49 protein-coding genes and 1 tRNA gene are annotated in these 57671 nt (G+C 64.2%); 21 read left to right on the top strand and 29 right to left on the bottom strand.

Features of this window, described 5'->3' with window-relative positions; genetic code table 11:
* Window positions 1–184: 184 nt before the first annotated feature.
* On the bottom strand, window positions 185–472 hold the full coding sequence (locus tag LB566_RS08010) for a hypothetical protein (protein WP_224623973.1): 288 nt from the start codon (window positions 470–472) through the stop codon (window positions 185–187).
* Window positions 473–532: 60 nt separating this feature from the next.
* Between LB566_RS08010 and LB566_RS08005 the strand changes: the two genes are divergently transcribed.
* Complete coding sequence (locus LB566_RS08005; protein WP_224623972.1) at window positions 533–997, top strand: hypothetical protein; 465 nt, start codon at window positions 533–535, stop codon at window positions 995–997.
* Window positions 998–2238: 1241 nt separating this feature from the next.
* On the opposite strand, the gene LB566_RS08000 is transcribed toward LB566_RS08005, so the two are convergent.
* Both LB566_RS08000 and cpdR read right to left on the bottom strand, forming a co-directional pair.
* Window positions 2239–2313, bottom strand: a tRNA-Val gene (locus LB566_RS08000).
* A 116-nt stretch (window positions 2314–2429) separates the two neighbouring features.
* A complete protein-coding gene (cpdR, locus tag LB566_RS07995; RefSeq protein ID WP_006199474.1) occupies window positions 2430–2792 on the bottom strand; it encodes a cell cycle two-component system response regulator CpdR in 363 nt (120 codons plus the stop codon).
* A gap of 164 nt (window positions 2793–2956) precedes the next feature.
* On the opposite strand from cpdR, the gene LB566_RS07990 reads away from it, so the two are divergent.
* Together LB566_RS07990 and hisN are read left to right on the top strand one after the other, a co-directional pair.
* Window positions 2957–3898, top strand: a complete 942-nt coding sequence (locus LB566_RS07990) for an N-formylglutamate amidohydrolase (protein WP_224623971.1) — start codon at window positions 2957–2959, stop codon at window positions 3896–3898.
* A 382-nt stretch (window positions 3899–4280) separates the two neighbouring features.
* Window positions 4281–5054 carry a histidinol-phosphatase gene (hisN, locus tag LB566_RS07985; RefSeq protein ID WP_140513691.1) on the top strand — a complete coding sequence of 258 codons (774 nt, stop codon included), beginning with the start codon at window positions 4281–4283 and terminating at the stop codon, window positions 5052–5054.
* Window positions 5055–5065: 11 nt separating this feature from the next.
* Here hisN and LB566_RS07980 read toward each other — a convergent pair whose 3' ends face one another.
* Together LB566_RS07980 and LB566_RS07975 are read right to left on the bottom strand one after the other, a co-directional pair.
* On the bottom strand, window positions 5066–5539 hold the full coding sequence (locus LB566_RS07980) for a hypothetical protein (protein WP_224623970.1): 474 nt from the start codon (window positions 5537–5539) through the stop codon (window positions 5066–5068).
* 286 nt (window positions 5540–5825) lie between these two features.
* Window positions 5826–6806 carry an alpha/beta fold hydrolase gene (locus tag LB566_RS07975; protein WP_140549595.1) on the bottom strand — a complete coding sequence of 327 codons (981 nt, stop codon included), beginning with the start codon at window positions 6804–6806 and terminating at the stop codon, window positions 5826–5828.
* A 471-nt stretch (window positions 6807–7277) separates the two neighbouring features.
* Here LB566_RS07975 and LB566_RS07970 point away from each other — a divergent pair, with 471 nt between their 5' ends.
* Window positions 7278–7745, top strand: a complete 468-nt coding sequence (locus LB566_RS07970) for an Hsp20 family protein (protein ID WP_224623969.1) — start codon at window positions 7278–7280, stop codon at window positions 7743–7745.
* A 74-nt stretch (window positions 7746–7819) separates the two neighbouring features.
* Here LB566_RS07970 and LB566_RS07965 read toward each other — a convergent pair whose 3' ends face one another.
* Complete coding sequence (locus LB566_RS07965; protein WP_224623968.1) at window positions 7820–8872, bottom strand: threonine aldolase family protein; 1053 nt, start codon at window positions 8870–8872, stop codon at window positions 7820–7822.
* 472 nt (window positions 8873–9344) lie between these two features.
* Between LB566_RS07965 and gltB the strand changes: the two genes are divergently transcribed.
* A complete protein-coding gene (gltB, locus tag LB566_RS07960; RefSeq protein WP_224623967.1) occupies window positions 9345–14069 on the top strand; it encodes a glutamate synthase large subunit in 4725 nt (1574 codons plus the stop codon).
* A gap of 142 nt (window positions 14070–14211) precedes the next feature.
* Window positions 14212–15666, top strand: a complete 1455-nt coding sequence (locus tag LB566_RS07955) for a glutamate synthase subunit beta (RefSeq protein WP_224623966.1) — start codon at window positions 14212–14214, stop codon at window positions 15664–15666.
* 155 nt (window positions 15667–15821) lie between these two features.
* Here LB566_RS07955 and LB566_RS07950 read toward each other — a convergent pair whose 3' ends face one another.
* On the bottom strand, window positions 15822–17051 hold the full coding sequence (locus LB566_RS07950; RefSeq protein WP_224623965.1) for a DUF459 domain-containing protein: 1230 nt from the start codon (window positions 17049–17051) through the stop codon (window positions 15822–15824).
* A gap of 27 nt (window positions 17052–17078) precedes the next feature.
* A complete protein-coding gene (locus tag LB566_RS07945) occupies window positions 17079–18302 on the bottom strand; it encodes a lytic murein transglycosylase (RefSeq protein ID WP_224623964.1) in 1224 nt (407 codons plus the stop codon).
* Between the two features lie 200 nt (window positions 18303–18502).
* Between LB566_RS07945 and galU the strand changes: the two genes are divergently transcribed.
* A complete protein-coding gene (galU, locus tag LB566_RS07940) occupies window positions 18503–19417 on the top strand; it encodes a UTP--glucose-1-phosphate uridylyltransferase GalU (protein WP_224624127.1) in 915 nt (304 codons plus the stop codon).
* Window positions 19418–19471: 54 nt separating this feature from the next.
* Here galU and LB566_RS07935 read toward each other — a convergent pair whose 3' ends face one another.
* Window positions 19472–21262 carry an outer membrane beta-barrel protein gene (locus LB566_RS07935; RefSeq protein WP_224624126.1) on the bottom strand — a complete coding sequence of 597 codons (1791 nt, stop codon included), beginning with the start codon at window positions 21260–21262 and terminating at the stop codon, window positions 19472–19474.
* A gap of 227 nt (window positions 21263–21489) precedes the next feature.
* Here LB566_RS07935 and LB566_RS07930 point away from each other — a divergent pair, with 227 nt between their 5' ends.
* Window positions 21490–22491 carry an SIS domain-containing protein gene (locus LB566_RS07930; RefSeq protein ID WP_224623963.1) on the top strand — a complete coding sequence of 334 codons (1002 nt, stop codon included), beginning with the start codon at window positions 21490–21492 and terminating at the stop codon, window positions 22489–22491.
* Window positions 22492–22605: 114 nt separating this feature from the next.
* Here the strand turns inward: LB566_RS07930 and LB566_RS07925 are convergent, their stop codons facing one another.
* From LB566_RS07925 to LB566_RS07870, 12 genes are all read right to left on the bottom strand, one after another.
* Window positions 22606–23070 (bottom strand): NfeD family protein, encoded by a 465-nt coding sequence (locus LB566_RS07925; RefSeq protein WP_224623962.1) that lies wholly within the window; start codon window positions 23068–23070, stop codon window positions 22606–22608.
* 24 nt (window positions 23071–23094) lie between these two features.
* A complete protein-coding gene (locus LB566_RS07920) occupies window positions 23095–24045 on the bottom strand; it encodes an SPFH domain-containing protein (RefSeq protein WP_140641653.1) in 951 nt (316 codons plus the stop codon).
* A gap of 89 nt (window positions 24046–24134) precedes the next feature.
* Window positions 24135–25376, bottom strand: a complete 1242-nt coding sequence (locus LB566_RS07915; RefSeq protein WP_224623961.1) for an NAD(P)/FAD-dependent oxidoreductase — start codon at window positions 25374–25376, stop codon at window positions 24135–24137.
* Window positions 25377–25431: 55 nt separating this feature from the next.
* A complete protein-coding gene (hemH, locus tag LB566_RS07910; protein ID WP_224623960.1) occupies window positions 25432–26496 on the bottom strand; it encodes a ferrochelatase in 1065 nt (354 codons plus the stop codon).
* A 135-nt stretch (window positions 26497–26631) separates the two neighbouring features.
* Window positions 26632–28659 (bottom strand): bifunctional metallophosphatase/5'-nucleotidase, encoded by a 2028-nt coding sequence (locus LB566_RS07905; RefSeq protein WP_224623959.1) that lies wholly within the window; start codon window positions 28657–28659, stop codon window positions 26632–26634.
* A gap of 205 nt (window positions 28660–28864) precedes the next feature.
* The gene (locus LB566_RS07900) at window positions 28865–29242 is read right to left on the bottom strand and encodes a hypothetical protein (RefSeq protein WP_140549609.1); all 378 of its coding nucleotides are present in this window, start codon (window positions 29240–29242) and stop codon (window positions 28865–28867) included.
* A gap of 187 nt (window positions 29243–29429) precedes the next feature.
* Entirely contained in the window at window positions 29430–30875 is a 1446-nt protein-coding gene (locus LB566_RS07895) for a homospermidine synthase (RefSeq protein ID WP_224623958.1), read from the bottom strand.
* Between the two features lie 110 nt (window positions 30876–30985).
* Complete coding sequence (locus tag LB566_RS07890) at window positions 30986–31909, bottom strand: heme-dependent oxidative N-demethylase family protein (protein ID WP_224623957.1); 924 nt, start codon at window positions 31907–31909, stop codon at window positions 30986–30988.
* A 3-nt stretch (window positions 31910–31912) separates the two neighbouring features.
* Window positions 31913–32575: an aminotransferase class IV family protein gene (locus LB566_RS07885; protein ID WP_224623956.1), complete on the bottom strand. Its 663-nt coding sequence runs from the start codon at window positions 32573–32575 to the stop codon at window positions 31913–31915.
* The gene (locus LB566_RS07880; RefSeq protein WP_411910463.1) at window positions 32524–33687 is read right to left on the bottom strand and encodes an aminodeoxychorismate synthase component I; all 1164 of its coding nucleotides are present in this window, start codon (window positions 33685–33687) and stop codon (window positions 32524–32526) included. Before LB566_RS07880 ends, LB566_RS07885 begins: the two co-directional genes overlap by 52 nt.
* A gap of 187 nt (window positions 33688–33874) precedes the next feature.
* Entirely contained in the window at window positions 33875–34594 is a 720-nt protein-coding gene (locus LB566_RS07875; RefSeq protein ID WP_140549613.1) for a proton-conducting membrane transporter, read from the bottom strand.
* A 374-nt stretch (window positions 34595–34968) separates the two neighbouring features.
* Window positions 34969–36807 carry a M3 family oligoendopeptidase gene (locus LB566_RS07870; RefSeq protein WP_224623955.1) on the bottom strand — a complete coding sequence of 613 codons (1839 nt, stop codon included), beginning with the start codon at window positions 36805–36807 and terminating at the stop codon, window positions 34969–34971.
* A gap of 169 nt (window positions 36808–36976) precedes the next feature.
* On the opposite strand from LB566_RS07870, the gene LB566_RS07865 reads away from it, so the two are divergent.
* The 3 genes from LB566_RS07865 (at window position 36977) to LB566_RS07855 (ending at window position 41178) form a co-directional block, all read left to right on the top strand.
* On the top strand, window positions 36977–38512 hold the full coding sequence (locus LB566_RS07865) for a sigma-54-dependent transcriptional regulator (RefSeq protein WP_224623954.1): 1536 nt from the start codon (window positions 36977–36979) through the stop codon (window positions 38510–38512).
* A 469-nt stretch (window positions 38513–38981) separates the two neighbouring features.
* A complete protein-coding gene (locus LB566_RS07860) occupies window positions 38982–40808 on the top strand; it encodes a DUF882 domain-containing protein (protein WP_224623953.1) in 1827 nt (608 codons plus the stop codon).
* Window positions 40809–41001: 193 nt separating this feature from the next.
* Complete coding sequence (locus LB566_RS07855) at window positions 41002–41178, top strand: hypothetical protein (protein WP_140560312.1); 177 nt, start codon at window positions 41002–41004, stop codon at window positions 41176–41178.
* A gap of 82 nt (window positions 41179–41260) precedes the next feature.
* Here LB566_RS07855 and LB566_RS07850 read toward each other — a convergent pair whose 3' ends face one another.
* Entirely contained in the window at window positions 41261–42133 is an 873-nt protein-coding gene (locus LB566_RS07850) for an AraC family transcriptional regulator (protein WP_224623952.1), read from the bottom strand.
* Between the two features lie 239 nt (window positions 42134–42372).
* Between LB566_RS07850 and LB566_RS07845 the strand changes: the two genes are divergently transcribed.
* A complete protein-coding gene (locus tag LB566_RS07845) occupies window positions 42373–43131 on the top strand; it encodes an SDR family oxidoreductase (RefSeq protein WP_140549617.1) in 759 nt (252 codons plus the stop codon).
* Between the two features lie 11 nt (window positions 43132–43142).
* Here LB566_RS07845 and LB566_RS07840 read toward each other — a convergent pair whose 3' ends face one another.
* Window positions 43143–43781 (bottom strand): 2-dehydro-3-deoxy-phosphogluconate aldolase, encoded by a 639-nt coding sequence (locus LB566_RS07840; protein ID WP_140566208.1) that lies wholly within the window; start codon window positions 43779–43781, stop codon window positions 43143–43145.
* Window positions 43782–43968: 187 nt separating this feature from the next.
* Between LB566_RS07840 and LB566_RS07835 the strand changes: the two genes are divergently transcribed.
* From LB566_RS07835 to LB566_RS07825, 3 genes are all read left to right on the top strand, one after another.
* Window positions 43969–44898: a rhodanese-related sulfurtransferase gene (locus tag LB566_RS07835; RefSeq protein ID WP_224623951.1), complete on the top strand. Its 930-nt coding sequence runs from the start codon at window positions 43969–43971 to the stop codon at window positions 44896–44898.
* A gap of 115 nt (window positions 44899–45013) precedes the next feature.
* Window positions 45014–45754: a tellurite resistance TerB family protein gene (locus LB566_RS07830; RefSeq protein ID WP_140549620.1), complete on the top strand. Its 741-nt coding sequence runs from the start codon at window positions 45014–45016 to the stop codon at window positions 45752–45754.
* 483 nt (window positions 45755–46237) lie between these two features.
* Complete coding sequence (locus LB566_RS07825) at window positions 46238–46990, top strand: SDR family oxidoreductase (protein WP_224623950.1); 753 nt, start codon at window positions 46238–46240, stop codon at window positions 46988–46990.
* Here LB566_RS07825 and LB566_RS07820 read toward each other — a convergent pair whose 3' ends face one another.
* Both LB566_RS07820 and LB566_RS07815 read right to left on the bottom strand, forming a co-directional pair.
* Complete coding sequence (locus LB566_RS07820; protein ID WP_224623949.1) at window positions 46991–47365, bottom strand: YciI family protein; 375 nt, start codon at window positions 47363–47365, stop codon at window positions 46991–46993.
* 164 nt (window positions 47366–47529) lie between these two features.
* A complete protein-coding gene (locus LB566_RS07815) occupies window positions 47530–48714 on the bottom strand; it encodes a pyridoxal phosphate-dependent aminotransferase (RefSeq protein ID WP_224623948.1) in 1185 nt (394 codons plus the stop codon).
* Window positions 48715–48797: 83 nt separating this feature from the next.
* Between LB566_RS07815 and LB566_RS07810 the strand changes: the two genes are divergently transcribed.
* The 4 genes from LB566_RS07810 to denD are packed head-to-tail and all read left to right on the top strand — an operon-like array spanning window position 48798 to window position 51772.
* Window positions 48798–49484, top strand: coding sequence for a GNAT family N-acetyltransferase (locus LB566_RS07810; RefSeq protein WP_224623947.1), 687 nt, complete (start codon window positions 48798–48800; stop codon window positions 49482–49484).
* An 11-nt stretch (window positions 49485–49495) separates the two neighbouring features.
* Window positions 49496–50512, top strand: a complete 1017-nt coding sequence (locus tag LB566_RS07805) for a cation diffusion facilitator family transporter (RefSeq protein ID WP_224623946.1) — start codon at window positions 49496–49498, stop codon at window positions 50510–50512.
* 60 nt (window positions 50513–50572) lie between these two features.
* Complete coding sequence (locus LB566_RS07800) at window positions 50573–50785, top strand: SoxR reducing system RseC family protein (protein ID WP_140549626.1); 213 nt, start codon at window positions 50573–50575, stop codon at window positions 50783–50785.
* 12 nt (window positions 50786–50797) lie between these two features.
* Window positions 50798–51772, top strand: coding sequence for a D-erythronate dehydrogenase (gene denD, locus LB566_RS07795; RefSeq protein ID WP_224623945.1), 975 nt, complete (start codon window positions 50798–50800; stop codon window positions 51770–51772).
* Between the two features lie 86 nt (window positions 51773–51858).
* Here the strand turns inward: denD and LB566_RS07790 are convergent, their stop codons facing one another.
* The 3 genes from LB566_RS07790 to LB566_RS07780 form a co-directional block, all read right to left on the bottom strand.
* Window positions 51859–53076 (bottom strand): nickel/cobalt transporter, encoded by a 1218-nt coding sequence (locus tag LB566_RS07790; RefSeq protein ID WP_224623944.1) that lies wholly within the window; start codon window positions 53074–53076, stop codon window positions 51859–51861.
* On the bottom strand, window positions 53073–53741 hold the full coding sequence (locus LB566_RS07785) for a DUF1007 family protein (protein WP_140549629.1): 669 nt from the start codon (window positions 53739–53741) through the stop codon (window positions 53073–53075). The genes LB566_RS07790 and LB566_RS07785 overlap by 4 nt, the downstream gene beginning before the upstream one ends.
* Window positions 53742–53828: 87 nt before the next feature.
* Window positions 53829–54728, bottom strand: a complete 900-nt coding sequence (locus LB566_RS07780) for a LysR family transcriptional regulator (protein ID WP_140496254.1) — start codon at window positions 54726–54728, stop codon at window positions 53829–53831.
* A 685-nt stretch (window positions 54729–55413) separates the two neighbouring features.
* On the opposite strand from LB566_RS07780, the gene odc2 reads away from it, so the two are divergent.
* On the top strand, window positions 55414–56547 hold the full coding sequence (odc2, locus tag LB566_RS07775; RefSeq protein ID WP_140549630.1) for an ornithine/lysine decarboxylase: 1134 nt from the start codon (window positions 55414–55416) through the stop codon (window positions 56545–56547).
* Between the two features lie 96 nt (window positions 56548–56643).
* Entirely contained in the window at window positions 56644–57243 is a 600-nt protein-coding gene (locus LB566_RS07770) for a GNAT family N-acetyltransferase (RefSeq protein ID WP_224623943.1), read from the top strand.
* 77 nt (window positions 57244–57320) lie between these two features.
* Here LB566_RS07770 and LB566_RS07765 read toward each other — a convergent pair whose 3' ends face one another.
* Window positions 57321–57605, bottom strand: coding sequence for an SCP2 sterol-binding domain-containing protein (locus tag LB566_RS07765; protein ID WP_140522358.1), 285 nt, complete (start codon window positions 57603–57605; stop codon window positions 57321–57323).
* Window positions 57606–57671 lie beyond the last annotated feature (66 nt).

The following is a 57671-nucleotide window of genomic DNA, read 5'->3' as shown; positions in this document are numbered from 1 at the left end:
TTTTCGGAGAACCGGGTCACGTTTGCGTAGGGGTCACCGAGTCCACGGCCGCATTCCGGATCATGCAGGATAAACAAAAAGCCCGCCGGCCGAAGCCGACGGGCCGAAGTTTCATCAGCCCAGCAAGTGGTTTCAACTGACGCGAAGCACCTGAAGCCGAGTCGAGACATCGGCGGCAATGCGGTCAGCAACCTTCCGTCGTCGTTTTCACCTGGCCAGGGGCCGCGGACTTGGCGCTGGTATCCTGCTGACCGGGAGCTGCCTCCTTGGCGCTGCCTGTCTGTTGGCCCGGTGCGCAATCCTTCGCGGAGTTGGAGTTGGTCGACTTGGTCGTGGTCGAGTCCGTCTTCTGATCCGTCGGCATCGTTGTCGTAGTGGAGGAGGATCCGCTCGACGTCGTATTGGTCGATTGCGCCAGGGCAAGGCCGCCGGAAAGAATCATTATGGTGGAAGCGAGAAGAAGTCGTTTCATCATTCATCTCCTGGTGAGTATCCCTTCGGCCGCATAACAAGGGAGTCCGCGAACGGTTCCGTGGAGTTTGGCGCCGTCGCCGTGGCATCAACGTGCCGGTTGTGGTGCGTCGATGACGATACACGGCCCGGCCCGGAACAAAGAAAAGCGCCGTTAGTTTCACCCGCAGGGCACTCAAACAGAAGGACGAGCATGATGAAAATGGCTATGGTAATCGCGCTTGCGGTGTCGTTTTCTGCGGGCTCTGCAATCGCGGCATGTCCGGACAAGTCGGCTGCCAACACGGGCGCCGACACCCAACAGACCGCCGGTATTTCGAAAGACGGCACCCACGCGCCCTTGGAAACTCCGAAGGCCAAGGATAGTGCCGGCAAACCGGCCGCCAAGGATGGCAGCACAATGCCGTTGGCTGGGGCGGAAGGCGGCGGTGACAAGAATCTCGCAACATCGCAGCAGGATATCGAGGCGCAGCAGCATGGCGACAAGACCGCGGCGGCAAAGGCCGACGACAGCTGCAATGACTGACGACGGAACAGGGCCGGAGCGGTTGTCGGCTCCGGCCTTTTCATCAAGTCTACAGAAGGTCGCGTATCGCGCTCGATCCAGACGTTACAGCGCAACGGTGGCGTACGCCTAGCGTGGCGACCTTCATGCCGCCCCGGCCGGATATTTTCAATTCCCCGGACATAGGCGGAAAGCTCCCCACCTCAGTCGTAGACGGTCGTTTGCTTTCCATGGCTGATCGACAGGGTGGATCGGTTTAAGCGACCGGTGGGCCGCCTTGCTGGCATAGAAGCGGGCCCGCCTCGAAGCCATTGCCGTGGAGCGAGGCGGGCTGCGGAATCTCGGAGTTGCCGTCCCGAAGCTTCCGGCTTTCAAACTTAGGAATCGGCACGTTTGTTCCGCGTCAAAGAAAACACCCATGAACAAGCCGTAGCCCCGGCCGAAGCCAGCGGCTTGGTTCTGGAGGCGCGCACCACTGGCGGGGCGATGCGGGCCCGACCAAGGTTCGTAACCTCGGCCAGCAGCGTGTGGGAACGCTGCCGGCACCGAAATCAGCCACCGAATATCAGGTTCGGCTTATATGACAAAGCCTTACCCAGCGAGACGAAACCGCCTCCGGCAAGTTCGAAGAGCCGGCCGGCCGGAGCCAGCGGGGCCTCGACGGACCGCGAGTGTTTGCCTTCAGCAGGTAGAGCTATGCCTTAGACGAGGCGGCCGCAGAGTTCCGCGTCGTTCGATGGCCGAAGGGAAAAAGGAAGCCAAACGAAGAGCACTCCTCCGCGGCCAGGGCTATGATCATCTCATCGATTCTCTCAACCGTTTCTCTGCTCACTTGGTCATCCCCATGAAGGCACTGACGCGCGCGCTTCAGGTGTCGTCGTGCGGCCTCGAAATCGCTGCCCATCCGTTCCTCCCGCTTAGAGAGACTCCAGATTCGAACAGTTCACTCCTTTAAGAAAGTCACCCGAAAGAGCGATTCGGTCGGCAATTGGAGGTAGATGTCCAAAACGCAGAAAGCCCGCCCCGGCGCGAGCCGAGACGGGCTATTGAGTCGACGGAGGGCGGAGGGAAGCGTGCCGCCTAACCTCTCACGGCGCTGGTTGTCTCGTTCGGCTTCTTCTTGACCCCCGCCATATCGGGCGCAACACACAGGCTGTCACGGATCGGCCGCACCGGAATACTGAAGGGCACTATTCAGGAGCTCAGTGGCGTTTTGTGCCGTTTCCGTGCAATCGGCACAAGAAGCTAAGTCTTTGAAAGGATGGTGGGCGTGACAGGGATTGAACCTGTGACCCCTGCAATGTCAATGCAGTGCTCTCCCGCTGAGCTACACGCCCATCCGAAGCCGCGCATACACCATTTTTGATCCGGCGCGTCAATAGCAGGAAAAAGGAAAGAAGGCTCCGTTTTGCCGCACCGGCCGATAGTCGCCGATGCCCTGGGCAAAAACGGCTCAGGCCGCCTGCAGCATCTTCTCGACCTCGTTGACGAGGTCGCGCAGATGGAACGGCTTCGACAGCACCTTGGCGTCTTTCGGCGCCTTGGAATCCGGGTTCAGCGCAACGGCGGCGAAACCCGTGATGAACATGACCTTGAGGTCGGGATCGATCTCGGTGGCGCGGCGGGCCAGCTCGATGCCGTCCATTTCCGGCATGACGATATCGGTCAAAAGCAGCGAGAACGGTTCCTCGCGCAGCCGCTCATAGGCACTGGCGCCGTTGTCGAAATCGCTGACCTGGTAACCGGCGCGCTCCAGCGCCTTGACGAGGAAGCGACGCATATCGTCGTCGTCTTCCGCCAGAAGAATGCGTGCCATGATATCCCGTCCGAATCACCCGCCCGGATTCTGCCGAAAGGCAGGGCCGTTAACCATCCTGTATATGAGGAGGTGAGGGTAAACATCAAGTGAACGAGGCGCGGCATAATCCGCATTCGCAAAGGCGGTGCCGGCGCCGAAATGCTGGACATGCGGCCCTCAAGGTGGCACTTTCATCCTATGATGCATTGGTGTTTTCGGGTTCGTTCAAATTGAAGACGGCAGCCGAGGATTTTTCGGTCGTTCCCCCCTTCGAAATCCGGTCGGGCGCCGAGCAGCGCGTCCCCTTCCTCTTCAACTCACCCCACAGCGGGCGCCATTATCCGGAGCGCTTCCTCGCCATGGCGAGGCTGGACCGCAACGCCATTCGCCGGTCCGAGGACTGCTATGTCGACGAGCTGTTCGGCGGCGCGGTGACGCTTGGCGCGCCGATGCTGGCGGCAAATTTCCCGCGTGCCTATCTCGACGTCAACCGCGAGCCGTGGGAACTCGATCCGCGCATGTTCGCCGAGCCGGTGCCGTCCTTCTGCAACATCCGTTCCGCGCGCGTGGCCGGCGGGCTCGGCACCGTTCCGAAGCTGGTCGGCGAAGGCCTCGACATCTATTCCGGCCGCCTGCCGCTGGCCGAAGCGGTTGCCCGCATAGAGGCCGTCTACAAACCCTATCATGAGACGCTGAAACGGCTGTTGACGCGAACCCACGCGCGTTTCGGCTTTGCCGTGCTGATCGACTGTCACTCGATGCCGGCGAGCATCCGCGTCGGCGACAGCGGCCTGCGGCCCGATTTCATCATCGGCGACCGCTTCGGCATCTCAGCCACCGCGGCATTGACCGAGACCGCGATCGGCCTGCTCAACGCCATGGGCTATACCGTCGCCCACAACAAGCCCTATGCCGGCGGCTTCATCACCGAACACTACGGTCGCCCGGCGCGCCATCTCCATGCGCTGCAGATCGAGGTCAATCGCGGGCTCTATATGAACGAGCGGACATTCGAGAAAGCGGCGGGCTTCGACGCACTGGTCGACGACCTGGCGCGATTTTCGGCCGACCTGATGGCCATGCCCGACCACCATTTCATGGATCTGCCGCTGGCCGCGGAGTGAACAGAGCCTGTTTCATTATTTGGCGCCATCCCCCAGCCGCCGCATAATCTCGGGCGACATGGATCGGGATTGGTGGGATTGGAATTGGCGGTGAAAAAAAGACCGCATCGTTCGCACGATACGGTCGAAGTCTAGGGAGGAAACGCCCAAGGAGGGCATGGACAGGAAACCCTGTCCGAGATCAAGGGTATGGTGCGCTGCACAAATGTCAAGCGACCTACCGGCCTTTTTAATTCAGAGTGATGTGGAAATTGCGTTTCGGTGGCGCTGGCGTGTTATTCCGGCAACAGTCGGCGCGGCGAAAAATCCTCGAACACCCTTGTCTTGGCGCGGAACTGGCGGCACACGTGGGCTCGGGCATGCTGCAATGCGGGAGAATCAGTTGGACATCAGCATCGATTTCATGCGCCGCATCGCGCAGGCGGCGGCAGCGGAAACCTTGCCGCGCTTCCGCAGCCAGGGTGCGGTCGCCAACAAGGAAAAGGGCAGCTTCGATCCGGTCACCGAAGCCGATCGCGAAGCCGAGCGTGCCATCCGGGCGCTGATATCGGCGCAATATCCGGACCATGGCATTCTCGGCGAGGAACATGGAAGCGAGAATATTTCCAGCAGGCATGTCTGGGTAATCGATCCGATCGACGGCACGCGCGCCTTCATCTCCGGCCTGCCGGTGTGGGGGACGCTGGTCGGATTGACGGTGGAGGGCGATGCCGTTGCCGGATTGATGTCGCAGCCCTTCACCGGCGAGCTCTTCTACGCCAACGCCTCCGGCTCCCATTATGAGGGGCCGGGCGGGCCACGCAAACTGGTTACACGCAAGACGACGAGCCTTGCTGAAGCAACGCTGTTCACCACCACGCCGGCGCTGTTCAAGGGCGAGGCGCGCCTGCGCTACGACCAGTTCGAGAGGCAGGTGCAACTCGCTCGCTATGGCACCGACTGCTACGCCTTCGCCATGGTCGCCGCGGGAAGCGTCGACATCGTCGCCGATCCCGGACTGAAGCCCTATGACATTGTGGCGCTGATCCCCATCATCGAGAAGGCGGGCGGCGTGGTCACCACCTTCGACGGCGGGCCGGCCGAGAATGGCGGCGACATATTGGCGGCGGCGACGCCCGAGCTTCATGCGGCAGCGATGGCGGCCCTGCGCGGCTGAGCATCCGGTGCTCAAGGACCACTTTGTCCCATTGGTGCAAAGGCTCTAGGCGCCTGAGAGACGCAGGCCCCATAGAATGAACGCGAAAGCGATGAGGCCGGTCGGCGCGGACGAATAGGCGATGCTTTTGATCGCGTATTCCTGAAAGGCGCATGGGCGGCTCCTGCCGCCAGCGGCATCGTCTCGTTGCCGGCCCCCCAGAGGCTGGCCATCACATAGGCGGCCAGGATGGCCAAGGCTGAATAGATCAGGAGCCAGAAGGCAATCCGCGACATCGCGACGCCGAGATTGAGCCTGGACCAGACGAGACCCAAAGCCAGCAGCAGGACGCCCTGCAAGGCGCTGAGCGTGTGAACCGACAGCCCGAGCCGCGGTGCGGCGAGGTATGGGATGGCGAACCCTTCGAATGACGAAAACAGCAGGAGGGCGATGCCGAGCTGCAGCAGGCGATGGCCCTGGCGTGGCAGCGTGTCCGGTGCGTTCATGACCGCTCCTCCCGATCCCGTCGACTGACCTCTGCGGACGGTAACTAGCGCCCGGCGCCTGAACGGGAACCAGGCGTCGAGCTGCCTCCGGCCGAACGGCCGAATTGAGAAGCACGAGTAGCCGTTAAAACTGCCGAGGCGTCGGCGCGATCATCGTCCGACATTGATCGTGCAAGACGCGGGCGTGCCGGGAACGGGCGTTGTCAGCGGATAGCGGGGCGACCAACCGGATCATGGAGTTTCCCCCGCCAGGCACGAGCCGGCGCCGGCTCGGCAATGCGCGCCATCAGGCCGTCGGGTCGTCGCTGCCGGGAATGAAGGCGTCGAAGGCGGCGAGGAATTGCTCGCGGTAGATGTCGGCCTCCTGCAGGATCTCGTGACGCGCGCCGTCGATCATGAGCAGCGAGCCGAGGCGCAGACGCCTGGCATAGGCTTCCACGGCCTTGGTCGAGACGACCTGATCGGCACCGGCGGCGATGACCAGCAGGGGGACCCGGATGCGGGCCATGAATTCGGGGTCGCTTACCACTTCCGCGGCTTCGGCAGCCGCTCTCAGCCAACGGATCGTCGGGCCGCCAAGCGCCAGTTGCGGGTGATCCTCGTAGATCCTGGTGTTGCGCCGGTAGCGTTCCGGATCCGTCGTCACCTTGTTGGTGTCGAAGGGAGCGGTCACCTTCGGCCGCGGCCCCCAGGCGGCATAGAGCCGGCCAAGGCCCAGGGCACAAAACAGCGAACAGACGCGGCGGACCGTCCGGATCGAGACCGGCAGGTCGGGCAAGGTGAAGAATGGCGCGATCAGCACCATGCGCCGCACGCGGTTGACCATGGACGGCGAAGCAAGCAGCGTGATCACGGCGCCGGCCGAATGGGCAAGGATGTAGTACGGCCCGCGGCAGTCCGGCAGCACGATCTCCTCGAAGAATTGTTCAAGGTCGGCGGTGTAGTCGCGAAAGGACCTGATATAGCCGCGCTGGCGATCGCGGATCAGCCGGTCGGAGCCGCCTTGGCCGCGCCAGTCCAGCGTGGCGACGCCGAAACCGCGCGCGGCAAGATCGCGGATGGTTTCGAAATATTTCTCGATGCACTCGTTGCGACCGGACAGCAGCACCACGGTGCCCTTCATCGGGCGGGCGACCGCGGCGAACAGGCCATAGCGTATCTTCTTGCCGTCGCGTGCGGTGAAAAAGCCGCCGGTGGCATTTTCCGGTCGCGGGTTGCCCTCAGTTTCATGAAAAAGGGGAGTTTCGTGAAAAAGGAGATCCGTCATTCGGCGCTTCGTGCTCGGCGTCTCGCATGCCTGCCTGTCGCGGCCGGCCTCGCCAAGGTTGATAGCTGTCCATGGGCCAAAAGCAAAGGAATTCCGGGAGGCATCGGATCGGCAGCAGGGAAGGCCGGAAGCCGCTATGCGCGGACTTCCGGCCCCTGTCGATCCGGGAGGAAGGGACGTTGCACCCGGTTCGGCCTCGTCGCGGCGCCCGGTCCATGCAAATCCGGCGCCGCTTGTCCTTGATGTCGAGAGCAGTCTAGCGGCGGCTGTCTGAACGCGCGCAAAAGCGCCGGTTCATCTGCCGTTCATCCTCGATTTTTTGCCGGGAGCCAAAATCTTGAAATGGCTTTGCCCGCTCCCCAAATGTGGAATGCGGCCGCCAATGTCGGGGTCGCTGGTCAAACCGGAACGCCGCTCACGGGTTTCGCATCGGCCAAACGCAAACCTTGTTGCTCAACAGGAGAACACACCATGCGTCACGTTGATTTTTCCCCGCTCTATCGCTCGACCGTCGGCTTCGACCGTCTCTTCACCATGCTTGATTCGCTCGCGCAGCCTGATGGCGCGCAGACCTATCCGCCCTACAATATCGAGCGCACCGGTGAGGATGCCTACCGCATCTCGATGGCTGTCGCCGGCTTCTCGGACGAGGAGATCTCGATCGAGGCCCACCGCAATGTGCTGACCGTGAAAGGCGAGCGCAAGGATGAGGGCACCGGCGAGGGTTCCGAACTGCTCTATCGCGGCATTGCCTCCAGGGCTTTCGAGCGCCGCTTCCAGCTTGCCGACCACGTCGAAGTCGTGGGCGCCACGCTCAAGAACGGCCTGCTCTTCGTCGACCTGAAGCGCAACATCCCCGAGGAACTGAAGCCGCGCAAGATCGCGATCACTTCGGCTCCGGCCAGGGCCAAGCAGATCGAGGCCAAGACCGCTGCGTAATTTCTAAGTCTCCTCCCGGGACGGGAAGCGGCGCCGACAGGCGCCGCTTCTTTTTTATTTGCCGGGAATAGCAATTATCCTGCGATCAACTGGCCAAAGCGGTCGACTTCCTCTGACGTCGTCGCAAAACTGGTGACGAAGCGATAGAGCAATTCGTCCTCGCCGATATGGCCTTCGAAGCCATGCGGCTTGTGCCAGTCGAAGAAAACAGCACCCGCCGCCTGAAGCCTGTCCGCTTCGGCTTTTTTCATCACCGCGAAAACCTCGTTCGCTTGCGGCAGCCAGGCCAGTTTCGCCGTCTGGGAATCCTCGATCGCCGCGGCAAGGCGGGCAGCCATGGCATTGGCATGCCTGGCGGTGTCGAGCCACAGGCCGTCGCGGAAATAGGCCTCGAATTGTGCCGCGATAAAGCGCGATTTGGAGAACAGCTGGGCAGCGCGCTTGCGCAGGAAGGCCAATTCCCGGGCACGGTCGAGATCGAACAACACGATCGCCTCCGCGCACCAGCAGCCGTTCTTGGTGCCGCCGAAAGACAGGATGTCGACGCCACTTTTCCAGGTCATTTCGGCGGGCGTGGTGTCGAGCGCGACCAGTGCATTGGCAAAGCGGGCGCCGTCCATATGCAATGGCACGGAATGTTGCCGGGCGATGGCCGAGATCGCGGCGATGTCATGCAGGCCGTAGACCGTGCCGACCTCCGTCGACTGGGTAATCGAGACCGCCATAGGCCGGCCCCAATGGACTACCTCGCCGGCGAAACGGCCGATCGCCGTTTCCAGATTGTGCGGATCGATCCGGCCCAGCGCGCCGTCGACGGCATGCAGCCGCGAGCCGCCGGAGAAATATTCCGGTGCGCCGCACTCATCTTCGATGACATGCGATTCGCGATGAGCGAAGGAAATGCCGCCGGGCTTGTTGTAGGCGGTCAGCGCCAGCGAATTGGCGGCCGTGCCCGTGGCCACGAAGAACACCGCAACTTCGCGTTCGAAGATTTCGCTGAAGCGCTGGGAGACGGCCTGGTCGAGCGCGCCATCGCCATAGGCGGTGAAAAAGCCGCCGGCGTGGGCCGAGAGGCCGGAGGCGATGTCGGGGTGGGCGCCTGCCCAATTGTCGGAAGCGAAGAACATGCATCTGCCTGTGCTGGGAAAATCGCTGCAACCTTGACCGGTTTCATGGCTGGCTCGCAAGGGCCAGACGCCAGAAAACGGGTAAAGCCAGCGAGCTGCCGAAAACCGGGAGGGACCGAAGCTTGCGTTTGGCGGACATCTCACGAAACTTTGTGTCGCGGAACGCCGAAGTTTTTTGTGAATCGGTCTTGTATGCGCCCGGCTTTTCTGCCATAAAAATTTAGGACAGTAGTGCTGTCTTATTTTGTCGCGCAAAACAGGCTGGATTGGCGTATTCTAAGCCTCTCCGGCTTTTCCCGCGAGCGACAGGTGGACGGCCGTGCTCTGGCCTGTACGATACCGGATGCGAACCGCGCGGTGAGCCGCATGGTTCGGCAAGGATTTCGCAAGACGTGCCGTAAGGATGAAGGGAAGCAATGCGCTTCCCGAGGCAAACCAGCGCCCGCAAGGAAGCGGAATGGAGGACAGGACGATGACGGAATTGACGCACGCTGCGACGAACGGCAAGGCCGCGCAGACGAAAGCGGCAGCCGTCAAAACCCTGGCCAATAACCGCCGCACCGGTTTGACCGCCCAAGGCCTTTATGATCCGCGCAACGAGCACGATGCCTGCGGTGTGGGCTTCATCGTCAACATGAAGGGCGCGAAGTCGCACACGATCGTCGAGGACGGGCTTTCCATGCTCGAAAACCTGACGCATCGCGGCGCCGTCGGCGCCGATCCGCTGATGGGCGACGGCGCGGGCGTGCTGGTGCAGATACCCGACGGCTTCTTCCGCGAGGAGATGGCCGCGCAGGGCATCGAGCTGCCGCCGGCGGGGCAGTATGGCGTCGGCCATTGGTTCATGCCGCAGGATGCTGCGCTGCGCGCCCATGTCGAGGACATCATTGCCGAATCGGCGCAGTCCGAGGGGCTGCCGCTGCTCGGCTTCCGTGACGTGCCGGTCGACAATTCGTCGCTCTCCAAGGCCCCGGATATCGTGGCATCCGAGCCGTTCCACCGGCAGGTCTTCATCGGCCGCACGGCTGACATCCCCGACGACGAGGAGTACGAGGCCAGGCTCTATCTGCTGCGCAAGGTCATATCGGGCCGCATCTACGCCGAGAACGACAACAAGGACATCGGCGCCTACTGCGTGTCGCTGTCGGCGCGCACCATCGTCTACAAGGGCATGTTCCTGGCCTATCAGGTCGGAGCCTATTACAAGGATCTCAACGATCCGCGCTTCGAAACGGCGCTGATCCTTGTCCACCAGCGCTTCTCCACCAACACCTTCCCGTCGTGGAAGCTGGCGCATCCCTATCGCATGGTCGCGCACAATGGCGAGATCAACACCGTGCGCGGCAACAACAACTGGATGGCGGCGCGCCAGGCGTCGGTCGATTCGGAGCTGTTCGGCAACAACATCTCCAAGCTCTGGCCGATCTCCTATGAGGGTCAGTCCGACACCGCATGTTTCGACAATGCGCTCGAGTTCCTGTTCCAGGGCGGGTACAGCCTCAGCCACGCCATGATGATGCTGATCCCGGAGGCCTGGGCCGGCAACAAGCTTATGGACGCCGACCGCAAGGCTTTCTACGAATACCATGCGGCGCTGATGGAGCCGTGGGACGGGCCGGCCGCTGTCGCCTTCACCGACGGACGCCAGATCGGCGCCACGCTCGACCGCAACGGCTTGCGCCCGGCGCGCTACATCGTCACCGACGACGACCGGGTCATCATGGCCTCCGAGGCCGGCGCGCTGCCGGTGCCGGAGGAAAGGATCGTCCAGAAGTGGCGGCTGCAGCCCGGCCGCATGCTTTTGATCGATCTTGCCAAGGGCCGCATCGTTTCCGACGAGGAGATCAAGTCGGAGATCGCCACCAGGCACCCCTACAAGACCTGGCTCGCCAACACGCAGCTCATCCTGGAGGACCTGAAGCCGGTCGAGCCGCGCGCGCTGCGCAAGGATGTCAGCCTGCTCGACCGCCAGCAGGCGTTCGGCTACACCCAGGAAGACACCAAGCTCTTGATGTCGCCGATGGCCACCACAGGCCAGGAAGCCGTCGGTTCGATGGGCACCGACACGCCGATCTCGGCGATGTCGGACAGATCGAAGCTGCTCTACACCTATTTCAAGCAGAACTTCGCCCAGGTCACCAACCCGCCGATCGACCCGATCCGCGAGGAGCTGGTGATGAGCCTGGTGTCCTTCATCGGGCCGCGGCCCAACATATTCGACCTGGTCGGCAGTTCGCGCCGCAAGCGGCTGGAAGTGCGCCAGCCGATCCTGACCAATGGCGATCTCGAAAAGATCCGCTCCATCGGCCACACCGAGGATCGGTTCGACACCAAGACGATCGACATCACCTATGCCTCGATCGAGGGCGCGGCCGGCATGCAGGGCGCCATCGATCGCCTCTGCGAGCGGGCGGAAGCGGCGGTCGCCGGCGGCTACAACATCATCATCCTGTCCGACCGCCAGCTCGGGCCGGACCGCATCGCCATTCCAGCACTTCTGGCCACGGCGGCGGTGCATCATCATCTGATCCGCAAGGGGCTGCGCACTTCGGTCGGGCTCGTCGTGGAATCCGGCGAGCCGCGCGAGGTGCATCATTTCTGCTGCCTCGCCGGTTACGGCGCCGAAGCGATCAATCCCTATCTCGCCTTCGACACGCTGCTCGACATGCACAAGCGCGGCGAACTGCCTGAAGAGGTCGACGCCTACGAAGTCGTGTCGCGCTACATCAAGTCGATCGGCAAGGGCATCCTCAAGGTGATGTCGAAGATGGGCATCTCGACCTACCAGTCCTATTGCGGCGCGCAGATCTTCGACGCCATCGGGCTGAAGTCGGATTTCGTGGAGAAGTATTTCACCGGCACCGCCACGCTCATCGAAGGCGTCGGGCTGGACGAGATCGCCGAGGAGACGTTCAGGCGCCACACGGATGGTTTCGGCAACGATCCGGTGCTGCGCAACAGCCTGGATGTCGGCGGCGAATATCTGTTCCGCATGCGCGGCGAGGCGCATATGTGGTCGCCCGACGCCGTCGCCACCTTGCAGCATGCCGTGCGCCAGGGTTCCTGGGACACCTTCAAGGAGTATTCGGCGCAGATCGACAGCGAGACAGCGCGCGCGCAGACCATTCGCGGCCTGTTCAAGATCAAGCTGGCGGAAGACACCGGCCGCAAGAAGGTTGCGCTCGACGACGTCATGCCCGCGGCCGAGATCGTCAAGCGTTTCTCGACCGGCGCGATGTCGTTCGGCTCGATCTCCAGGGAAGCGCACACGACGCTGGCGCGCGCCATGAACGCCATCGGCGGCAAGTCGAACACCGGCGAGGGCGGCGAAGAGGCGGACCGCTATCTGCCGCTGCCCGGCGGCGGCAAGAATCCCGAACGTTCGGCGATCAAGCAGATCGCTTCCGGGCGGTTCGGCGTGACGGCCGAATATCTCGTCAACTCCGACGTCATGCAGATCAAGGTGGCGCAAGGCGCCAAGCCCGGCGAGGGCGGCCAGTTGCCCGGCCATAAGGTCGACGCCACCATCGCCAAGGTCCGGCACTCGACGCCCGGCGTCGGCCTGATCTCGCCGCCGCCGCATCACGACATCTATTCGATCGAGGATCTGGCGCAGCTGATCTACGATCTGAAGAACGTGAACCCGGCGGCCGACATTTCGGTCAAGCTGGTGTCGGAAGTCGGCGTCGGCACGGTCGCGGCCGGCGTCGCCAAGGCGCGCGCCGACCACATCACCATCTCGGGCTACGATGGCGGCACGGGTGCCTCGCCGCTGACATCGCTCAAGCATGCCGGCAGCCCATGGGAGATGGGCCTTGCCGAGACGCACCAGACGCTGGTGCTGAACGGTCTCAGGTCGCGCGTGGCGCTGCAGGTCGATGGCGGCTTGCGCACGGGCCGCGACGTCATCATCGGCGCGCTGCTCGGCGCCGACGAGTTCGGCTTCTCGACCGCGCCGCTGATCGCGGCCGGCTGCATCATGATGCGCAAGTGCCATCTCAACACCTGCCCGGTCGGCGTGGCGACGCAGGATCCGGTGCTGCGCAAGCGCTTCAAGGGCACGCCCGAGCACGTCATCAACTTCTTCTTCTATGTCGCTGAAGAGGTGCGCGGGCTGCTTGCCGAAATGGGCTTCACCCATATCGACCAGATCATCGGCGACGCCGATCTGCTGGAAAAGCGCGACGTGATCCAGCATTGGAAGGCGCGCGGGCTCGACTTCTCGAAGATGTTCTACAAGCCCGATGCGCCCCATGAGGCGGTGCACTGGACCGAGCGGCAGAAGCACCCGATCGACGACGTGCTCGACCGCAAGCTGATCGAGCTGGCCAAGCCGGCGCTGGAGGCCAAGCAACCGGTCAAGATCGAGGTTGACATCCGCAATGTCGACCGCTCGGCGGGCGCCATGCTGTCGGGCGAGGTGGCCAAGCGCTTCAAGCACAAGGGCCTGCGCGAGGATACGATCCAGGTGAAGCTGACCGGCACCGCCGGCCAGTCCTTCGGCGCCTTCCTGGCGCGCGGCATCTCCTTCGAGCTGGTCGGCGCCGGCAACGACTATGTCGGCAAGGGCCTGTCGGGCGGCCGCATCGTCATCCGGCCGCCGGATGAAGCCAAGATCGTCGCGGCCGAGTCCATCATCGTCGGCAACACGGTTCTCTATGGCGCTACCGAAGGCGAGGCCTATTTCGCCGGTGTCGCCGGCGAGCGCTTCGCGGTACGCAACTCGGGCGTCGTCACCGTCGTCGAGGGCGTCGGCGACCATGGCTGCGAATACATGACCGGCGGCATCGTCGTCGTCATCGGCAAGACCGGCCGCAACTTCGCCGCCGGCATGTCGGGCGGCGTCGCCTATGTGCTGGACGAAGCGGGCGATTTCGCCGAGCGCTGCAACATGGCCATGGTCGAGCTGGAGCCGGTGCCGGAAGAGGACGACCTGATGGAAAAGCTGCTGCACCATGGCGGCGACCTCGATCACAAGGGCCGCGTCGACGTCTCGGGTGACATGACCAGCCATGACGAGGAGCGGCTCTACCAGCTGATCTCGAACCACGTGCACTATACGGGCTCGGTGCGCGGCCGCGAGATCCTCGACAATTGGGCGGCTTTCCGGCCGAAATTCCGTAAGATCATGCCGGTCGAATACCGCCGCGCGCTGATCGAGATGGAACGCATGCGCATGAGCGTGGCGGCCGAATAGATCTTCGCAAAGGCCGGGAAGCCCAGGCTTCCCGGCTCCATGTCACTGACAATTTGACCTCTCGCGGAAGGTTGCCACGGCTGCCTGAAGAGGTTAACGGGTGCGGCGAAAACCGCACCATCTGGACAGCAGGAACTGGACTATGGGCAAGGTAACAGGCTTTCTCGAGATCGACCGGCAGGTGCACAAGTATCAGCCGGCCTCCGACCGCATCCGGCATTTCCGCGAGTTTACGCTGCCGATGTCGGACAAGGAGGTCGAGAAACAGGCCGCGCGCTGCATGGATTGCGGCATCCCGTTCTGTCACGGGCCGACCGGCTGCCCGATCCACAACCAGATCCCGGACTGGAACGACCTCGTCTATAACAGGGACTGGGACAATGCGATCCGCAACCTGCATTCGACCAACAATTTCCCCGAATTCACCGGCCGCATCTGCCCCGCGCCTTGCGAGGAAGCCTGCACGCTGAACCTCGAGGACATTCCGGTGGCCATCAAGACGGTCGAGCAGGCGATCGCCGACAAGGCCTACGAGACCGGCCATATCAGGCCCTATCCGCCGGAGAGGAAGACGGGCAAGCGCGTCGCCGTCATCGGCTCCGGCCCGGCCGGCATGGCCGCCGCCCAGCAGCTCGGCCGCGCCGGCCATGATGTCCATGTCTACGAGCGCGAGAGCCGGCCGGGCGGGCTGATGCGCTACGGCATTCCCGACTTCAAGATCGAGAAGCACTATATCGATCGCCGCATCGAGCAGATGCAGGGCGAAGGCGTGACCTTCCATTGCGGCGTCAATGTCGGCGTCGACAAGCCCGTGGCCGAACTGCTCGCCGAACATGACGCGGTGCTCTACTGCGGCGGATCCGAGACCCCGCGCGCGGCCAACATCCCCGGCGACGATCTCGGCGGCGTCTACGACGCGATGCCCTATCTGGTGCAGCAGAACCGGCGTGTCGGCGGCGAGCCGATCCAGTCGGTGGCGTGGCCGTCGCATCCGATCATCGCCAGCGGCCAGCATGTCGTCGTCGTCGGCGGTGGCGATACCGCTTCCGACTGCGTCGGCACCGCCTTCCGCCAGGGCGCCGTGCGAGTCACCCAGCTCGACATCCGGCCGCAGCCGCCGGAGAAGGAAGACAAGCTCGCGGTCTGGCCCTACTGGGCGACCAAGATGCGCACCTCCTCCTCGCAGGCCGAGGGCGCCGAGCGCGAATTCCAGGTGGCGACACTCGAATTCATCGGCGAGGAAGGCCAGCTGACCGGCGTCAAATGCTGCGAGGTCGACGACAAGCGCCAACCGATCGCCGGGACCGAGTTCGTCATCCGCGCCGATCTTGCCTTCATCGCCATCGGCTTTGCCGGGCCGGCGATGGCCGGCGTGGTTTCGGAACTCGAAGGGGAGATGAAGATCGTCACCGACAGCCGGCGCTCCCGCAATGTCGAGGCCAATGACCGCGACTACCGGACCAGCGTCGACAGGCTCTATGCCGCGGGTGACGTGCGCCGCGGCCAGTCGCTGGTGGTGTGGGCGATACGCGAAGGCCGCCAGGCGGCGCGTTCGATCGACGAGGCACTGATGGGTTCGAGTGTCCTGCCCCGCTGAGTCCGTTTGGAAACTCTACTCCTGCGGCCATAAGGCGTTTTCTGCGCTTCCGGTGCTCCCGTACCCAAAAAGTACGCTTCGCTCCGGTTCTCGAAAACGCCACCCTATGGCTCGCAGCAGCGAGTTCCGAAAACGGTTTCGGACCCTCCGCGCTGCTAAGGAGTGATCGCCGTCGTCGTGCCAGTCGAGACGGCGGCGGCCGCTGGATTTGTCTTGGGCGGCCAGGAGAAATCGTCGGCGCGGCCGGGCGAAGCCACCGGCGCCTTGCCCTCGACCACCAGCCTTTCGCCGGGCAGGCCCGGATTGGCCTTTACGGGCGGTCCGGCGCCAAGCAGTTCCGTGCCGCCGTCGAGCGCCGGATCGCTGAGCAGCATCGGCGCGGTGCGGTCAATGACGATGGGAGCGGTGGCTGGCGCCGGCGCCTCGACCGGCGCGCCGGCAGGAGCAGCGGTCGGGGCGACGCTTCCCGGCGCGGCCAGGCCCAGCACCTTCATCAATGGCTTTTCGGTATAGAAGGCGAGCTTGCGCTTGCCGGCCTTCGACATGTTGATGCCGTCATCGGAGCGCAGCCGCACGGGCTGGCCGTTAATGTCGGGGCCACTGGTGACGAAGGCGCCGTTCTCGTCAACGAACCCATCCCAGATATCGACGAATTCGCCGCCATGGCTTTCGGCCGCCTGGCGATAGATGTCGTTGAAGGCGAGCATGTCGGATGTCATCTTCGAAACCCTGAACGCCGGCATGCCGACCCACAGGAAAGGCACCTTGGCCGAGGCGATGGCCTTGCCGAACGCTTCGGTGCGACGTTCGTATTCCTTGGTCCAGGTCTCGGAACGGGGCGGCTCGCGCACATCCCCCATCTTCATCGGCTGGCGGTCGTTGGAACCCAGCATCACGACCACGGCGGCGGGCTTTTCGGTCTCTATCAGCGATTTGATCTGTTCGGGCCAATTGTAGAAATCGTCGCGCACGAAGCCCGACGAGCCATTGGAGCGAGCGACGATCCTGACGCCGGTATTCTCGGCAAAGGCGGTGTCGAGACCCTCGGCGAGCCCGGCCGCCATGAAATCGCCGACCACCAGGACAACACGGGCGTCCGGCGCCTTCTCGGCGATAGGGGTTTCCGGTTCCGCGGGCGGACGCGGGGCGCGCGGCTTTTTTACCTTGGGCCTGGGCCTCGGCTTCTCGATGTCCAGAGGCGGCTCGATCCGCTCGCTGCGGCGCGGGAACAGAAGGTCACGCAATGACCAGCCGCGGCTTTGCTGCTCCTGCGCCATGGCGGGCGCATGGAAGGCGCCTGCCATGGCGACGGCGAGCACGGCAACGGCCAGGAACAGCACCAGCATGCGGGGAACCAACGTCCCGATGCGCGCAGCCCAAGCCAATCGCTCCTCCTCAGTTCATGACAGGCCCTATTTTTGCCTGAGCCATTTGAGCACTTCCATGCTCGGATAGCCGTCCTGGGTCAAGCCGACCTTTGCCTGATAGGCCATGATGGCCGACTTCGAGCCGTCGCCGATCTTGCCGTCGAATTTGCCGTCATAAAGGCCGTGCTGGGAAAGCCGCTTCTGCAATTCCTGCCTTTCCTCGAACGTCAGCTTGGTGAAAGGCCGTTTCCAGTCCTGTACGAGGCCGTTGGAGCCGGCGATCTCGTCGGCAAGAAGGCCGACGGCAAGCGCGTATTTGTCGGCATTGTTGTAGGCCTTGATGACCGAGAAATTCCTGATCATCAGAAAAGCGGGGCCGCCGCGGCCATCCGGCACTTTCAACGTCGCCTTGTCGCTGAGATTCCTGAACGGCTTGCCGTTGGCCCTGACCACGCCGAGCGCCTTCCATTGCGCCAGCGTCCTGGAGCCTGCGGGCAGCTTGCCGGCCGGCAAGGCGACCTCGTAGCCCCAGGTCCTGCCGGCCTGCCAGCCATTCTTCTTGAGCAGATTGGCTGATGTCGCCAGGGCATCGGGAATGGAATTCCAGATGTCGCGCTTGCCGTTGCCGTCCATGTCCACGGCATAGTGCTGGTAGCTGGTCGGGATGAACTGGGTCTGGCCCATGGCGCCCGCCCAGGATCCCGTGAGGTGGCTCTCGTCGATATCGCCGGTCTGGAGGATCTTCAGTGCGGCGACCAGCTGGGTGCGGGCATATTTCGACCGCTTCCGATCGCCATAGGCCAGGGTCGCCAGCGAGCGGACGACATTGCGCATGATGTCGTCGCGCTTGAGGATCTCGCCATAGTTGGATTCCATCGACCAGATGGCGAGCAGGATGTTGCGGTCGACGCCGAACCTCGCCTCGATCCTGTCCAGCCAAGGCTTCCATTTGCGCGCCATCGCCTGACCGTTGGCCACCGACTGGTCATGCACGCGGTTGTCGAAATAATCCCAGGCCGGCGCGGTGAATTCCGGCTGGGTGCGAGCCTTCTCCAGCACCACCGGGTCGGGTTCGTCGATGCCCCTGAAGGCCCGGTCATAGACGGCGCCGGACACGCCTCCCTGCACCGCGGTGGCGCGGAAGCCGGCGACCCATTGCCGGAAGCCGGCATCGGCGAAGGCCGGCCCGGCAGGCATCAGCATGGCGAGCGAGAGGCTGGCGGCCGTCATGACGCTGGTGAAACGCTTTGCGGCATTGCGAACGGACATCTTTTCCTCCTTCTCCGTCTTGGGAAAGACCATTCATCGCCGAACCAGGTTAGGAATTGGTTTACCATAGGTGGCGTCCGGAACGAAAAGACGTCTTTGATGCTTTACGAGTGGACGTTCTCCCCAATCGCGCAGTAATCCTCAATTCCGGCGTGAAAATGTCGCGGCGCGGGATTGCGGAGCCGGCCTGCAAACGGATAATTGAAGGCATGAAGAGAGTTCGCAAGGCAGTTTTCCCCGTCGCAGGTCTCGGCACGCGGTTTCTCCCGGCCACCAAGGCCGTCCCCAAGGAAATGCTTACCGTCGTCGACCGGCCCGTCATCCAATATGTGGTGGACGAGGCTCGCGAGGCGGGCATCGAGCATTTCATCTTCGTCACCGGCCGCAACAAGGCGGTCATCGAGGATCATTTCGATATCCAGTTCGAGCTCTATGACACGCTCGCCCAGCGCGGCAAGGACGACCAGCTCGCAAGGTTGCAACGGCTGCAGCCCGCGCCGGGACAGACCAGCTTCACCCGCCAGCAGGTGCCGCTCGGACTTGGCCATGCCGTCTGGTGCGCGCGCGAACTGGTCGGCGACGAGCCGTTCGCACTGTTGTTGCCCGACATGATCATGCAGTCGGAAAAGAGCTGCATGAAGGACATGGTCGACCTTTATGCCGAGACCGGCAACAACATCATCGCGGTTCAGGAATGCGATCCCGCCGAGACCCATAAATACGGCATCGTCGGCCGGGGCGAAGCCACCCATCATGGCTTCCGCATCACCGAGATGGTGGAAAAGCCGAAGACCGGCACCGCGCCCTCCAATCTCTACATCAATGGCCGCTACATATTGCAGCCCGAGATCTTCAAAATCCTCGAAGGCCAGGAGAAGGGCGCCGGAAACGAGATCCAGCTCACGGACGCAATGCTGAAGCTGGAGAAGCAGCAGCCCTTCTACGGCTACCACTTTCAGGGCCGCACCTTCGATTGCGGATCGCCGGAAGGGTTCGTCGAGGCCAATGTGGCCTTCGCGCTCTGGCGCAACGACATGAACCAGAGCATGGCCGGCGTCATCCGCAGGCTTCTCGAGGAGATGGCGCCTTCGGAGCGCCTCGGGGCGGCGCTTTAAGGGGCTGACGCGCCGACGTCTGGATGCACGTCGCCTTGGCCCGATGGCCCGGCTTTACCGCTGCACCTTCAAGCCGAGATAGATGCTGTTGGCGGTGTAGTCGCGGCCAGGCAGGTTGCTGGTGAGCTTCTCGGTCCTGGCACGGGTGGTGAGGCCGGCGTAGCGGTTCAGCCACCATGTCAGCCCGGCTTCGGCGCTCAGCACCCTGTCATGGCCGTCTATGCCGATGTAATCGCGCCAGTCCAGGCCCAGCGCGGCATTGCCGGTCAGGTTGGCGCGGATCTGGCGTTCGGCCGTCAGGCGGCCGGAATAGAGGATGTCGCCGCTTTCACCCGCGGTGGTCGTGGGCTCGACCGTGGTCCGCCCGGTCAGGCCGATCGTGGTGCCGCGTTCGGGCGACCATTTCAGGTCGGCATCCACGGTGGCACCCGCGATCGCCCCCAGGCGGTCGTCGTCGATCGCTTCCCGGAGCCAGCCGGCCGAGAACTCGCCGGCGAGCTTCTCGCCCATGTCGAGCTCGAGGCCGGCGCGGGCACCGAGCCGCGTCGATGAACGCTCGAAGCCTTCATTGTCGAAGCGTTGGTCATAGGCCCTGCGCCCGAGCTCGATTTCGGTGAAAGGCGTAAGGGCAGGGGAGATTTCGTAGCCGGTGCGCAAGGTCGCCGTATAAAGCGTGGAGTTGCGATCCTTCTGCGACAGCGAAGTGTCGTCAGAAAGCTTGGCGTCGCCATAGAAGTCATGCGAGACGGCGCCGGTCAAAGTGTATTGCGCCTTGCCGACGTCCTTTTCGATGCCGAGGCTGCCGTCGATGGTCTGGCGCAATGGCTGCCTGCTGACGCCTGCAATGGCGTCGGGCGACGAGGCCGATTCCGGCACGGCCTCGTAACCGAGCTTGGCGACGGCGCGCTGCTCGTTGTCGAGGTCGACATTGAGCTGGCCTTCGATGCGACCTTGCTCATTGTGAACCGGGTAGCCCGAGACGGTTTCGCGGAACAGGCCATAACCGTCAATGGTCGCGGAGTTCTCGCGCCAGTCGGAAGCGGCGGAAAAGCGCAGCGCCGTCTCGGACAGCAGCGCCGCTTTGCCGGCACTGCTGGAATCGCCGTTCGAGGTGGCGGTCAGGCCTTGTTCCAGCGTCGGCCTTATGACGAAAGAGCCCCATTTGATGCCTGGTGCGGCGAACGGATCGTCCTCGGCTTTCGTCTTCTGCCCTTCGATGGAGGCGGTGCGTTCGGCGCCCGGATCGAGCTTCTGCCGGTCGACGCTGTCGATGGTGACGGCACGGCGGTTGGCAGTCTCCTGGTCGGTGCCGGCGGCGTCGGCATCGTCGGCATCGTCGGCAGTGGCCGTGCTGGCGGTCGTGGTCGCGTCGGTCGTCGCGGTGGTGTTCTTTTTCTTTGTCTTCGACGTGTCGGCGGCCCTGGCCTTGGCCGCATTGGCCTGCCCGGTGGCCGATGGCCGCCGTGGCTTGGGCGGCGGCGGGTTGTCCGCGGTCGCGTCGTCACCTGCCGTCGGCGGATCGAAGATACTGCCGGCGGGCGAGGCGGCATCGCTGTCGTCGAGGACAGCGCCGGCGCTGGCGGGCAGATAGGTGCGCGACGGGGTGTCGTCCTGCCCGGCGGCGTTGGCCGGTTGCTGTTGACCCTGACCGGCCATGGCGGCCAGTCTCGCCTTGCGCTGCTGGTCGGACAAGATCGCCGATTCCGAGACCTCGCCGCGCAGTTCCGTTTCCTGGGCGAAGGACAGCGTCGGGCGCAGCAGCCCGAAGATGCTGGTCGCCAGCAGCAAGGCACAGGCAGCCTTGCTCTTTCGCCTTCTCGTCTTTTCTGACTGGGCCCCGGACATCGCCACCACTGCTTGCGCGGCGCGAGCGCGCGCCATACTTACCGAACCGTAAATGGGGATGGTTAACGGAGGGTTGAGGCGGAGGGCGATTGCTGTTCCAAGCGCTCATTGTTCCAGGCCTCGACATTCGTGACCTTGCGCTACGTTCATCCGGACTGCTGTCCCAGACGGTCGGAGGAGGCATTTCCGTTGGACAGGCGCGGCACAAAGCGCTAATCGCATCGGCCATGGATGCGCGATCCCTCGACAAGAAGCCGTTGGACAGACAGGCCTCGATCGCTTCGGCGCTAAGAACGGTGGCGACCGAACAGGCGGGAGTGGCGGCCCTGGCCGAGGCGCTCGAAAACGGGCTGGCCAAGCCGTTTGCCGAAGCGGTCGACATGATCTCGAGGATCGAAGGCCGGGTCATCGTCACCGGCGTCGGCAAAAGCGGCCATATCGGCTCGAAGATCGCCGCGACCTTGGCCTCGACCGGAACGCCGGCCTTTTTCGTCCACCCCGCTGAAGCCAATCACGGCGATCTCGGCATGATCGCCAGGGACGATGCCATCATCGCCATGTCATGGTCGGGCGAAAGCAAGGAGATGATGGGCATCGTCGCCTATTCCAGGCGCTTCTCCATCCCACTCATTGCAATCACGTCCGGTGAGACATCGGCGCTGGCGCGCGCCGCCGACGTCGTGCTTTTGCTGCCGCGTGCGCCGGAAGCCTGCCCGCACGGGCTGGCGCCGACGACATCGGCACTGCTGCAACTGGTGATGGGCGACGCGCTGGCGATCGCCCTGCTCGAGGCGCGGGGTTTCACGCCCGACCATTTCCGCACCTTCCATCCCGGCGGCCAGCTCGGCGCCAACCTGATGCAGATCCGCGAGATCATGCATGTCGGCCAGAGGTTGCCGTTGGTCGTTTCGGGGACCGGCATGCCGGACGCCATCCTGGAGTTGTCGCGCAAGGGCTTTGGCTGCGTGGCGGTCACCGCCGCCGACGGCGCGCTGATCGGCATCGTCACCGATGGCGACATCAGGCGTCACATAGGCAGCAACCTGACGGCGATGACCGTGGATCAGGTGATGACGAGATCCCCCAAGACCGCGGCGCCGGACACGCTGGTCGCGACCGCGCTGCAGACGATCAACAATTCGGCCATCACCAGCCTGATGGTGGTGGAAGGCAACAAGCCCGTCGGGCTCGTCCATCTGCACGATCTTTTGCGCATCGGCGCCGCGTAGAGCAGTTCACCGTTTCACGGAAACGGCGAACTGCTCTATCTCGTTGTTTTTGCACAATTCCGGACGGAAAACCGTACACACTTTTCCTGGAATTGCTTTAGCGCGGAGCCGGGTTCACACTCGCTCGACGGTCAGTTCGAGATCGGTGTCGGCGGCGCCGGTGACGCGCACCTGGGTGCCGGCCGGCAGGTCAGGGCCAGAGACGCGCCACAACGTGTCGCCGAGCCTGATGCGGCCGCGGCCGTCGCGGATCGGCTCGGCCAGCGTCGCCATCCTGCCGATCATCTGCGCGCCACGACGGTTGAGCAGCGGCTGGTCGGTCGGCTCGTCGCGTCCGCCAAGGAGTTTCTTGCCGACGAAGGCCGAGACCAGCGACAGCGCGAGGAACACGAGCACCTGGACCTGCCAGGTCCAGAACGCCGCGTCCCAGACCAGCAGCGATACCGCGCCGACGATCAGCGCGGCGATGCCGATCCACAGCATGAAGATGCCCGGTGCGATGATTTCCATCACCAGGAGCACGAAGCCCAGAACCATCCAGTTCCACGGGCCGAGTTCGGAAACGATGCGGTCGATCATGGTTTTGATCCACTCACAAAGACATTAGTTGTCGCTCGGCCTGACGACCGGAGGTCGTGAGACCTGCCGTTGCGTGCCGGCCGGCCCGTCGCCCTTGAACACTTCCCTGGCGATCTCGCCGATGCCGCCCAGCGAGCCGATCAGCGACGACGCTTCGAAAGGCATCAGCACGATCTTGCTGTTGGTGGCCGAACCGATCTTGCCCAGCGCTTCGGTGTATTTCTGGGCGACGAAGTAGTTGAGCGCCTGCACATCTCCCTTGGAGATCGCTTCCGACACCACTTGCGTGGCGCGGGCTTCCGCTTCGGCGGAGCGTTCGCGTGCCTCGGCATCGCGGAAGGCGGCTTCCTTGCGGCCTTCGGCCTCGAGGATCTGCGACTGCTTGAGGCCCTCGGCGGCGAGGATCTGCGCGCGTTTGTTGCGTTCGGCCGTCATCTGCCGGCCCATCGATTCGATCAGGTTGGCCGGCGGATTGATATCCTTGATCTCGACACGGGTGATCTTGATGCCCCACGGATGAGCCGCCTCGTCGACGACGCGCAGCAGGCGCTCGTTGATGGCGTCGCGGTTCGACAGCAACTCGTCGAGGTCCATCGAGCCCATCACGGTGCGGATGTTGGTCATGGTCAGGTTGAGGATAGCGTTCTGCAGGCCGGAAACCTGATAGGCCGCCTGCGCCGCATTGAGGATCTGGAAGAAGGCGATGCCGTCGACGCCGACGATGGCGTTGTCGCGGGTGATGATCTCCTGGCTCGGGACGTCGAGCACCTGCTCCATCATGTTCATCTTGGCGCCGATTCGATCGATGAACGGCACGATGAGGTTGAGGCCTGGCGACAGCGTTTTCGTGTAACGGCCAAAGCGTTCGACCGTATAGTTGTAGCCTTGCGGGATTGTCTTTATGCCTTTGAACAGCACCAGCACGACAAGGGCGACCAGAACAATAATCGCGATATCGAAACCACTGAAATCCATTTGGCTCTCCCTCAAAAGGCAAGCCATGGGAGCCATTCTCCCGCAGCCGGCCTCAGCAAACAGTTAAGTGTGTTTCAACAACGTTACAATCAGGTGATGAGGGATTGTTTGTGTCGCTGCTGCCGATGGCTGAAGGCGAACAGGCTTGCATCCGTATCTTCGGATCCGGCGATGGCGGCAAAAACGATTTCGGAAGCGATTTGCGAGAAGGCGATGCCGTTGCCGCCATAGCCCATCACGGCCTGGATGCGCGGATGCCCAGGGATCGCGCCGATATAGGGCAGGCCGGTGGTTGTGGTGCCGAAGGAGCCGGTCCAGGCAAAATCGGGCCTGGTGTCGAGATCCGGGAACAGACGGCCGAGCTTGCTGGCCAGTTTCAGGCTCTTGCCGGCAATCAACGCGTCACGCCGTTCCTCGTCGATGAAATCCTCGTCTTCGCCGCCGCAGATCACCCTGCCGTCGGCTGTCGCCCTTGCATAGAGATAGGGGTCCGACGCTTCCCAGATGAGGGCGGCGCCCGGCCAGATCTTGCGCGGCTGCGGGCGTGTGGCGATGGCCCATGTCGAGACCCGATGGGCCGCCGCCGGCACGATGTCGGTCAACTCGTAGCCGGTCGCGAGCAGCACGTGCCCTGCGGTGATTGTGGGGCCGCCCCTGGTGGCGACGACGACCTCCTTGGCGCTGTCTTCGATCGTGGTCGCCTCGACCGGTGCGTAGAGGCGCGCCCTGCGCTCCAGCGCCTTCAGCAGCAATCCGGCGGTCAGTTTGCGCGGATCGAGGGCGATGTTGCCATGGCTGAGGATGGCGCCGTCGCGCTCGATGCCGAATCGCGCGGCCAGCGGCGCAGGGGCGAGATAGGTCGCGGCGATGCCAGCCTGTCGCCGCGCCTCGGCTTCGTCACGCAGCTGCGATGGGCCGAGCGCGGTGCCGGCCAGATAGAGCGAGGGGGCACGGCTCAGCCGGCAGTTTATGGAGAGCTCGGCTATGCGGCCGGCAAGGTTGGAAACGGCCAGACGCGAGCGCCGCCACGCCTGTTCCGCCGAGGCCTTGCCGATCATCCTGCCGAGTGCCGTCAGCGGCTGGTCGATCTCGAACTGCACCAAGGCGGTGGTTGCCGAAGTCGAGCCTCTCAGCGGACCGCGCCGGTCGACGCAGATCACCGAATGGCCGTCCGCGGTCAGCACTTCGGCCATCATGGCGCCGCTGATGCCCATGCCTATCACCAGCACATCGGCCTTGGCGTCACGGGCCAGAGCGGTTGTCGGGACAGCGGGTGCCCGAAACGCGGACCAGACTGGCCGGCCGCTTCTGAGGTCGAGCTTGCGGGGCATCGATGGTCTCCGGAAGGCGCGCCTCAACGCCCCGGAACGTCCATTGTTCCCGGGTTCAGATCCAGCCGGACAGTTCGCGCCGCACCATCGCCTCGATCACCGCCATGCCTTCGGGACTGTCGTTTAGGCAGGGGATGTGCGCGAATCTCCCGCCGCCGGCATGATGGAAGGTTTCCGCCGCCTCGCGGCCGATCTCGTCCAGCGTTTCGATGCAGTCGACCGAAAAACCCGGGTTGACGATGGCAATCGATTTCACGCCGTCCTTGGCCAGTTTCTCCACCGTCTTGTCGGTGTAGGGCTGCAGCCATTCCTGTGCGCCGAAGCGCGACTGGAATGTGGTGATCAGCTTCTTCTCGTCCCAGCCGAGCCTCTCGCGCAGCAGCCGTGTCGTCTCAAGGCAATGCTCGCGGTAAGGATCGCCTCTGTCGGAATAGGGTTTCGGGATGCCGTGGTAGGAGGTGATGACCACCTCCGGTTCGAAGTCGAGGCTCGCCAGATGCCGTTCGATCGAATGCGCGAGCGCCTCGATGTAAACCGGTTCGGCATAGTAGGGCGGCACGCTGCGGACGGCAGGCGCCGCGCGCATCGTCATCAGCGCCCGGAACAACTGGTCATTGGCTGTCGCCGTGGTGGTGGCCGAATATTGCGGATAGAGCGGAAAGGTCAGGATGCGGTCGCAGCCCTGCGCGACCAGGCTTTCGGCGACGCTCGCGGTCGAGGGATTGCCGTAGCGCATCGCCCAGCCGACGACCACGTCGGGCAGGTCGCGCAATGCCACGGTCAGCTTCGCGGCCTGGGCGCGGGTATAGGTGCGCAGCGGCGATTCGTTGTTCTCGCGATTCCAGATCCTGGCATAGTTGGCGCCCGACTTCTTCGGTCGCGTGGTCAGCACGAGGCCGTAGAGGATCGGATACCAGATCGCCTTGTTGAGTTCGATGACACGCGGATCGGACAGGAATTCGCGCAGATAGCGCCACATCGGCTTGAAGTCGGTGCCATCCGGCGTGCCGAGATTGACCAGCATGACGCCGACCTTGCCCGCCTTGGCCGGCGAATGTCCGGCCGGTCTCGGTCCGTCGGTCCTCGCGGTCTTGGCGTCGACAGGGGTGGAAGGCGGCATTGCGGGTCTCCGGACACGGCGCGAAAGTAGCGATGCCGCGCTGCTTTTCAATGCAGCGTCTGGCCGCACCTTACCCCGAAACAGGATGCCCGCCCTGTTTCGGGCGGGTGTCCCTGCGCGCAAAGGCGAGGACGATTACCTCAGCGGTATGGTCAAGGTTGCGCCGACCGGAAGCCGGCGCGGCTCGTAGCCCTTGTTGGCTTCGGAAATGACTTTCCACCTGCTGCCGTCGCCATAGGCCTTCTTTGCCAGGTCCCAATAGGTATCGCCGGCGACGATGACATGGCTGGTTTCGGCCGGTGCGGCCCCGGCGGGCTTTGCCGGCTCAGCCGGCGAGGGCGCTGCCGGGGCAGGGGCGGCTTCGGCGGGCTTTGTCGGTTCCGCAGGTGCTGGCGTTGCCGGAGCGGCCGGAGCTGCCGGCGCAGGCGCTGCCTCGGTCGACACCGCCGGTGGCGTCTTGGCGATATCGCCGGAATTGGCAGGCAGGTCGGGCATTGCCGGCGCTGCTTCGGCTGGCTTGGCGGGCTCCGCGGCAGGTGCTGCCGCTGTTGTCGCGGCGATCTCGGTGATGCGGCCATCGAGCTTCGGCGTGTAGGGCCGGTGCGCGCCGAGATAGTCGGCGACCACCTGTTCGAGACCGGGGCCGTAATCATAGGCGTTCTTGGCCTTTTCGGCGAAAACCTTGTAGCCGTCGCCGCCCTGGCGGACATAGTTGTTGGTGGCGACCAGATAGTCCTTGTCGGGATTGAGCGGCGTCCAGGCGCCGTTCTCCATCACCTCGACAGACTTGACGCGGCCGGCATTGGGCGCGGCGGATTTGTCGAAGGCGTATTTCAGGCCGGCCACCTGCGGGAAGCGGCCAGCGCCGTCCTCGACCTGGCTGAGGCCGCTTTCAAGCCCGGCAACCAGGTCCTTGCCCGAGATCTGGAAGGTCGCCAGCGTGTTCTGGAAGGGCAGCACGGTCAGCACCTCGCCCATGGTGACGGTACCCTTGTCGATCGAAGCGCGCAGGCCGCCGCCGTTCGAGATGACGATCTCGACGCCCTGTCCCTTGACGTGGTCGAGGACGGCGTCGGAGACGAGATTGCCCATCGCGCATTCGCGGGTGCGACAGCTCTCGCGGCTGCCGTCGATGACATCGGTGGTCTCGGCCACTTCCTTGTTCTTCAGCGCTTCGATCGGCGCGCCGAGCTCCTTGATGCGGGCGAGCACGGCGGGATCGGGCGTGATCGACTTGTCGAGGAGGATCGGGTCGCCACTCGCGGATTTGACGACGCCATTGTCGTCGAACACCACCTTGAACTCGCCGAGATATTTCGAATAGGACGCCGCCTGCACGACCGGTACCTTGTAGCCGTCCGGATTGTCGACCATGGTCGGATAGGGGCCTGCCGCCTTCGGATCGGTGTTGGACAAAAGCGTATGGCTGTGGCCGCCGACGACCACGTCGACGCCCGGGATCTTCGCTATGACATCGCGCTCCCTGTTGTAGCCGATATGGGTCACGGCAATGATCTTGTTGACGCCCTCTGCCTTCAGCTTCTCGACCTCGGCCGTGATCGACTTGACGTCGTCCTCGATGGTGATGTTGGGGCCGGGGGAGGCAAGTTCGGGCGTGTCGTTGGTGACGGCGCCGATGATGCCGATCTTCTGGCCGCCGACCTCGACGACGATCGACGGCTTGACGCGGTCGCCGAGCTTGGACTGCGAGTTGGCTTTCACATTGGCCCCGAGCACGGGGAACTTGATCATGTCGAGGAACGGCGCCAATGCCGTTTCGCCGTCGTCGAATTCATGATTGCCGAGCGCCATGGCATCGAACTTCATGTCGTTGAGGAACTCGCCTTCGGCCTTGCCCTTGTAAGTCGTGTAGAACAGCGAACCCTGGAAATTGTCGCCGGCGCTGAGCAGCAGCACGTTCTGGCCTTCCAGCTTCTTGCGCTCCTGCGCGATCGCCGTGACCAGCCGGCCGGCGCCGCCGACGCATTCGCCCTTTGTCTCCTCGTCGGCCGAGCAGGTGGATTCGTATTTGTTGTTGCTTTCGATACGGCTGTGCCAGTCGTTGATGTGCAGGATATTCAGCGTGTAGTCGGCAAAAGAGGCGCCGGCCGACAGGCCGAGCGTCGACGCGGAAAGGGCGGCAATGGCGGCAAGCTTCTTCATCTTCGTCTCCCGGGTAGGCTGATCAGTGCCGTTTAGCGCTCTTGCTTGACCGGTCTATAACAGCCGGCTTTTTCAGGCATGTTCCCATCGCGTTCCGGAGCATGCAAGGGGAAATCGGGGCAAGCGAAATCCGCTGCCTTTTGTCGGCGCAAAAAAGGACGGCGGCCCGTGGCCGCCGTCCTTGGAGAGACGAATACCGGCCGGTTCAGGTGCGTCGCGTCAGCACGAAGTTCTGGCCGGCGCCGCTGGTGCAGTTGAGCTGGCTGGTGGACACAAGCAGGCAATTGAAGCTCACCGGCGTCTGCCGGATCAGCGAGGTTCCGTGAATCTCGACGGACGTGGCGCCGGTCATCGTATAGGTGCCGTCGGACAGCTTCTGGCCGGTGTCGGTGGCCACCGTGGTGAAGGTTCCGCCGGCAAAGGTCGAAAGACCGGTGCCCTTGGCGTCGATCCATGCGCCTTCGACGCCTTTCGGCGCGGCACCTAGCGGTGGCTGGTCGGGTCCGCTGGTTGCACAAGCGGCAAGCCCCATCATCGTGGCCGCCGCAACACTCATCGAAAGAATCTGGCGCGCAATGGTCATGTAAAAATCCTCTCCTCGCCCGTCGGCCCGAAATCGGAAAACGACTTTCGGAAAGCACGGGTGCATGCATCCAAGTTTCAAGAGCGCAGTTCATGCGTCCAGATGGACGCGGCTTGCTCCCGTCCGCATCCTTCAATCGCCCGATTTCCGGGCGATTGCAAGGCAGTGAGGCATGCTTGGCGCGACGCTATCGCACCAGGATGTTGCGGAATTGCCACGGGTCGTTCCGGTCGAGGTCCTCCGGAAACAGGCCGGGCCGATTATCGAGCGGCGTCCAGTCGGTATAATAGCCCTTCACCGGTCCGAGATATTGCGACTGCACGTCCAGACAGCGCTTGTAGTTCATCTCGTCGGCCTCGACGATGCCGGCTTCGGGGTTCTCCAGCGCCCAGACCATGCCGGCCAGAACCGCCGAGGTGACCTGCATGCCGGTGGCGTTCTGGTAAGGCGCCAGCTTGCGCGCTTCGGCGAGCGACAATTGCGAGCCGTACCAGTAGGCGTTCTTGTCATGGCCGTAGAGCAGCACGCCGAGCTCGTCGACGCCGTCGACCAGTTCGTTTTCGTCGAGCACATGGTGTACCGGTTGCGCCTTGCCGGCGGCGCCGAACATTTCATGCAGCGACAGCACCGCGTCGTTGCAGGGATGATAGGCGTAGTGGCAGGTCGGGCGGTACTGAACCTTGCCCTTTTTGGAGCGCACTGTGAAGAAATCGGCGATCGAGATCGCCTCGTTGTGGGTCACCAGGAAGCCGTATTGCGCACCCGGCGTCGGGCACCACGAGCGCACGCGCGTGTTGGCGCCGGGCTGCTCCAGATAGATTGCGGCCTTGGAGCCATGCTTGTGTTTCTTGCCGTTCTTGGGCATCCATTTCTCATGCGTACCCCAGCCGAGCTCGGCGGGCTGCAGGCCCTCGGAGATGAAGCCCTCGACCGACCAGGTGTTCCAGAACACGTCCATCGGCTTCGGCTTCTTGGTGCGCTGGGTGTCGCGCTCGGCGATATGGATGCCCTTGACGCCGGCCTTCTTCATGAGCTTCGCCCAGCCCTCGCGGTCTTCCTGCGCGGGTTCCGAAAACTCGAGGCCGAGATCGGTGGCCAGGTTGACCAATGCCTGCTTGACGAACCATGAAACCATGCCCGGATTGGCGCCGCAGGTGGAGACCGCCGTCGCGCCGCCGGGCTTGTCGTGCTTTTCCTTGAGCAGCGACTCGCGCAACGCATAATTGGTGCGACTGGCATTGTCGGCCGTGGCATCGAAGTAGAAACCGAGCCACGGCTCGACGACGGTGTCGATGTAGAGCACGCCGAGCTTGCGGCAGAGCCGCATCAGATCCACCGAGCCGGTGTCGACCGACAGGTTGACGCAAAAACCTTGGCCGCCGCCATTGGTCAGCAGCGGCGTCAGGAGCTTCTTGTAGTTCTTCTCGGTCACCGCATCCTGCATGAAGGTGATGCCACGCTCATCGAGCAGCGCGCGGTCGTTGCCCAGGGGGTCGATGACCGTCATGCGCGATTTGTCGAACTTGAAATGGCGCTCGATCAGCGGCAGCGTGCCCCGTCCGATCGAGCCGAAGCCGATCATCACCACAGGGCCGGTGATCTCACCGTAAACGGGCCAGTTTTCATTCGCCATTTTATCGAGCACTCCTTCAGACAGGTGCAAAACCCGGGCATTCTCGCCCAACGGGCATGCGCTACATCACAGATCATTGTCATAAACCAGTGAAAAGCGCCAACCGCCGGTCAGGCGGCGTTCGCCATTTGGTTAAGGATGCCGACCAGCCGGTCGCGGTCTGATGTCAAGCCCTTGTAATCGAGCTGGGCGATGTCGAGCGCTTCGAGCTGGGCAGCGAAAGCCGGAGCCAACGTTGCCCGGTCGGGGTGATGCGCCAACGCCGCCAGCGGGTCGAGATGAATGCGGATGGTGAACAGGATGTCGCCCGAGACGGGCAATTTTCGAAGCGTCTGCCGCTCGACGCGGATGAAGGCGTGGGCATTGACGTCCCCATCGGCAAATCGCGACGGGCGGCTGGCGGCGCGCTCGATGCGCTCGACATTGGATAGCGGGTGGTAGAGCGCATCGCCCGATTGAATCGACCAGTTGTAGCGCTCCACGGCCTGACCCTGGAGGCCGTCGAACATGCGGTTGATCAGCTCGGCCGGGCGCGTGCCGGGGCCAAAACCCGGCACAGGCGCATGGATCTGCTGCAAGGGCTTGCCGAATTTTTCGAGCAGCGACCATGAGGAGGGAAAGCAGAGCGAGCCGGCGGCGAGCCGCCAGCCGTCGTCGCCGCGGCGCATCAGGATCAGGTCTTCCTGGACGAGCAGCGAGGCCGCGACAAGCGGCGCCTTGGCGAAGTCGCCCTCGGGATTGCCGGCGGCGCCGATCACCTCGACCCCGCCATTGGCGCCCCGATGGGTTTCGGGAAATATCTGCGGCAAGTGCGCTTCGAGCAGGTCGAGCACTTCGCGCTGGGCATCGCGCGTGCCGTCTTCCTCGACGAACACGGTGCCGGGCATTTCGGCATAGAGGCGGCGCTTCTCGGCGAGGAACGGCAGGAGGTGTTCGTCGACTTCGATCCAGTCGGCCAGGGCAAGCGGCTTCAGCCCGATGGTGAACAGCTTGGACGAGCCATCATAGGGCGTGTGGGTGGGCAGCGATGTCATGCTTCAGATCAGCTTTGCCGGGATCAAGCCGCGCAGTGAATTGCCGACATAGAGCGCCCTGGCGGATTTCAAGTCGTCAAAGCTGTAGATCGCTTCGCGGGCGCGGCCTTCATCCAGAAGCGCGCCGCGCAATACGCCAGGCAGCAGCCCGCAATCGAGGCGGGGCGTCAAAAGCATGCCGTCGCCGAAATCGGCGAAGACATTGGTGATGGTGCCTTCGCACATCTCACCACGCTCGTTGGCCAACAGCACTTCGTCGGCCTGGGTGACGAGATATTCGGCGCGGGCATGCGTGTAGACCTGCCGCCGGCTGGTCTTGTGGCGCAGCAGCATGTCGTGCGAATCGAGCCTCGTGCGCGCCAGCCGCAGCGTCCAGACCTTATCGGCGGCGAGCGGCTCATAGGGCTGGACCGAGGCGGCCGCGTCGCCACTGCGCGCCAAAGCCAGGCGGGTGCGAAAGGCGTTGCGCGCGCCGTCGACAGCCTTGCCCAACACGTCGCCGATCCTTTGCGGGTCGCAGGCAAAACCGAGTTCGGCCGCCGAACCATAGAGGCGCGCCAGATGCCGCTCCAAGCGCAGGAAGCCCGTGGCCGGCTCCCAGCGCATGGTCTCGATCAATTCGAAACCGGCGGCGTTCCCGTCGCGAAGCGGGCTTTCAAGAGACACTCCTGATACTCCTCCTGCGCGGTTGAATCGAAGACGATGCCGCCGCCGACATTGTAGACGGCCTCGCCGCCGGGAAAGAGCGAGATGGTGCGGATCGCCACGGAAAAGCGCATCGTGCCGCCGGGCGCGATCCAGCCGATGGCGCCGCAATAGACATCGCGGGGCGTGCCTTCAAGGTCATGCAGGATCTCCATGGCGCGGATTTTCGGCGCGCCGGTGATGGAGCCGCAGGGAAACAGCGCTGCAAAGATCTGGCGGATCGTGAGGCCCGGCAGCAGCTTCGCCCTGACGTCGCTCACCATCTGGTGGACGGTCGGATAGGTCTCGATGCGGAACAGTTCGGGCACTTCCAGCGTGCCGACCTCGCTGATCAGTGAGATGTCGTTGCGAAGCAGGTCGACGATCATCCGGTTCTCGGCCTGGTTCTTCTCGTCATTGCGCAGGAAGGTTTTCTGGCGCTCGTCGTCGGCTTCCGTCGCACCACGCGGTGCCGTGCCCTTCATCGGATGGGTCTCGACCATGCCCTGCGCGTCGATCTCGAAGAACAGTTCGGGTGAGCGCGACAGCACGACCGGATCGCCAAGCGAAACCAGCGCGCCGTATTTCACCGGCTGGCGTTCGGTCAGCGCGTCGAAGGCGGCGAGCGGATCGCCCGACCATTGCGCATGCACCGGAAAGGTCAGGTTGCCCTGGTAGCAGTCGCCTTGCCTGATGTGCCGGTGCAGCCGCGAGAACCGCTTCTCGTAGTCCTCGAACGACCATGTCGCTCTTGCATCGAAGATGGGGCCGTTGGTCGCCGCCGCCTTGCGGGGCGGCACCGGCTCTTGCACCGGCGCGTCGAAGACGCCCAGGCAGACCAGCGGGGCGCGGCGCCCGGCCGGCAGCAACGGAACCAGCTTCGGCTCCAGCAGGTAGCCCGCCTCGTATGAGAAATAGCCGGCAAGCCATTTGCCGGCGTCATGCGCGGCCTGGGCCGCCTGCAGCGCGGCCGAGAAATCCCGGGCCTCGTGCGCCGTGATGATGTCGTCCGGTCGGTCGAAAACGAGCTGGCGCGCGCTTTCGTCATTGCGGAAAATTGCGGCGGGCAGGGGCATGGAACTCGGCGCGTGGATCGATGAAGCCAATGATGGCTCTATATGGGGGGCCAGCCGCGCGCAATCGAGGGAGCGGCACCTTGCCACTTAAAGCCGACCTCTGGCCCAACCTCTGGCCGATCCGTGGGCAGACCTTGCCGCCAAAAGCAAACCGGCGGCGCTTCGTTCGCGCCGCCGGCCGCAATCGTCGGATCTGGCCTGTCGCTCAGGTGTTGCTGGCGGTTCCGGCCGATGGAAACTGCCTGGCGAACTCCGCCTCGTTGCCGGCGGCGAGCAGCTTGGCCTGCTCGATCCAGCGCTCGCGCGCGATACGGCCGTCGAAATTCATGACGTCCTCGATCCGCTTGACATCCGCGGCTGTCCAGGCGGCGATCTGGGCAAAGCTGGTGACGCCTTGTGCCCTGAGCAGCTTCTCGTTGACCGGGCCGATACCGATCAGCCGACGCAGATTGTCGGGTTTGCCGGACGCCGCCTTGGCCGGCGCGGCCTTCGCCGCCTTCCTGGGCGTCGCGCTGGCCTTGGGTGCGGTCTTGGCGGCAGCGGCCTTCGGCGCGCCGGTCTTCGCGGCGCTGGAAGCGGCCTTGGCCGCAGCCGGCTTCCTGGGCGCCGGCTTGGCCGCCGGAGCGGATTTGGCAGGGGTGGGCGTCGACATCAATGCGGCCGGCGCCGGGGCCGCCGCCTTTGCCGGGCCGGAGCCGGTCGAGGCCTCGCGCAGCTGGCGCTCGAGGTCGGCGCGGGTGCGCCCACCGGCATCCAACTCGCCGGTCAGGCGATCGCTGTCGGCCCGCAGCCGGTCGCGCTCGCTGCGTGTGCGGTCGAGGTCGCCGCGCAAGCTGTCGAGCTCACCGCGCAAGCGTCCCCAGATGAACCAGCCAACCAGCACACCCACAAGGAACGCCAGGAGCATGTAGAAAAAAGTGCCCATTGTCTCTCTCCAGTCAGATCCGTCTGCCGCGGCATTGGACTTAATGACCTTCGGCGAAGGACTACTCGATGATGGTTCCGCCGCCTGCGGAACAGCCGGCTTCAGTCGAGCCGTCGGCATCGGCTTTGCAAGCCATGGCCAATGGCCGTCGTCGCGTGTACCGGAGCGCCGCGGTCGCCTGAGACTTCCCCGCCCGACCCGCATGCTCCGGCTGAGCTTGGCGGGGAGGCTATCATAGAGCTTACGGAAAGCTATGGGAAAACTACGAAAGAGAGTTATTCAAGAACAGATATTCAGACCAAGAATAGTGTGGTCCCAATATGCATTCCGGCTAAACTGTTCTGAGCAGGTGGGGACGGCGTACAGAAGACGCCTCAGTTGTCGAGCGCTTCCAGCTCGTCGATCAGGCCGCTGATCACGCCAAGCCCGATCTGCCAGAAGGCGGGATCGGTGGCATCGAGGCCGAAAGGCGCCAGAAGCTGCGAATGATGCTTGGTGCCACCGGCGCGCAGCATCTCGAAATATTTGTCCTGGAAGCCACGCTCGGCGTTCTGGTAGACCGCGTAGAGCGAGTTCACCAGACAGTCGCCGAACGCATAGGCGTAGACGTAAAAGGGCGAATGGATGAAGTGCGGGATGTAGGTCCAGAACACTTCGTAACCGTCGCGCAGCTTTATCGCCGGGCCCAGACTTTCCGCCTGCACCTCCAGCCAGAATTGGCCGAGCCTGTCGGATGTCAGTTCGCCGTTGCGGCGCTCCGCATGCACCTTGCGCTCGAACTCGTAGAAGGCGATCTGGCGCACGACCGTGTTGATCATGTCCTCGACCTTCTGGGCGAGCATGGCCTTGCGCTCGCGCCTGTCGGTGGTCTGCTCGAGCAACGAGCGGAAGGTCAGCATCTCGCCGAAAACGGACGCCGTCTCGGCCAGCGTCAGCGGCGTCGAGGCCATCAGCGCGCCCTGGCCGCCGGCCAGCACCTGGTGCACGCCATGGCCAAGCTCATGCGCCAGCGTCATCACGTCGCGCGGCTTGCCCATGTAGTTGAGCAGCACGTAGGGGTGCGCCGAAGGCACGGTCGGATGGGCGAAGGCCCCGGGGGATTTGCCTGGGCGCACCGGCGCGTCGATCCAGTTGCGGTCGAAGAAAGTCCGCGCGATCTCGGCCATCTCGGGCGAGAAGCGCTGATAGGCGGACAGCACCGTGTTCCTGGCCTCGTCCCAGCCGATCACCGCCTGCGGCGTCTCCGGCAGCGGCGCGTTGCGGTCCCAGTGGTTCATCACCTCCATGCCCAGCCAGCGCGCCTTCATCCGGTAATAGCGGTGTGACAGGCGCGGATAGGCCTCGCGCACCGCTGAAGCCAGCGCATCGACCACACCGCGCTCGACGCGGTTGGCGAGATGGCGTGAATCGGCGATGTCCTCGAAGCCGCGCCAGCGGTCCGAGATTTCCTTGTCCTTGGCCAGCGTGTTGGTGACCAGCGTGAAGGTGCGCAAATTCCTCCGGAAGGTCTGGGCGAGCGCCTCGGAGGCGCGGCGTCGCACCTCGCCGTCGGCATCCTGCAATCGGTTCAGGGCCGGTTCAAGCGTCAGTTCCTCGCCGTCGACGTCGAAGCGCAAGTCCGTCATCGTCTCGTCGAACAGCCGGTTCCAGGCACTGCGCCCGGTGATCGACTTCTCGTGGAAAAGCTGCTCGACGCGATCCTCGAGCTGATAGGGCTTGTCCAGGCGCAGATCGAGCACCCAGGGCCGGTAATGACCGAAGGCGGGGTCGGCGGCGAGCGCGCCCTCGATCGCCGCGTCGTCGATCAGGTTCAGTTCGAGCGCGAAGAACAGAAGATGCGCGCTGGCGTCGGTCATCTTCTCCTGGATGTCGCCATAGAGCTTGGCGCGCTGCGGATCGGCGGTGTTGCCGGCGTAGATGAGGCCGGCATAGGAGACGATGCGGCCGATCAGCTCTTCCAGGGCCTCATAGGCGACAAGCGCTTCGCCCAGCCTGCCTGCGCTGCCGCGCTCGGCCTCGGCGGACAGCGTGCCCTTCCAGCGGCTCTCGAAGGCGACCGCATCCGCAGCGGCTTTCGCGATGTCGCGCTTCAGCTCCGGCGCCTCCATGCCGGCATAGAGGTCGGCGAGATTCCATTCCGGCAGATCGCCAAGCTCGGCGGCGCCCTGACCGGAAGCTGGCGCCGCAGGCCGCCGATCAAACATCACGCGCATCGACAATACCTTCTTTTAATCAAGTGGCCGGGCCCAGGGCCAGAATCAAGGAGAACGGAGAAGCCGGTCAAATCCTAAGGAATTCGTTCACCGGGTTTTTTGAAACCTTATTTAGAACCCTGTGCCAAGATGGTCCATGGGGATATCAGGCGGGCGGCTCAAGACAGTCATGACAGGTTCCATACTCATAGTCGATGACGATCCCGTGCAGCGCCGGCTGCTCGAGGCGGCGGTGACGCGGTTCGGCCACACCGCAATCGTCGTTGACGGGGGCGCTGCCGGCCTCGACGCCCTCGACGGGCCCGGCGCCCGCGACGTGTCGGTGGTCATCCTCGATCTGGTCATGCCCGATCTCGATGGCATCGGCGTGCTCAAGGCGATGCGCGAGCGCGGCATCACCATCCCGGTCATCGTGCAGACCGCCCAGGGCGGCATCGAGACCGTGGTTTCGGCGATGCGCCACGGCGCCTTCGACTTCGTCGTCAAGCCGGCCTCTCCCGACAGGCTGCAGGCCTCGATCGCCAACGCGCTCAAGGTCGAGGCTGTCGAAGGCGAGGTCAAGCGCACGTCGCGCCGGCGCGGCGGGCTGCTGACCTTCAGGGACATGATCACGCACAGCCCCGCCATGGACAAGGTGATCCGCCTCGGCCAGAAAGCGGCGGCATCCAACATCCCGATCCTGATCGAGGGCGAATCCGGCGTCGGCAAGGAACTGGTGGCGCGCGCCATACAGGGCAGCGGCGACCGCCGCTCGAAACCTTTCGTCACCGTCAATTGCGGCGCCATTCCCGACAATCTGGTCGAATCGATCCTGTTCGGCCATGAGAAGGGCTCGTTTACCGGAGCCACGGAGAAGCACACCGGCAAATTCGTCGAAGCGCATTCGGGCACGCTGTTCCTGGACGAGATCGGCGACCTGCCGCTCGACGTGCAGGTCAAGCTGCTGCGCGCCGTCCAGGATGGCGAGGTCGATCCGGTCGGCGGCCGCGCCACGGTCCGGGTCGATATCAGGCTGATTTCGGCGACGCACCGCAATCTCCTGCAGCAGGTCAAGGACGGCAAGTTCCGCGAGGACCTGTTCTACCGGCTCAACGTCTACCCGATCTATGTGCCGCCATTGCGCGACCGCCGCGACGACATTCCCGATCTGGTCGCACATTTCATGGAGAAGGTGGCTCCGGCAGACCCGCGCCATCGCCTGCGGGGCATTTCGGCGGCGGCGCTCGCCGTGCTGCAGGCCTATGACTGGCCCGGCAACATCCGGCAGCTGGAAAATGCCGTCTTCCGCGCCTCGGTGCTGTGCGAAGGCGATGTGCTCGGCGTCGAGGATTTCCCGCAAATCCGCGCCCAGGTGGAGGGCACGGTCCGTCTCGATGTGGACATCGCGCCGGCAGGCCCGGCTTTGGCCGTAGAACCGCGCGACGAGTCAGCGCTGAGCGGTGAGGGCGTTTCCGCTACCGAACCCGAATCGCCGATGCGGCTTCAGCCACGCTTCGGCACGCTGCGCGCGCTCGACGAACGCGGCAATGTGCGCGCCCTGGCGGATGTCGAACTGGAGATGATCAAGCTCGCCATCGATCACTATAACGGCCAGATGAGCGAAGTCGCCCGCCGCCTCGGCATCGGCCGCTCGACGCTTTACCGCAAGCTCAAGGAATACGGCATCGATCCGGAAACCGGCAGGTTGGACCGGCTCGCTTCCTGAGGGCGCTGTCGCGCACAGCCGCCCGATGTCCGGCCTGAGAGCGGTCGGCCCGAATGCGGTCACGCAAGGCCGGGACCAGCTTGCGCTGCCATCATGTCGCCGGTGCATTGACTGGACCGGAATGTGGCGCGCCGATGGCGACGTCCCCGACGGTCCTGTTCACGCATTAAGGCTAAGTGTAACGGATCGTGTTTCGGCCAAAAGGGGAATCGTGATCTAAACCAGCGGTTTACCAAGAAACCTTGTGGACAATTTTTGGCGGGATATCGCCACGGTGTTACCGCATTTCGGCTTCAATAAGCGATGATTAACCATTAGGATCGATATTCGGATGTGACAACGACACGTCCGTTTGGGCAAATCCGGGGACAAACGGCAGCCTGCAAGGCCTTTTGATTTGAACAGAATCGAACGACACACAAACGGGCGGCACTATCATTTGAGCGTCTGGCCGAAGTGGCTGGCGGCCATGATTGTCGCATTTGGTTTTCTTGCCGCTGCCGCAACCGGCGCCAGGGCCGAAGTCCGTTCGCTGAAGCTCTACCACCTCCACACGCACGAGAAGGCGGAGATCGTCTACAAGCGCAACGGCCGTTACGACCAGGCCGGGCTGAGGAAGATCAACATCATCCTGCGCGACTGGCGCCGCAACGAGCCGACCAAGATGGACCCGCGCCTGCTGGACCTGGTCTGGGAAGCCTATCGGGAAAGCGGCGCCACCGACTATATCCAGGTGGTTTGCGGCTATCGCTCGCCGTCGACGAACTCGATGCTGCGCAGCCGCAGCAAGGGTGTCGCCGAGAAGAGCCAGCACATGCTCGGCAAGGCGATGGACTTCTACATTCCCGGCGTGCCGCTGAAGAAGCTGCGCAATATCGGGCTCAAGATGCAGGGCGGCGGCGTCGGCTACTATCCGAGATCCGGTTCGCCATTCGTCCACATGGACGTCGGCAATGTGCGCCATTGGCCCGGTATCAGCCGACAGGAACTGGTGAGCCTGTTCCCGAACGGCAAGACGCTGCACGTGCCGAGCGACGGCCGGCCGCTGCCCGGCTTTGAGCAGGCGCTTGCCTCATACAAGGCACGCAAAGGCTCCGGCGGCGCCGCCATCGAGTTGGCCAGCGCCGGCGGCGGTTCGAAAAGGTCCGGCGGACTGCTGGCTGCCTTCTTCGGCGGCGGCGACGATGAGGCCGACGACAGCGCCGATGTCGCATCGGCAGAGCCGGCGCCGAAGCCGAGAAGCGTGAAGCCGGCACCGGCGAGCACCGCCAAGAGCGACACCCTGCCGGGGATCGCGATCGTGGCGCCCGAGAACGCCAAGCGCGCCGAGATCCCGCAGGTCGCCGAGGAGCAGGCCCCGGAGCCGGAAAAGGATACGCCCGAGACGATCATCGCGGCGTTGCCGGCACGCAGCATCCCGCTGCCCGATTTCGCGCCGCGGCCGAAAGTCGATGTCGGCGCGCAGCCGCCTGAGAATGTTCCCTTCGGCATGGCGGATGCGACGGCCAGCACCGAACAGACCGTGGCAACCGTGCAGACGCCGGCGAATATGCCTTTCGGCAAGGCTGATCCCTCGGCGGTCTCCGCCGATGCAGCGCAGGTTGCCGCCAACAACATACCTTTGCCGACATGGCGCCCCGAACACACGTTGCCGGCGGTGCTGGCGCCTGCGCCCAGCAAGGATGTGCTGATGGCGCTGGCCGAGACGGCCGAGCGTGGCAAGACCGCGACCGATGCCTTCTCGGTGCTGCCAAGCGCGCGGCCGGATATGACCAATATCGATGCGGCCAAGCCCGATGCGGCCAAGCCCGATGCGGTCAAGGCCGTGCTCGACGAGGCCGAGGCGCTTCCCGTGCAGGCTGACTATTATCGGGTTGCGTCGTTGTCCGAGCCTCGTTCGGCTTTCAACGACCCGTCCGGCGTCGATGCCGCATCGCCGCGCGAGGCCGTCGTCGCCCGCGCTGCCGGTTCCGATCCGGTCGCCGCGATCGGCGCCGGCGTGAAGACGACCCGCAAGGAGGCCAGAGCCACCGCCCGCGACCTGAAACCCGGTCCCAAGGCCATCGTGATTGCCGCCGCGCCGCAGGCCGCCCGCTGGGCGCTGACCAGCGGCGAGAATGTCGCGACGGTTTCGAGCGCCACGACGGCGCCGGGCTACGCCTACAACGTGGTCCACACGCCGCCGAGCGAGGTCTACACGGCCGGCTTCCAGCAGGGCGACCAGATGGCGGATGCGAACCGTTTCACCGGCAATGCCGTAAAATTCCTGTCCGTCGCGCGCTTCCAGACGAAGTAAGCGTAAAGACCGGGCATTCCGAAAGCCGCGCTGGGCAACCGGCGCGGCTTTTTGTTGTCAGCCGGCTGTGTGCGGGAACAACCGGCATGCATGAAGCCGGCCCGTGGGATCACGGGTGCCTGAACTTCTCGTGAAAACGTAAAAGCCGCTCGTTTCCGGGGTAGAATGGCTGCGTTCCAACCTGGGGATATTCATGAAGAAGATTCTATTGGCATCCGTCCTGGCGCTGGTGGCGGCATCGGCGGCTATTGCTCCCTCGCAAGCCGAAACCGTGATCATCAAAAATGGCAAGCATCACTGCCGGACCAAGGTGGTCACGCATTGGAAGCATCACCACAAGGTGGTCGAGAAGGTCAGGGTCTGCAACTGACCGCCAAGGTTGGCTGCCATGGCACCAAACTAGCCCGACCGGCGCGAGCTGGCCGGGCTTTTTCGTGCCCGCCCGGGATGGTTCAGTCGATGTCCAGGGCGGCCGCTTCGCCCCGCGCCAGAAGCCGCGCGGCATCGCGCGCGGGCGGCAACCCGAACTGACGCGCATATTCCCGGCTGAACTGTGAAGCACTTTCATAGCCGACCGTAAAGGCAACCCGCGCGGCGTTTCCAGGCTGGGCCAGCAGCAGGTGGCGGGCCTCCAGCAGGCGGACCTGCTTCTGGTACTGGATCGGGCTCATCGCCGTCGCCGCCTTGAAGTGGCGATGAAACGCAGCGCTGCTCATATTGGCGAGCTCGGCCAACCGCCGCACCTCGATGGGCTCGTCATAGTGAGCCCGGATCCAGGCGGTCGCCCGGCGGATCTGTGACAAGCGGCTGTCGGCGCCGGCGAGCTGGCGCAACTTCGCGCCTTGTGGGCCTTGCAATAGGCGAAACAATATCTCGCGCTCGAGCAGGGGAGCGAGCACGGGAATCTCGGCGGGCCTGTCGAGCAGCCGCAGCATCCGGCGCCACGCGTCGAGCAGGTCGTCATTGGCCAGGTAGGTCATGAAATCGTCGCCACCGACGGCCGGCTCGTGCTCGATGAGCAGGGCTGCGATCGCGTTGACATCGAGGGCGAAGCCGATGGCCACATAGGGATGCGCGGTGCTTGCCTCGATCAGCTGGCTGGTGGCGGGTGTCTCGACCGCGTAGACGAAATAGCTGCCGGCTTGATAACGAAGTGTGCGCTCGCCGATCAGCACCGATTTCGTGCCTTGCAGCACGAACAGCGCCGTCGGCTGACAAAGCTCGGGCATCGGCGGCGTCGGGACCTCGCTGCGGCCGATCGTAACGCGAGGGATCGCCGTCCTTGTCCGCCGTCCATGCGCATGGCGGGTGGCGATGGCGATCAATTCCAGCAGCGCTTCTCTCATCGTTTCAGCATTGCCGATCCGCGTGGGCCGCGCAACCAGGTGAGAGGATCAGGCAAGAGCAAGAGAGTTTTCGGCGCGCGAGGCCCGTCGCAATGCCCCATCTCTAAGGCGCGTCGCGTTTGGCGACGCGCCATGGGTTTTCGTTTTATGCATGTCGTTCTCCCAGACCGGAACCCCTTTTGGCGACATGCATCAGGCCTCTACAAGGAGATTTGGATATGACCGCATCGAAGAGCGCGCTGGTGACCGGCGCCAACAAGGGCATCGGCCTGGAGACCGCACGGCGCCTGGCGGCGACAGGATTCAAGGTCTGGCTCGGCGCCCGCGACGCCGAACGCGGCGCCGGGGCGGCACAGGCGCTGCGCAGCGAAGGGCTCGACGTCGAGTGGCTCGAACTCGACGTCGCCGATGACGAAAGCGTGGCGGCCGCCGCCAGGACCGTCGCGGCGCGGGTGCCGAGCCTCGACGTGCTGGTCAACAATGCCGGGATCGCCCCGCGATATGTCGACGCGCTCGGCCCCGACGGCCGCTATGAGCTGCCGCCGAGCCGGGAGAATGTCGCCGATATCAAGGCCACCTATGACGTCAACGTCTTCGGCCCGGTCCGCGTCACCCAGGCATTCCTGCCGCTCTTGCTGGCCTCGCCCGCCGGCCGCATCGTCATGGTAAGCAGCTATATCGGCTCGATCGCACGCGCGCAGGACGCAACAGGTGAAAACCAGTCGCCCAACATCATGGGCTATGGCAGCTCCAAGACGGCGCTCAACGCCATCACGGTGGCGTTCGCCAGGGAGCTCGCGCCGCGCGGCATCAAGGTGAATGCGGCCGCTCCCGGCTACACCGCGACCGATCTCAACGGGCACAGGGGCGGTCGCACGGTGCGGCAGGCAGCCGAGATCATCGTGCGCCTGGCGACGCTGGATGCCGATGGTCCGACTGCCGGCTATTTCGACGAGAATGGCCCGCTGCGCTGGTGAACGCGAAAGCGTTATCCGGCGAGCTTGCTTGCGGCGCGTGCGAGAGCTTCGATCTCGTCCCACCTGCCGGCCTTGACCATGTCGTCGGGGGCGACCCAGGAGCCGCCGACGCAGATGACATTGGGCAGGCTGAGATAGTCGGCCGCGTTCTTGCCGGTGATGCCGCCGGTCGGGCAGAATTTCACGTCGGCGAGCGGCGAGGCGAATGCCTTCAGCGAGGCGATGCCGCCGGACTGCTCGGCCGGGAAGAACTTCAGGAAGCGCAAGCCGGCTTCGCGCGCGGCCATGATCTCGCCGGGGGTGATGGCGCCGGGCAGCAACGGAACCTCGCTGTCGGCGGCGCCTGCCAGAAGCTCGCGGGTTATGCCCGGGCTGACGATGAATTGCGAGCCGGCGGCGGCCGCCTCGTCGAACTGGCGCGCATCCAGAATGGTGCCGGCACCGACGATGGCTTCCTCGACCTCGCCCGCCACGCGGCGGATCGCTTCCAGCGCATCCGCGGTCCTGAGCGTGATCTCGATGGCCGGCAGGCCACCGCGCGCCAAAGCGCGGGCCAAGGGCACCGCATTGGCAACATCAGCGATCTTCAGCACCGGGATGACCGGCTGGCCGTTGAGCAGCGACAGGAGTTTTTCGGTCTTGCTGGGCATCTTCTTCTCCATATCGTTGTCAATTCAACCGATTAGCAGACTGATATTTTCCTGTCCACGCAACCGGGCGTGTCGTGATGTCACGCACGCCGGGCAGCTTACGGGCTCTTCCGGAACAGGGCCATGACAAGCCGTCATACCCGTTTCACCTTGAATCGGCTTTTACGAGCGTCTAGTTGCTCTGGCAATGACACCGTCCGCACCATCCCAGCCTGTCCGCGTCGCCGCGCTCTACAAATTTGCGCGGCTCGACGCCTTCCAGGCGCTGCGGGCGCCGCTGGCCGCTTTTTGCTGTGGCCGCGGCATCAGGGGTACGCTGCTTCTGGCGCATGAAGGCATCAACGGCACGGTCGCCGGCAGCGATGCGGCGATTGCCGAACTGATCGGACATCTCGAAGCCATCGACGGGCTGTCCGGCCTCGAGGTGAAATACAGCAGCGCCGCGCAAACGCCCTTCCACCGCATGAAGGTGCGGCTGAAGCGCGAGATCGTCACCATGGGTGTCCAAGACATCGACCCGGCGAAAAGTGCGGGCACCTATGTCGCGCCGGCCGACTGGAACGCGCTGATTTCCCAACCCGGCACGATCGTCATCGACACGCGCAACGCCTACGAAGTGTCGATCGGCACCTTCAAGGGCGCCATCGATCCGGCGACCGCGAGCTTTCGCGAATTCCCGGCCTGGGTGGAAGAGCACCGCGCGGAGCTGGAAGGCCGCAAGGTCGCCATGTTCTGCACCGGCGGCATACGCTGCGAAAAGGCGACGGCCTATGTCAGGTCGCTCGGTCTCGAGGAGGTGTTCCATCTCAAGGGCGGCATCCTGAAATATCTCGAAGACGTGCCGGCCGAAGACAGCCTGTGGCAAGGCGAATGCTTCGTCTTCGACGAACGGGTTTCGGTGTCGCACGGCCTCGCCGAGGGCGACGCCGAGCTCTGCCGCGCCTGCCGGCATCCGCTGACCTTGGATGAGCTGACATCGCCGAAATTTGCCGCCGGCGTCTCTTGCCCGCATTGTTTCGACGCTCGTTCGGACGACGACCGCCAGCGCTACGCCGAGCGCCAGCGGCAGGTCGAGCTGGCGCAGGCGCGGGGCAGGGGACCGCATATCGGATCCTGATCAAGGCGCCTGGGCCGGGACAAAGCGGCGCCCGTCATTGCAATGCCTGGTTTCGGGACCTACGTCTTCGGCGTTCGAAACCTGCCCGTTCGGCCGGGCAATCCTGGAGGCATTGATGTTCGATCCCAAGAAGCTTCTCGACGATCTGCTCGGCTCGCAAATTCCCGGCACCGGCGGCACGGTCCGCGACAAGGCGGGACAGGCGGTGCAGATGGCCAAGGACAATCCTCTTGCGGCGGGCGCGCTGGCCGCGGTGCTGCTTGGAACCGGCGCCGGGCGCCAGGTCACCGGTGCCGCCGTCAAGCTCGGCGGGTTGGCAGCGATCGGCGGCCTCGCCTACAAGGCCTACCAGAACTACAAGGCCGGCAATGCACCCGAGCAGGCGCCGGCGGCCGGCGAACCGGAATTGCTGCCGCCGCCGAAGGACACTGCCTTCCACCCGTCGCAGGCGCCGCAGGGCGAGGACGAATTCACGCTGACCCTGGTGCGGGCGATGATCTCGGCGGCCAAGGCCGACGGCCATGTCGACGACGAGGAGCGCAAGAAGATCGCCGGCAAGCTGAGCCTCGCGGGGATCGGTTCCGATGCGGAAAAATTCCTGATGGCGGAGCTGGAGAGCCCGCTCGACCTCGACACGCTGGTGGCCGGCGCCAAGACCGACGCGCAGAAGCTCGAACTCTACACGGCGTCGCGCCTTACGATCGATCCCGACACACGCGCCGAGCGCGGCTATCTCGATCTGCTCGCGGGCCGGCTCGGCCTGCCGGATGCGCTGATCGACCATGTCGAGGCGACGGTTTCGGCGGTCAAAGTGCCGGCTGCCAAGGCCGGGACCTCACCCAATCCACGCTGGTAGGCTAAAACGGAACAGGCGGGCCTTGGTGGCGTTAACCTCTCGTTAACCCAGGAAGCGCATGATTCTAGACAGTCGGATCGGCTTTCCTCCTCCCAAGTCCGGTCCAGATCAGGGCGGTCGCCAATGACCGCCCTTTTTGTCGGCCCTCCGGGCTTCCCGAAAACGAGTTGCACTTTTCGGCACCCGGCCAGGCTACGAACCCGCGATAGGAATTTTTTCCTTGACTGGGTGAAGGCAACTATGGTAGATATTTGGTTATGGTGCTGAGTTGCGCCAGGGACCCGCCGCACAGGCGGGTTTTCCGTTCAAAGGCTCCCTCGACAGCGCGTCGTCAAAGGCTCCGAAGAGACCTGTCGGCTCGGATTCGGTGCCCTGGCCACCAGCGTCCCGCTTGCCATCGCCGCCGTCATTTGCGATGCCTTTTCTCCCTGGACCACCTGAAAATAGTCGAGCCAAATGCGGCGCAGCCGGAGGATATCTGCCATGACCGAAAAAACCGCCATCGTCACCGGCGCCGGCACGGGCATCGGCAAGAGCGTCGCCACCGCGCTGCTCAAAGCCGGCTGGAATACCGTGTTCTGCGGACGCCGGAAGGCGCTGCTGGACGCGGCGATCGCCGCGGCCGGGCAGACGGATGCCAAGGCACTGGCTGTCGCCTGCGACATCAGCAAGCCCGCCGAGGTCGATGATTTGTTCGAGACGGTGGCGGAGGCGTTCGGCCGCGTCGACCTGCTCTTCAACAATGCCGGCATGGGCTACAAGTCGACGCCGATCGACGAAATACCGGTCGAGGTGTGGAACGATGTTGTGGGCGTAAACCTTACCGGTTCGTTCCTGTGCGCCCGCGCGGCCTTCCGCGCCATGCGCAAGCAGAAACCGATGGGCGGCCGCATCATCAACAACGGCTCCATCTCGGCCTACGCGCCGCGCCCGGGATCGGTGCCCTATACCGCGACCAAGCATGCCATCACCGGGCTGACCAAGACGCTGGCGCTCGACGGCCGCCCCTACGACATCGCCTGCGGCCAGATCGACATCGGCAATGCGCTGACCGACATGGCCCAACCGATGACGGTCGGCGTGCCGCAGGCCAACGGCTCCATTGCCGCCGAAGCGGTGATGGACGTCCAGCACGTGGCCGACGCCGTCGTCCACATGGCCAGCCTGCCGCTCGAGGCCAATGTGCTGTTCATGACCGTGATGGCGACCAAGATGCCATTCGTGGGCAGAGGCTGATTAGGCCCCCGCCAGCGCCACGCCGGGCAGATAGAGCGCGATCGGGCGAATCTCGTAGACGGCGGTCGGGTTGACGCGGCGCAGATCGCGCGCGATGGCGATCGCGTCATCGCGCTTGGCGCAATCGACGACGTAGAGGCCGAGAAGCTGTTCCTTGGTCTCGGCGAAGGGGCCATCGATGACGGTGCCGTCGCCCGGTCCGCGCAAGGTGCAGGCCGACTGGGTCGCTCCAAGCCGCGCCGAGGGGCCAAGCATGCCCTGCCGGTAAAGCCGGTCGTTGACCTCGAGCAGGTCGGCCATCAGTGCCGCGTCCTGCTCAGGCGTCAGCTCCGCGATCGCTGCTTCCGCATGGTAGGCGAGGATGGCGTAAAACATCTGGCGCGACCCCTTCTTCGATCCTGGTTGCAAGGGTGCGACAGTAGCCGTTCCCGACATGCTCGCCCAGCCTCCGGCCACGCGCATCCCGACGGCTCATGACAGCGAGGAGCTGCGTTCGATCACGGCAAGCTATCTGAACCGGCCAAGGTCCGGGCTGAGCCTCACTTGGCCAGGAACGCTCCGATCCTGTCCAGCGCGCGTAAAATGTTCTCCTCGGAATTGGCGTAGGAGAGCCTGACATAGCCCTCGCCGAGAATGCCGAAATCGGGGCCGCCGATCAACGCGACGCCGGCGCCGTCGAGCAGGGCCGAGGCCAGTTGCTTCGCCTTCCAGCCGGTCTTCGACACGTTGGGGAAGGCATAGAAGGCGCCCTTGGGCGTGATGCAGGAAATGTTTGGCAGGGCGTTCAGTCCCTCGACCACGACCTTCCTGCGGCGGTCGAAGGCGCGCATCATCGTGTCGACGTCGTCCTGCGGGCCGTCGATGGCCGCGATACCGGCGAACTGGCTCGGCGCGTTGACGCAGGACCAGCAATTGACCGCCAGCTTGCGCACCTTGTCGTAGAGATGGGCGCCCTTGTCGCCGTTCGGCCAGATCGACCAGCCCATGCGCCAACCGGTCATCGCCCAGGTCTTGGACCAGCCGTTGAGCACGATCAGCCGGTCGCGGATTTCGGGGAAGCCGAGCAGCGAGCAGTGTTTTTCGCCGTCATAGGTCATCACGTCGTAGATCTCGTCGGAGAGGATGGCGACCTGGGGATGCGCCTCCAGTCCCTTGACCAGCTTCTCGATCTCGGCGCGCGGCGTGACCCCGCCGGTCGGATTGGCCGGCGAGTTGAGGATCAGGAGCCTCGTCTTCGAGGTGATCAGCGCCAGCGTCTCATCGGCCGAGAAGGCAAAGCCGTTCTCCTCGCGCATCGGCACGGGAATGGGTGCAGCACCGGTGAACTCGATCATCGAGCGGTAGATGGGAAAACCGGGATCAGGATAGAGGATCTCGGCGCCGGGTTCGCCGAACATGAGGATGGCGGCGAACATGGTCGGCTTGCCGCCGGGCAGGATCATCACCGCCTCGGGCGATACCTCGACCCCGGTCGTGGTCAGCGTGCGGCGCACCACCGCCTCGCGCGTCGCCAACAGACCGTTCGCCGGCGTGTAGCCGTGGTGGCCGTCGCGCAGCGCCTTGATCGCCGCCTCGACAATGTGCTGCGGCGTCTTGAAGTCGGGCTGGCCGATGCCGAGATTGACGATGTCACGGCCTTGTTGGGCGAGTGCCGTGGCCCTCGCGAGCACGGCGAAGGCGTTTTCCTCGCCGAGGCGATCGAAGGCCGAAATCGTGTGGAGCATTTTTCCCGTCCGTGTGGTTCTTGCTATGCGGTTGCGTTTTTGTGAGCTTCGGCCCGCAAAAGTCAAACGGATTGGAGCTTTCGGTGTCGGAAAATCTCAAAGACTGGCAGCCGCGTCCGCGCCCGGAGCGCAGGGTGCTGGAGGGCCGCTATGTCAGGCTTGAACCGCTGAGCGCAGCCAAGCACGGCGATGGCCTCTATGGAGCGTCTTCCGTGGCCGACGTCGATGGCCGCTTCGCCTGGCTGCCCGACTATCCGCCGGAAACCCGCGCCGCCTTCCAGCCCTGGCTCGACAAGGCGGAGGCGAGCGGGGATCCGCTGTTCTTCGCCGTCATCGACAAGGCGAGTGGCAAAATCGCCGGACGCCAGACCTTGATGCGCATCGATCCGGCCTATGGCGTCATCGAGATCGGCAACATCTATTGGGGGCCGCTCATCTCGCGCAAGCCGGCGGCGACGGAAGCGCAGTTCCTGTTCATGAAATACATTTTCGACGAGCTCGGCTATCGCCGCTACGAATGGAAATGCAACAACCGCAACGAGCCGTCGAAGCGCGCGGCGGAACGGTTCGGCTTCAAGTTCGAGGGCGTTTTCCGCCAGCACCTGATCGTCAAGGGTGAAAACCGCGACACCGCATGGTATTCGATCATCGACAAGGAATGGCCGGCCTTGCGCAAAGCCTACGAGGCGTGGCTCGATCCGGCCAATTTCGACGGTGCCGGCCAGCAGAAACGACGGCTCGAGGATTGTCGCGCGGAAGTTGGCGCCTAGGAGTTTTATCATTGGCGCACAGCCACGATCACAGCGGGCACGATCACAGCGGGCACGACCACAGCGGGCATAGTCATGGCGCGGGCCATGTGCATGGCTCGACCGACAAGAAGCGCGTTCTGATCGCTGCCTGCCTGACGGCGGGCTTCATGGTGGCCGAGGCGCTTGGCGGCCTCTTCACCGGCTCTCTGGCGCTGTTGGCCGATGCCGGCCACATGCTTGCCGACGCCATTGCGCTCGGCCTTGCCTGGTATGCGTTTCATCTTGCGGACCGGCCGGCGACCGTCCGCCTGACCTATGGCTTCGGGCGGGTCAAGACGCTGGTGGCTTACACCAACGGCATCGCCATCTTCGTCATCGCGCTGTGGATCGTCTACGAGGCGTGGGAGCGCCTGCAGACGCCGGCGCCGGTGCTGGGCGGGCCGATGCTGGTGGTGGCGATCCTCGGCCTGCTGGTAAACATCGGCTCTTTCCTGGTGCTGCATGGCGGCAACCGCGAAAGCCTCAACATGCGCGGCGCCATACTGCATGTGCTCGGCGACCTGCTCGGCTCGGCCGCGGCGATCGTGGCGGCGATCGTCATTCTGGCGACCGGCTGGACCCCGATCGATCCGATCCTGTCGGTGCTGGTCTCGCTGCTGATCCTGTCCACGGCATGGTCGCTGATGCGTGCCGCCGCCCATGTCCTGCTCGAAGGCGTGCCGCCAAGCCTCGACCGCGATCTGATCGCAAGCGACATCGCGACGAGGGTCCAGGGGGTGCGCGAAGTGCACCACATGCACATCTGGTCGATCGACGGCACCAGCAGCATGGCGACGCTGCATGCCTGCCTCGACGAGGGCGTGGACGCGCACAAGGCGGTCAGCGCGATCAAGAAGCGGCTTGCGTCGGAGCATGGCATCAGCCATGCCACGGTGGAACCGGAATTCGGCCAGTGCGCCGACGACGGCGACGAGCACGATCATGACCATGACCATGATCACCACCAGGGGCATGACGCGGCTTTGCATCATGGCCACCATCACTGACGCGGGGAACCCAAGCGCCTTGAATCCGAGCTCGACGACCCCTGGCCACGCCGGGACAGCATAATGGATCGCGATACCAGGAACGCCGCCATCGCGGCGCTGTCGATCATGCTGCTGTTCGGCATCGCCGTCTATTTCCTCCCAAACATCATGCTGGCCCTCGGCGACCTGTCGACCGCGCTCGCCGGCATCTTCGGCACTGCGTTCGTGCTGGCTTTTTTCTTGGTGTTCTGGCTGCGCGCGCGCAGCCAGCGCAAAAATCAGGGCAAATAAGGGATATCGGACATGCGCATTCTGATCACGGGCGCCGCCGGCATGGTCGGCCGAAAGCTCATTGCACGGCTGGCGAAGGACGGCAGGCTGCGCGGCCAGAAGATCACCGCGCTCGATCTGCACGACATCGTACCGCCACAGGCGCCGGCCATCGATGGCGTCAGCATCCACAGCCATACCGGCGATCTCGCCGAGGCGGGCGCCGCCGAGAGGCTGGTCGCCTCGCGGCCCGACGTCGTGTTCCATCTCGCCGGCATCGTGTCGGGCGAGGCGGAAGCCAATTTCGATCTCGGCTACCGCGTCAATCTCGACGGCACGCGCGCCTTGTTCGATGCCATCCGGCTGGCGGGGTTTGCGCCGCGTGTCGTGTTCACCTCGTCGATCGCGGTGTTCGGCGCGCCGTTCCCGGACGTCATTCCCGATGAATTCCACACGACGCCGCTGACCTCCTACGGCACGCAGAAGCAGATGAGCGAGGCGCTGCTGGCCGACTATTCCAGGCGCGGCTTCTTCGACGGCATCGGCATCCGGCTGCCGACCATCTGCGTGCGGCCGGGCAAGCCGAACAAGGCGGCCTCCGGCTTTTTCTCCGGCATCATCCGCGAGCCGCTGAGCGGTCAGGAGGCGATCCTGCCGGTGCCTCGCACCGTCGTCCATACCCACGCCAGCCCACGCTCGGCGGTGAATTTCCTGATCCATGCGGCCGGAATCGACAGCGCCGCCGTCGGGCCGCGCCGCAACCTGGCGATGCCAGGCGTCGCGGTCACCGTCGGCGAGCAGATCGAGGCGCTGGAACGTATCGCCGGGCCGAAGGCGGTGAGCCTGATCCGCGAGGAGCCGGACGAGACGATCTGGGCGATCGTCAAGGGCTGGCCGACGCGGTTCGAGGCGCGGCGGTCAAGGGAACTCGGCTTCAGCGCCGAGAAGAATTTTGACGAAATCATCCGCGCGCATATCGAGGATGAACTCGGCGGCAAGGTGGATTGATATCCAGGCGATGCCGGGCTGCCACGGCTGATCCCTGTCACCGGAAGGCGCTGCGATTTCCCTCATCCTCGGGCGCCATTTGCGGGTCAGACGCCGCCCGTCAGGCTCGCCGACAGCAACAGCAGTCCGAACAGGAACACGAAGGCGGCGCCGCCGATCTCGACGATCGAATGGATGCGGTTGCCCATGCGGCCGTCGCCGGCGAAATACACCGCCCAGTTCTTGGCGGTCACCGCGATCGTCGCCAGCGCAGAGACGGTGATGGCGGTGCCTATCGACATCGCCAGCACCGACAGCAGGCCGCCGAGCCACAGGCCGTTGAGCAGGGCGAAGCTGAGCACGATCAGCGCGCCAGAGCAGGGGCGGATACCGACCGCGGCCACCGCCGTCCAGGCGGTGCGCCAGTCGAAGCGGTCGCCCGACAGCAGCGCCGGATCGGGCGCATGCGAATGACCGCAGGTTTCGCAGACCTCGCCCACTGAATGGTCATGATGGGCGTGATCGTGATGCGCATGGGCGTGCGCGCGATGGTCGTGGTCATGCGCGCCGTGGTCGTGATGATCATGCGAATGGTCATGGGCATGGTCATGATCGTCATGCAGGTGCGCATGCGAATGGGCATGCGCAGCGTGGCTGTGTGAGGCATGCGAATGGCCGGCGTGAGAATGGCCGCCATGCGAATGACCAGCGTGTGAGTGGCCGGCGTGAGCCGCCGACAGGCTGTAGGCGGGACCTCTGCCGAACAGGCGCAGGATGGAAGGGCCGAGCTTGCGCCACAGCAGCCAGGCGCCGAACAAAGTGACGAAGACGAAGCTCATGATCTCCATGAACCAGGCCGCGTCGGTCATAGAGACGGCGGTGCCGCGCAGGACGAAATAGGCGACCGCCATGACCGCGACCGCGGTCAGGCCCTGCAGCAGCGCCGAGACGAAGGACAACAGAATGCCACGCCGCAGCGCCACTTCGTTGGCGACCATATAGGACGAGATCACCGCCTTGCCGTGGCCGGGGCCGGCGGCGTGGAAAATGCCGTAGGCGAAGGACAGGCCGATGAGCACCCAGAGCTTGGAATTGTCCTGGCGCATCGCCTTCATCGCCGTGGCCAGCGCGCGGTAGAATTCCTGCTGCCGCAGATTGATCCACATCAGGATGTGGGCGAACGGGCCGGTGGTCGGCGCCATGCCATCATTGACGCCGATGCCGAGCGAACTCTGCGCATGCGCCGTGCCGGCGAAATGCATTGCGGCAAAGGTGAGGGCCAACAGGCCGAACGCCAAACGCAGGGAGGGTTTCACTGCATTCATCCTTCTGGCTGACAGGTCAGTTCGAGCTTGGTGGCGAAGATCTTGCTCATGTCGGTGCCCGTCGGGTCGTTGAAGAAGGCGTCCGTCAGGGTCTTCTGGTTTTCCTTGATGGCCTCATCCGGGTCGGGGCGGACCACCTTGTCGGTGCAGTTCGGCGGCAGGCCCTCGACCGTAATGTTGGCGTCCTCGGTGAAATCGATCGCCGTGTAGAAGGTCGGATCGTAGACGCCGATATCGATCTTGCCGGCGAGCTTGATCGGCGCCTTCGGTTCGGACTCGAACAGGATGATCAACTGGTCGTTGTCGAAATTGGCCATCAGATGCGGCGGCGGCGTCATCGGCACGTCCTTGCCGTCCTGGGTGACGAGCTGGAAATAGTTGAACTCGGCCAGCGAGGCGTGGACCGTTTCGGCGACCTCCTTCAGTTCCTTGTCGTCAAGCTTCAGGTCGGAATTCTTGTCGAACTCCATCATGACAGTACTGGAAAACAGATCGTCGAAGCGCCAGAGATGGCGCAGCGCTTTCACGCTTTGGTGATCCGGGGAGAGGATCACGTCGAGGCGGGCCTCAGCGAAAACGTGGGGATGCACCTCGGCCGGTCCAACGGCGGCCAATGTCGCCGCCAAGGCCGAAGCCAGCATGATTGCGTGCCGTTTCAGATGCATTCGCGGTCGCGATTCCCTGGCTTCGGAGAGAAGTCGACAGTTACCAGAAAGGGGGCAAAAATGGGACCGCGCCGCAATTGAAGCCGGTCATGCGGTTTCGCGCGTCCTGAACCACTGGACCAGGAAATCGACGAAGACACGCACCTTGGCGGGCAAATAGCGCCGGTGCGGATAGACGGCGAAAATGCCGGCACCCGACAGGGTGCGGTCATCCAGCACCGTTACCAGCCGGCCGCTCGCAATATCCGGCACGGCGATGAAATCCGGCAGGATGGCAAATCCCAACCCCGACAGGGCAGCAGCCCGCGCCGCCATCGGGCTGTTGACTTCGATCGGGCCGGAGACCGAGACGCTTACCGTATCCTCGCCGTCTCCCTTGAATTGCCAGTTGTTCAAGCCGCGGCCATTGGTGTCGACGATGCAGGGCATGCGGCCGAGATCCTGCGCCCGCACCGGCATGCCATGCTTTGCGATGAGTTCGGGAGAGGCGCACAGCCGCGTCGAGAACGGCGCCAGACGCCTGGCGATCAGCGACGAGTTCTCCAGGCGCGAGATGCGCACCGCGAGGTCAAAGCCTTCCTCGACGAGGTCGACGAAGCGGTCGTCCAGCTGGATGTCGAGCACGATGTCGGGATATTGCTTGGCGAAGTCGATCAGCGACTGGCCGATCGGCGCGTCGGCGAAGGTGCGCGGCGCGGACAGCTTGATCCTGCCGCGCACGTCGCCGGAGGATTCGCGCACGGCATCGGCAAGGCTGTCGACCTCACGCACGATCTCGGAGGCGCGGCGATAATAGGTATGGCCGGCCTCGGTCATCGAGAATTGGCGGGTGGTGCGGTTGAGCAGCAGCGCGCCGAGCTCGTCCTCCAGCTCGCGCACATATTTCGACAGCAGCGCCTTGGAGCGGCCGATCTTGCGCGCCGCCGCCGAAAAGCCCTCGGCCTCGACCACGTCGATGAAGGCGCGCATGCGAGTCAGTGTGTCCATGAATCAGGCCTTTCGTGCGGCGTCGAGATTTCGGCCGAGCCGTATCAGGGCAATGTCGCCGCCGGAAGGGCCAGCGACAGGCCGGACCACCGGTATCTTGCGGGGGTGCAGAAGGGCGTCGAAAGGGCGGTGCGTGCCTGTCATCGTTCGATATCCGGATACGGTGAAACCAACATTGTTCGATGCCGGAATTTTTACAACCTGCGATACGATTTTTATTGATTGTGAATCTCTCTGCCCCTATATCGCGCTTGCCCAAAGTCGCACGTGCCTGTGGGTGTCCGCCGATCCTCTGAATGGTGAGGGAAATCGGTAAGGTAACTGGAGCCAACCCCTCCAGTCGGTTTAGCGGCCAACCGCCAGACCGAGGACACCTTGAAGCAACGACGGTGCGGGCCTTTCTGGTTCTCTGCCGGTTGTCCAAAGACCGGGGTTACTGAAGAGGCACACCATCATTGCCGGCAGTGCGGAACGGGGTTCTCCCAATCCAAGCCAAGGCAGACAAAGCGAACCGAAGCCGGGCAAGGCCGAGGTTCATCGCCGCGAGACGGCGTTTCATGGTTCCGGGGTCTCCACCGGCTGGTTCCATGGATTTCCGTCCCGCCTTTGTCCACCGCGTGTTCGCGAGGCCGACAGCCCGCGTCCGCACCCTTGTGCGCGCCGAAAGGCGTGATGGAGAAACCCGATGGCCACGCAGCGCATCCTCGACTTCCTCGCCACCCGACGTCCGACCGGTCCTTGCCTCGTCGTCGACCTCGATGTCGTGCGCGACAATTTCCGCGCCTTCGAGAAGGCGCTGCCCGATTCCAGGATCTACTATGCGGTGAAAGCAAACCCGGCGCCGGAAATCCTGCGCCTCCTTGCTGCGATGGGCTCGTCCTTCGACACCGCTTCCGTTGCCGAAGTCGAGATGGCGATGGATGCCGGTGCGCCGGCGGACCGCATCTCCTTCGGCAACACCATCAAGAAGGAGCGCGACATCGCGCGCGCCTACCAGCTCGGCATCAAGCTGTTCGCCGTCGACTGCGTCGAGGAGGTCGAGAAGATCGCCCGCGCCGCTCCAGGCGCCCGCGTGTTCTGCCGCGTGCTGACCGATGGCGAGGGCGCCGAATGGCCGCTGTCGCGCAAGTTCGGCTGCGTGCCGGCGATGGCCGTCGACGTGCTGCGCCATGCCAGGGCGCTCGGGCTCGACGCTTATGGCGTGTCGTTCCATGTCGGCTCGCAGCAGACCGACCTGACGGCCTGGGACCGCGCGCTGGCCGACGCCAAGACCGTGTTTTCGACGCTCGCCGAGGAAGGCATCGTCCTGAAGATGGTCAATATGGGCGGCGGCTTTCCGACGCGCTACTTGCGCGACGTGCCGGCGGCCCAGGCTTACGGCCAGGCCATCTTCTCGGCGCTGCGCAAGCATTTCGGCAACGCCATTCCCGAGACCATCATCGAGCCGGGCCGCGGCATGGTCGGCAATGCCGGCGTCATCAAGTCGGAAGTCGTGCTGATCTCGAAAAAGGCCGACAACGACAATGTGCGCTGGGTGTTCCTCGACATCGGCAAATTCGGCGGCCTGGCCGAGACCATGGACGAGGCGATCCGCTACCCGATCGTGACCGCGCATGACGGCTCAGAGACCGCGCCTTGCGTGCTCGCCGGCCCGACCTGCGATTCGGCGGACGTGATGTATGAGAAGACGCCCTATCCGCTGCCTCTGTCGCTGACCATCGGCGACGAGGTGCTGATCGAAGGCACCGGCGCCTACACGACCACCTATTCGGCGGTCGCCTTCAACGGCTTCGAGCCTCTCCGATCCTACGTGATCTGACGGTTCGAAAGAACCGTCGGATCATCCCAGGTGGGCGTCTGTCGCCCATCCGGGCTCGCCTGTGGAACAGTCTCCGCTCGTGAAGGGATCGCGGAAATGGACATTGCGAATTTCGTTGCCGAAGGCGCTGCGCGCGACATCTCCCCCTCGGGGGAGGAGAGTGCCCGTGCTTTCGCCGTCGTTGCCGAAACGCCTGGTGACATCGTGGCGCGCGAGGCGTTGCTCGACGCCGCCATGGGGCCGAAGCGCAGGACGAAGTCGTCGGAGAAGCTGCGGCGGGGCCGGCGGCCCTCGGAAGGCCTGGCTTTCGTCGCGCGCGACGCCTCGGGCGCCGTGTTGGGCACGGTGCGGCTCTGGGACGTCACGCTGGGCGAGGGCGGTCCGGCAGCACTGTTGCTTGGGCCTCTGGCGGTCGCCCCTTCGCTCAAGAGTGCCGGCATCGGCTCCGCGCTGATGCGCCATGCGGTCGCCGAAGCCGCGCGTCTCGGCCACGCCGCGATCCTGCTGGTCGGCGATGCGCCCTATTACGGCCGCTTCGGCTTCTCGGCCGCGAAGACCGGTTCGCTGGCCATGCCGGGCCCGTATGAGCGGCATCGGCTGCTCGCGCTGGAGTTGGTGGAAGGCGCGCTCGCCGGCGCCCACGGCACGCTGAAGGCCGCGGGGCGCAAGCTGAAGGCGCCGACGCTGGCGGCCTGAGGCGCGGAGCCCGAACGAAAACGCCGCCCGAAACGGCGGCGTTTTCGTTCCGAGAACAGTCTCGGCGATCTTCTATCTCAGCCGATCAACTGGCTCAGCGCCATGGCAACAGACATGTCGCCTTCGACCTTTATCTTGCCGGTCATGAACGCCATGGTCGGGTTGAGATCGCCCGATATCAGCGAGTCCAGATCGTCGAGCGAGAGCTTGATGGTGCAGTCGGCGGGGCCGTCGGTGGTCGAGACATCGGCGCCGTCGATGACGATGACGCCGTCGCCGCCGGTATCGAACTTCACGGAACGATCGAACCCGCTGCTGGCCACGCGCGACCTGATCTTGTCGGCAATCTCCTGAACGCTCACGCTGTTCTCCTGTTCGGTTGCATCTGCTTATCTGGTTGCATCTGTCGCGCCACGGCACACCGATCC

This window comes from Mesorhizobium sp. CA13 (assembly GCF_020165235.1).
Taxonomy (GTDB): Bacteria; Pseudomonadota; Alphaproteobacteria; order Rhizobiales; family Rhizobiaceae; genus Mesorhizobium.
The sequence above is the reverse complement of the archived record's forward strand: the minus strand, read 5'-3'. Positions and strand labels throughout refer to the sequence as shown.

Bases quoted from the DNA above. Each gene is read 5' to 3' on its own strand.
- cpdR (WP_006199474.1), bottom strand. From the start codon at position 2,792: ATGGCACGCATTCTTCTGGCGGAAGACGACGACGATATGCGTCGCTTC.
- LB566_RS07790 (WP_224623944.1), bottom strand. From the start codon at position 53,076: ATGAATGCAGTGAAACCCTCCCTGCGTTTGGCGTTCGGCCTGTTGGCC.
- LB566_RS07955 (WP_224623966.1), top strand. From the start codon at position 14,212: ATGGGCAAGGTAACAGGCTTTCTCGAGATCGACCGGCAGGTGCACAAG.
- LB566_RS07890 (WP_224623957.1), bottom strand. From the start codon at position 31,909: ATGACATCGCTGCCCACCCACACGCCCTATGATGGCTCGTCCAAGCTG.
- LB566_RS07835 (WP_224623951.1), top strand. From the start codon at position 43,969: ATGACACCGTCCGCACCATCCCAGCCTGTCCGCGTCGCCGCGCTCTAC.
- LB566_RS07820 (WP_224623949.1), bottom strand. From the start codon at position 47,365: ATGTTTTACGCCATCCTCGCCTACCATGCGGAAGCAGCGATCGCGGAG.
- LB566_RS07925 (WP_224623962.1), bottom strand. From the start codon at position 23,070: ATGATCGACCGCATCGTTTCCGAACTCGGCCCGTGGAACTGGATGGTT.
- LB566_RS07905 (WP_224623959.1), bottom strand. From the start codon at position 28,659: ATGAAGAAGCTTGCCGCCATTGCCGCCCTTTCCGCGTCGACGCTCGGC.
- denD (WP_224623945.1), top strand. From the start codon at position 50,798: ATGCGCATTCTGATCACGGGCGCCGCCGGCATGGTCGGCCGAAAGCTC.
- LB566_RS07785 (WP_140549629.1), bottom strand. From the start codon at position 53,741: ATGCATCTGAAACGGCACGCAATCATGCTGGCTTCGGCCTTGGCGGCG.
- LB566_RS07970 (WP_224623969.1), top strand. From the start codon at position 7,278: ATGCGTCACGTTGATTTTTCCCCGCTCTATCGCTCGACCGTCGGCTTC.
- LB566_RS08010 (WP_224623973.1), bottom strand. From the start codon at position 472: ATGAAACGACTTCTTCTCGCTTCCACCATAATGATTCTTTCCGGCGGC.
- LB566_RS07870 (WP_224623955.1), bottom strand. From the start codon at position 36,807: ATGCGCGTGATGTTTGATCGGCGGCCTGCGGCGCCAGCTTCCGGTCAG.
- LB566_RS07915 (WP_224623961.1), bottom strand. From the start codon at position 25,376: ATGCCCCGCAAGCTCGACCTCAGAAGCGGCCGGCCAGTCTGGTCCGCG.
- LB566_RS07895 (WP_224623958.1), bottom strand. From the start codon at position 30,875: ATGGCGAATGAAAACTGGCCCGTTTACGGTGAGATCACCGGCCCTGTG.
- LB566_RS07825 (WP_224623950.1), top strand. From the start codon at position 46,238: ATGACCGAAAAAACCGCCATCGTCACCGGCGCCGGCACGGGCATCGGC.
- gltB (WP_224623967.1), top strand. From the start codon at position 9,345: ATGACGGAATTGACGCACGCTGCGACGAACGGCAAGGCCGCGCAGACG.
- LB566_RS07935 (WP_224624126.1), bottom strand. From the start codon at position 21,262: ATGTCCGGGGCCCAGTCAGAAAAGACGAGAAGGCGAAAGAGCAAGGCT.
- LB566_RS07965 (WP_224623968.1), bottom strand. From the start codon at position 8,872: ATGTTCTTCGCTTCCGACAATTGGGCAGGCGCCCACCCCGACATCGCC.
- LB566_RS07815 (WP_224623948.1), bottom strand. From the start codon at position 48,714: ATGCTCCACACGATTTCGGCCTTCGATCGCCTCGGCGAGGAAAACGCC.
- odc2 (WP_140549630.1), top strand. From the start codon at position 55,414: ATGGCCACGCAGCGCATCCTCGACTTCCTCGCCACCCGACGTCCGACC.
- LB566_RS07865 (WP_224623954.1), top strand. From the start codon at position 36,977: ATGACAGGTTCCATACTCATAGTCGATGACGATCCCGTGCAGCGCCGG.
- LB566_RS07860 (WP_224623953.1), top strand. From the start codon at position 38,982: ATGATTGTCGCATTTGGTTTTCTTGCCGCTGCCGCAACCGGCGCCAGG.
- LB566_RS07845 (WP_140549617.1), top strand. From the start codon at position 42,373: ATGACCGCATCGAAGAGCGCGCTGGTGACCGGCGCCAACAAGGGCATC.
- LB566_RS07930 (WP_224623963.1), top strand. From the start codon at position 21,490: ATGGATGCGCGATCCCTCGACAAGAAGCCGTTGGACAGACAGGCCTCG.
- LB566_RS07920 (WP_140641653.1), bottom strand. From the start codon at position 24,045: ATGGATTTCAGTGGTTTCGATATCGCGATTATTGTTCTGGTCGCCCTT.
- LB566_RS07780 (WP_140496254.1), bottom strand. From the start codon at position 54,728: ATGGACACACTGACTCGCATGCGCGCCTTCATCGACGTGGTCGAGGCC.
- LB566_RS07980 (WP_224623970.1), bottom strand. From the start codon at position 5,539: ATGAACGCACCGGACACGCTGCCACGCCAGGGCCATCGCCTGCTGCAG.
- LB566_RS07840 (WP_140566208.1), bottom strand. From the start codon at position 43,781: ATGCCCAGCAAGACCGAAAAACTCCTGTCGCTGCTCAACGGCCAGCCG.
- LB566_RS07830 (WP_140549620.1), top strand. From the start codon at position 45,014: ATGTTCGATCCCAAGAAGCTTCTCGACGATCTGCTCGGCTCGCAAATT.
- hemH (WP_224623960.1), bottom strand. From the start codon at position 26,496: ATGCCGCCTTCCACCCCTGTCGACGCCAAGACCGCGAGGACCGACGGA.
- LB566_RS07900 (WP_140549609.1), bottom strand. From the start codon at position 29,242: ATGACCATTGCGCGCCAGATTCTTTCGATGAGTGTTGCGGCGGCCACG.
- LB566_RS07945 (WP_224623964.1), bottom strand. From the start codon at position 18,302: ATGTCCGTTCGCAATGCCGCAAAGCGTTTCACCAGCGTCATGACGGCC.
- LB566_RS07875 (WP_140549613.1), bottom strand. From the start codon at position 34,594: ATGGGCACTTTTTTCTACATGCTCCTGGCGTTCCTTGTGGGTGTGCTG.
- LB566_RS07770 (WP_224623943.1), top strand. From the start codon at position 56,644: ATGGACATTGCGAATTTCGTTGCCGAAGGCGCTGCGCGCGACATCTCC.
- LB566_RS07855 (WP_140560312.1), top strand. From the start codon at position 41,002: ATGAAGAAGATTCTATTGGCATCCGTCCTGGCGCTGGTGGCGGCATCG.
- LB566_RS07975 (WP_140549595.1), bottom strand. From the start codon at position 6,806: ATGACGGATCTCCTTTTTCACGAAACTCCCCTTTTTCATGAAACTGAG.